Source organism: Microbacterium sp. 2FI (genome assembly GCF_005502885.1).
GTDB lineage: Bacteria > Actinomycetota > Actinomycetes > Actinomycetales > Microbacteriaceae > Microbacterium.
The window spans coordinates 112,685-163,452 of sequence record NZ_SCMR01000007.1; the positions used below are offsets into that span (position 1 = coordinate 112,685).

Annotated in this window: 44 protein-coding genes (1 of these 44 cut by a window edge); 20 read left to right on the plus strand and 24 right to left on the minus strand. The window is 70.4% G+C overall.

The annotated features are described in order from the left end of the window. The 13 genes from FFS15_RS08220 to FFS15_RS08280 form a co-directional block, all read right to left on the minus strand. A protein-coding gene (locus tag FFS15_RS08220) for an NAD(P)/FAD-dependent oxidoreductase (RefSeq protein ID WP_137844527.1) crosses the window boundary here: on the minus strand, positions 1–287 show its beginning. The gene continues 694 nt to the left of window position 1, outside the view; the window shows 287 of its 981 coding nt (coding positions 1–287); it begins with the start codon at positions 285–287; the stop codon falls past the left edge of the window. Then, the gene (fdxA, locus tag FFS15_RS08225) at positions 280–609 is read right to left on the minus strand and encodes a ferredoxin (RefSeq protein ID WP_137844528.1); all 330 of its coding nucleotides are present in this window, start codon (positions 607–609) and stop codon (positions 280–282) included. The genes FFS15_RS08220 and fdxA overlap by 8 nt, the downstream gene beginning before the upstream one ends. Continuing rightward, complete coding sequence (locus FFS15_RS08230) at positions 606–1,988, minus strand: FAD-dependent oxidoreductase (protein WP_249353856.1); 1,383 nt, start codon at positions 1,986–1,988, stop codon at positions 606–608. Before FFS15_RS08230 ends, fdxA begins: the two co-directional genes overlap by 4 nt. Further along, entirely contained in the window at positions 1,985–2,809 is an 825-nt protein-coding gene (gene cobA, locus FFS15_RS08235) for a uroporphyrinogen-III C-methyltransferase (RefSeq protein WP_137844529.1), read from the minus strand. Before cobA ends, FFS15_RS08230 begins: the two co-directional genes overlap by 4 nt. Then, positions 2,806–3,747 carry an ABC transporter permease gene (locus FFS15_RS08240; RefSeq protein ID WP_137844530.1) on the minus strand — a complete coding sequence of 314 codons (942 nt, stop codon included), beginning with the start codon at positions 3,745–3,747 and terminating at the stop codon, positions 2,806–2,808. Before FFS15_RS08240 ends, cobA begins: the two co-directional genes overlap by 4 nt. Continuing rightward, entirely contained in the window at positions 3,737–4,495 is a 759-nt protein-coding gene (locus FFS15_RS08245; RefSeq protein ID WP_249353866.1) for an ABC transporter ATP-binding protein, read from the minus strand. The genes FFS15_RS08240 and FFS15_RS08245 overlap by 11 nt, the downstream gene beginning before the upstream one ends. Positions 4,496–4,602: 107 nt before the next feature. Then, positions 4,603–5,667, minus strand: a complete 1,065-nt coding sequence (locus tag FFS15_RS08250) for an ABC transporter substrate-binding protein (protein ID WP_137844531.1) — start codon at positions 5,665–5,667, stop codon at positions 4,603–4,605. A gap of 50 nt (positions 5,668–5,717) precedes the next feature. After that, positions 5,718–7,034: a GTP-binding protein gene (locus FFS15_RS08255; protein WP_137844532.1), complete on the minus strand. Its 1,317-nt coding sequence runs from the start codon at positions 7,032–7,034 to the stop codon at positions 5,718–5,720. Further along, positions 7,034–8,053, minus strand: a complete 1,020-nt coding sequence (gene cysD / locus FFS15_RS08260; protein ID WP_249353858.1) for a sulfate adenylyltransferase subunit CysD — start codon at positions 8,051–8,053, stop codon at positions 7,034–7,036. The genes FFS15_RS08255 and cysD overlap by 1 nt, the downstream gene beginning before the upstream one ends. Further along, the gene (locus tag FFS15_RS08265) at positions 8,050–8,793 is read right to left on the minus strand and encodes a phosphoadenylyl-sulfate reductase (RefSeq protein WP_137844533.1); all 744 of its coding nucleotides are present in this window, start codon (positions 8,791–8,793) and stop codon (positions 8,050–8,052) included. The genes cysD and FFS15_RS08265 overlap by 4 nt, the downstream gene beginning before the upstream one ends. After that, positions 8,790–10,505, minus strand: coding sequence for a nitrite/sulfite reductase (locus tag FFS15_RS08270; RefSeq protein WP_137844534.1), 1,716 nt, complete (start codon positions 10,503–10,505; stop codon positions 8,790–8,792). The genes FFS15_RS08265 and FFS15_RS08270 overlap by 4 nt, the downstream gene beginning before the upstream one ends. A gap of 125 nt (positions 10,506–10,630) precedes the next feature. Then, positions 10,631–11,359, minus strand: coding sequence for a CbiX/SirB N-terminal domain-containing protein (locus FFS15_RS08275; RefSeq protein WP_349290457.1), 729 nt, complete (start codon positions 11,357–11,359; stop codon positions 10,631–10,633). Further along, positions 11,356–12,024, minus strand: a complete 669-nt coding sequence (locus FFS15_RS08280; RefSeq protein WP_137844536.1) for a hypothetical protein — start codon at positions 12,022–12,024, stop codon at positions 11,356–11,358. The genes FFS15_RS08275 and FFS15_RS08280 overlap by 4 nt, the downstream gene beginning before the upstream one ends. 116 nt (positions 12,025–12,140) lie before the next feature. Between FFS15_RS08280 and FFS15_RS18860 the strand changes: the two genes are divergently transcribed. Then, a complete protein-coding gene (locus FFS15_RS18860) occupies positions 12,141–12,728 on the plus strand; it encodes a MarR family winged helix-turn-helix transcriptional regulator (RefSeq protein WP_249353862.1) in 588 nt (195 codons plus the stop codon). A gap of 203 nt (positions 12,729–12,931) precedes the next feature. Here the strand turns inward: FFS15_RS18860 and FFS15_RS08290 are convergent, their stop codons facing one another. From FFS15_RS08290 to FFS15_RS08300, 3 genes are all read right to left on the minus strand, one after another. Then, positions 12,932–14,842 (minus strand): VWA domain-containing protein, encoded by a 1,911-nt coding sequence (locus tag FFS15_RS08290; RefSeq protein WP_137844537.1) that lies wholly within the window; start codon positions 14,840–14,842, stop codon positions 12,932–12,934. A 168-nt stretch (positions 14,843–15,010) separates the two neighbouring features. Continuing rightward, positions 15,011–15,568, minus strand: a complete 558-nt coding sequence (locus FFS15_RS08295; protein WP_137844538.1) for a hypothetical protein — start codon at positions 15,566–15,568, stop codon at positions 15,011–15,013. Positions 15,569–15,673: 105 nt separating this feature from the next. Continuing rightward, a complete protein-coding gene (locus tag FFS15_RS08300) occupies positions 15,674–17,080 on the minus strand; it encodes an MFS transporter (RefSeq protein ID WP_137844584.1) in 1,407 nt (468 codons plus the stop codon). A 176-nt stretch (positions 17,081–17,256) separates the two neighbouring features. Here FFS15_RS08300 and FFS15_RS08305 point away from each other — a divergent pair, with 176 nt between their 5' ends. Genes FFS15_RS08305 through FFS15_RS08315 form a run of 3 tightly spaced genes read left to right on the plus strand, consistent with a single transcriptional unit; the run spans position 17,257 to position 20,585 of the window. Continuing rightward, the gene (locus FFS15_RS08305) at positions 17,257–18,840 is read left to right on the plus strand and encodes an MFS transporter (protein WP_137844539.1); all 1,584 of its coding nucleotides are present in this window, start codon (positions 17,257–17,259) and stop codon (positions 18,838–18,840) included. Between the two features lie 32 nt (positions 18,841–18,872). Further along, complete coding sequence (locus FFS15_RS08310) at positions 18,873–19,361, plus strand: TrkA C-terminal domain-containing protein (protein WP_137844540.1); 489 nt, start codon at positions 18,873–18,875, stop codon at positions 19,359–19,361. 9 nt (positions 19,362–19,370) lie between these two features. Further along, positions 19,371–20,585, plus strand: coding sequence for a cation:proton antiporter (locus FFS15_RS08315; protein WP_137844541.1), 1,215 nt, complete (start codon positions 19,371–19,373; stop codon positions 20,583–20,585). Here the strand turns inward: FFS15_RS08315 and FFS15_RS08320 are convergent. Then, entirely contained in the window at positions 20,566–24,564 is a 3,999-nt protein-coding gene (locus FFS15_RS08320; protein WP_137844542.1) for a S8 family serine peptidase, read from the minus strand. The genes FFS15_RS08315 and FFS15_RS08320 overlap by 20 nt on opposite strands. A 210-nt stretch (positions 24,565–24,774) precedes the next feature. Between FFS15_RS08320 and dnaK the strand changes: the two genes are divergently transcribed. From dnaK to FFS15_RS08345, 5 genes are read left to right on the plus strand one after another with little or no spacing between them, the layout of a single operon-like run. Further along, positions 24,775–26,640, plus strand: a complete 1,866-nt coding sequence (dnaK, locus tag FFS15_RS08325; RefSeq protein WP_137844543.1) for a molecular chaperone DnaK — start codon at positions 24,775–24,777, stop codon at positions 26,638–26,640. 2 nt (positions 26,641–26,642) lie between these two features. Then, the gene (locus FFS15_RS08330; protein WP_137844544.1) at positions 26,643–27,239 is read left to right on the plus strand and encodes a nucleotide exchange factor GrpE; all 597 of its coding nucleotides are present in this window, start codon (positions 26,643–26,645) and stop codon (positions 27,237–27,239) included. A gap of 5 nt (positions 27,240–27,244) precedes the next feature. Next, positions 27,245–28,249 (plus strand): DnaJ C-terminal domain-containing protein, encoded by a 1,005-nt coding sequence (locus FFS15_RS08335; RefSeq protein WP_137844545.1) that lies wholly within the window; start codon positions 27,245–27,247, stop codon positions 28,247–28,249. Between the two features lie 28 nt (positions 28,250–28,277). After that, positions 28,278–28,757, plus strand: coding sequence for a MerR family transcriptional regulator (locus tag FFS15_RS08340; RefSeq protein WP_137844546.1), 480 nt, complete (start codon positions 28,278–28,280; stop codon positions 28,755–28,757). Next, on the plus strand, positions 28,757–29,167 hold the full coding sequence (locus tag FFS15_RS08345; RefSeq protein ID WP_137844547.1) for a hypothetical protein: 411 nt from the start codon (positions 28,757–28,759) through the stop codon (positions 29,165–29,167). Before FFS15_RS08340 ends, FFS15_RS08345 begins: the two co-directional genes overlap by 1 nt. Positions 29,168–29,192: 25 nt before the next feature. Here FFS15_RS08345 and FFS15_RS08350 read toward each other — a convergent pair whose 3' ends face one another. After that, positions 29,193–30,590 carry a DUF2252 domain-containing protein gene (locus FFS15_RS08350; protein ID WP_137844548.1) on the minus strand — a complete coding sequence of 466 codons (1,398 nt, stop codon included), beginning with the start codon at positions 30,588–30,590 and terminating at the stop codon, positions 29,193–29,195. 52 nt (positions 30,591–30,642) lie between these two features. Between FFS15_RS08350 and FFS15_RS08355 the strand changes: the two genes are divergently transcribed. The 4 genes from FFS15_RS08355 to FFS15_RS08370 all read left to right on the plus strand — a co-directional run bounded on the left by FFS15_RS08355 (position 30,643) and on the right by FFS15_RS08370 (position 36,016). Continuing rightward, complete coding sequence (locus FFS15_RS08355) at positions 30,643–31,779, plus strand: AI-2E family transporter (protein ID WP_249353864.1); 1,137 nt, start codon at positions 30,643–30,645, stop codon at positions 31,777–31,779. Continuing rightward, on the plus strand, positions 31,776–32,834 hold the full coding sequence (locus FFS15_RS08360) for a DUF998 domain-containing protein (protein WP_171013128.1): 1,059 nt from the start codon (positions 31,776–31,778) through the stop codon (positions 32,832–32,834). Before FFS15_RS08355 ends, FFS15_RS08360 begins: the two co-directional genes overlap by 4 nt. 4 nt (positions 32,835–32,838) lie before the next feature. After that, a complete protein-coding gene (locus FFS15_RS08365; protein WP_137844550.1) occupies positions 32,839–33,555 on the plus strand; it encodes a potassium channel family protein in 717 nt (238 codons plus the stop codon). Positions 33,556–33,649: 94 nt separating this feature from the next. Next, positions 33,650–36,016, plus strand: a complete 2,367-nt coding sequence (locus tag FFS15_RS08370; protein WP_137844551.1) for an arylsulfatase — start codon at positions 33,650–33,652, stop codon at positions 36,014–36,016. Positions 36,017–36,079: 63 nt separating this feature from the next. On the opposite strand, the gene FFS15_RS08375 is transcribed toward FFS15_RS08370, so the two are convergent. The 4 genes from FFS15_RS08375 to FFS15_RS08390 form a co-directional block, all read right to left on the minus strand. Then, positions 36,080–36,445: an SHOCT domain-containing protein gene (locus FFS15_RS08375; RefSeq protein WP_137844552.1), complete on the minus strand. Its 366-nt coding sequence runs from the start codon at positions 36,443–36,445 to the stop codon at positions 36,080–36,082. Positions 36,446–36,464: 19 nt separating this feature from the next. After that, the gene (locus tag FFS15_RS08380; protein WP_137844553.1) at positions 36,465–36,884 is read right to left on the minus strand and encodes a DUF6325 family protein; all 420 of its coding nucleotides are present in this window, start codon (positions 36,882–36,884) and stop codon (positions 36,465–36,467) included. Positions 36,885–36,912: 28 nt separating this feature from the next. After that, positions 36,913–37,293 (minus strand): SHOCT domain-containing protein, encoded by a 381-nt coding sequence (locus FFS15_RS08385; RefSeq protein ID WP_137844554.1) that lies wholly within the window; start codon positions 37,291–37,293, stop codon positions 36,913–36,915. A gap of 94 nt (positions 37,294–37,387) precedes the next feature. Next, the gene (locus FFS15_RS08390; RefSeq protein WP_137844555.1) at positions 37,388–37,606 is read right to left on the minus strand and encodes a hypothetical protein; all 219 of its coding nucleotides are present in this window, start codon (positions 37,604–37,606) and stop codon (positions 37,388–37,390) included. A gap of 108 nt (positions 37,607–37,714) precedes the next feature. Between FFS15_RS08390 and FFS15_RS08395 the strand changes: the two genes are divergently transcribed. Further along, positions 37,715–40,318, plus strand: a complete 2,604-nt coding sequence (locus tag FFS15_RS08395; protein WP_137844556.1) for a LuxR C-terminal-related transcriptional regulator — start codon at positions 37,715–37,717, stop codon at positions 40,316–40,318. Between the two features lie 35 nt (positions 40,319–40,353). Then, positions 40,354–41,487: an AI-2E family transporter gene (locus FFS15_RS08400; protein WP_137844557.1), complete on the plus strand. Its 1,134-nt coding sequence runs from the start codon at positions 40,354–40,356 to the stop codon at positions 41,485–41,487. A gap of 6 nt (positions 41,488–41,493) precedes the next feature. On the opposite strand, the gene FFS15_RS08405 is transcribed toward FFS15_RS08400, so the two are convergent. Together FFS15_RS08405 and FFS15_RS08410 are read right to left on the minus strand one after the other, a co-directional pair. Continuing rightward, a complete protein-coding gene (locus FFS15_RS08405) occupies positions 41,494–42,324 on the minus strand; it encodes an LLM class F420-dependent oxidoreductase (RefSeq protein ID WP_137844558.1) in 831 nt (276 codons plus the stop codon). A 26-nt stretch (positions 42,325–42,350) separates the two neighbouring features. Beyond that, on the minus strand, positions 42,351–42,944 hold the full coding sequence (locus FFS15_RS08410; RefSeq protein WP_137844559.1) for a hypothetical protein: 594 nt from the start codon (positions 42,942–42,944) through the stop codon (positions 42,351–42,353). 120 nt (positions 42,945–43,064) lie between these two features. Between FFS15_RS08410 and FFS15_RS08415 the strand changes: the two genes are divergently transcribed. The 5 genes from FFS15_RS08415 (at position 43,065) to FFS15_RS08435 (ending at position 50,646) form a co-directional block, all read left to right on the plus strand. Further along, positions 43,065–44,282: a glycosyltransferase gene (locus FFS15_RS08415; protein WP_137844560.1), complete on the plus strand. Its 1,218-nt coding sequence runs from the start codon at positions 43,065–43,067 to the stop codon at positions 44,280–44,282. Between the two features lie 6 nt (positions 44,283–44,288). Next, a complete protein-coding gene (locus FFS15_RS08420; RefSeq protein ID WP_137844561.1) occupies positions 44,289–45,494 on the plus strand; it encodes a glycosyltransferase in 1,206 nt (401 codons plus the stop codon). A gap of 210 nt (positions 45,495–45,704) precedes the next feature. Then, positions 45,705–46,712: a helix-turn-helix domain-containing protein gene (locus FFS15_RS08425; protein ID WP_137844562.1), complete on the plus strand. Its 1,008-nt coding sequence runs from the start codon at positions 45,705–45,707 to the stop codon at positions 46,710–46,712. A 47-nt stretch (positions 46,713–46,759) separates the two neighbouring features. After that, positions 46,760–48,430, plus strand: coding sequence for a SulP family inorganic anion transporter (locus FFS15_RS08430; RefSeq protein WP_137844563.1), 1,671 nt, complete (start codon positions 46,760–46,762; stop codon positions 48,428–48,430). A gap of 68 nt (positions 48,431–48,498) precedes the next feature. After that, complete coding sequence (locus FFS15_RS08435; RefSeq protein ID WP_137844564.1) at positions 48,499–50,646, plus strand: AAA family ATPase; 2,148 nt, start codon at positions 48,499–48,501, stop codon at positions 50,644–50,646. Positions 50,647–50,768: the final 122 nt, after the last annotated feature.

Here is a 50,768-nt window from a genome sequence, read left to right on the forward strand (position 1 = left end):
GTGACCACGGTGCGGTCGGCGAGCCGCACGTTCGGGTACGCGGCGAGCTCTGCCCGCGCGAGCTTGCGCAGCTCGAGCGGCGGCACGCCGTCGCGCGTGAGGAAGCCGTGCGAGCGCAGCGTCGCTGCGTTGCGCGGGCGCCCCGCGTCGACGAGCAGCACCGAGGCGCGCGCACGGCCGAGGTTGAGCGCGGCCGAGAGGCCCGCCGGTCCGCCGCCGACGATCACGACGTCGACTTCGCACGGCTCCGCGGTCGCGTCAGCCGGCGGCGTCGCCGACTCAGTCATGGCCCTCTCCCTGGGGAGGGAGGGCTTCGATGACGGGGTGGTCCTTGTGGATGACGCCGACCTTGGCGGCGCCGCCGGGGGATCCCACGTCGTCGAAGAACTCGACGTTGGCCTTGTAGTAGTCCTGCCACTCGTCGGGGAGGTCGTCTTCGTAGTAGATCGCCTCGACGGGGCAGACCGGTTCGCACGCACCGCAGTCGACGCACTCGTCGGGGTGGATGTAGAGGGACCGCTCACCCTCGTAGATGCAGTCCACCGGGCACTCGTCGATGCAGGCACGGTCCTTCACATCGACGCACGGGAGGGCGATCACGTAGGTCATGACAGCGAAAGTGCTCGGGTGCGAGAGATGTCGACCTGCTCGTCGCGGGGCACGACCTTCACGCGCTCGCGCGTGTGCACGTGGCCCGCGCCGAGCTCGCACTCGTGGGCGTCGAGGGCCAGCCAGCCGTCCCACGTCGTGTAGGCGACCTCGCGCTCGGCGAGGAGATCGAGCACGTCGTCCTGCTCGACCGGTGCCGCCAGCACACCGGCCCGCGCGTCGGCGACGAGGTGCGCGATCGTCTCCATCGCATCCGACTTCGTGTGCCCGATGAGTCCGACGGGACCGCGCTTGATCCAGCCCGTCGCGTAGACGCCAGGGATCGCCACGGTGTCGTCGGCATCCGCCACGACACGACCCTCGATGTTCGGGATCACGCCGCGCACGTCGTCGAACGGAACGTCGAGCACGGGCGAGCCGTGGTAGCCGACGGCGCGGTAGACCGCCTGCACCGGGATGTCGCGGAACTCGCCGGTGCCGACGACGGTGCTGCCGTCGCCGGTGGGGACGGTGCGCTCGAAGCGCACGCCCTCGACGCCGTCGGTGCCGAGCACCTCGACGGGCGAGTGGTAGAAGTGCAGGTGGAGGCGGCGGCTCGCACCGGTGGAGGGGCGCGACCGCCAGCTCTCGAGGATGCGGAGCATGACCTTGAGCTGGTTGGTCGCCGGCGTGATGCCCTCGAGGTGGGCGAAGTCCTCGTCGTGCACGACGATGTCGACATCGGGCACCTCGCCGAGCTCGCGCAGCTCGATCGGGGTGAACTTGATCTCGGCGGGGCCGCGACGGCCGAAGACGTGCACGTCGGTGACGGCCGAGGCCTCGAGCCCTGCGAGCACGTTGTCGGCGATCTCGGTGGAGCGGAGGTCGACGGCGTGCTTGGCGAGGATGCGGGCGACATCCAGCGCGACGTTTCCGTTGCCGATGACAGCGACCTCGGCGGCATCCAGCGGCCATTCGCGGGGGACGTCGGGGTGGCCGTCGAACCACGAGACGAAGTCGGCGGCGCCGTACGAGCGGGGCAGATCGATTCCGGGGATGCCGAGGGCGGCGTCGCGGATGGCCCCCGTCGCGAGGATCACGGCGTCGTACCGCGCCTGCAGGTCGTCGAGGGCGAGGTCGCGCCCGATCTCGACGTTGCCGATGAAGCGGATGCTGCCGGCATCGAGCATCTCGTGCAGCGACGTCACGATGCCCTTGATGCGCGGGTGGTCGGGGGCGACGCCGTAGCGGATGAGCCCGTAGGGCGCCGGGAGGGACTCGAAGAGGTCGATCGCGACCGTGCCGCCGAGGTCCTTGACGGAGTTCGCGAGGATGTTGCCCGCGTAGATGCCGGCGGGGCCGGCGCCGACGATCGCGACGCGGAGGTTCAGGTCAGTCACTGGGGAAGGGCCTTTCGGGAGGGGTCGTGTTCTGCGGCGAGCCGGGCGCTCAGTGCCTCGGAGGCGTCGAGCGCGTCGAGAGCGATGGCCGCGGGGGCGTAGGGGCTGAGGCGCACGACGTCGCCGACGACGACGACGGCGGGGGAGCGGATGCCGCGCTCGGCGGCCTGCGCCGCGATCGAGCCGAGGGTTCCGATCGTCACGCGCTGGCGCTCGCCGAAGCCGTCCTCGACGATCGCGACGGGGCAGCCGGCGCCCCGCTCGCCGCGGGCGAGCGTGATCGCGGAGTTCGCGAGGGTGCCGACGCCCATGAGGAGGACGACGGTGTGGTCACGGCCTCCGCCGACGGACGCGATCTGGTCGTGGCCGGTGGCGACGGTGAACGAGGTCGCGACACCGCGGTGTGTGAGGGGGATGCCGGCGATCGCGGGCACCGAGATCGCGCTCGTGATGCCGGGCACGACCTCGACCTCGATGCCGGCGCGCTGGCAGAAGGCGAGCTCCTCGCCGCCGCGGCCGAAGATGTACGGGTCGCCGCCCTTCAGGCGCACGACCGTCTTGCCGTCACGCGCGAGCTGCACGAGAAGGGCGTTGATCGCGTCCTGCGGCACGGCGTGGTGGCCCGGGCGCTTGCCGACGTCGACGACGTCGGCGGTGAGCTCGACGCCGTCGGCGGCGAGCCCATCGAGCACCGCGCGGGCGCCGAGTCGGTCGGCGACGATCACATCGGCGCGCTCGAGGGCGCGAAGGCCCCGGACCGTGAGGAGACCGGCGTCTCCTGGCCCGGCACCGACGAGCCAGACCTTTCCGGCGGCGGTCATCGGGCACCTCCCGTGATCAGGAGGCCCCGGCGGCGCAGCATCCGTCGCTCGATCGGATCGAAGAAGCAGAGCTCGATCAGGATGCCGATGAAGAGGATGACCAGGATCGTCGCGAGGACCCCCGCGAGGTCGGCGAGCTCGCGGCTCTGGTCGAGCATCGTCCCGAGACCGAAGCCGATGGTGCCGCCGGTCGCGATGATCTCGGCTGCCATGAGCGAGCGCCACGAGAACGCCCAGCCCTGCTTGAGCCCCGCGAGATAGCCGGGGAAGGCGGCCGGCAGGACGACGGCGGTCGCCAGCTGCCAGCGGTTGGCGCCGAGTACGGTGCCCACGCGCCGCAGCTGCGGCGGCACCTGTGACACGCCCGCGATGAGGCCGTTGACGATCGAGGGGATCGCGCCCATCAGGATGACGAAGTAGACCGTGGCGTCGGAGAGCCCGAACCAGATGATGGCGGCCGGCACCCACGCGACCGAGGGCAGCACCTGCAGGCCCGAGATGATCGGCCCGACGGCGCGGCGCAGCGGCCGCACCTCCGCGAGCAGCAGTCCGATGGGCGTGCCGACGATGATCGCGATGACGAACCCGGCGACGCCGCGCTCGAGGCTCGTGGCGACGGCCTCCTGCAGGCGCCCGGACTCCCACGCATACCCGAGCGCGTCCCACACGGCGAGCGGGCTCGGGACCTTGTCGGGGCGGGGCTGCGCGATCACGACGAACAGCTGCCACGCGACGATCAGGACGATCACGAACAGGATGGGCGGCACGACGCTCGCTGCGAAGTCGCGCCACCGGCCCGGTTCGGGCGTCGCGTCGGTCTGCAGACGGTCGAGGCCGGTCTCGAGGCTGCGCAGGTCGTCGGAGTGGGCGGAGGCTGCGCGCTTCGTCTCGTCGCTGCGCTCCTGGCTCAGCGACCGGGTAGTGGCTTCAGGCGGCATTGCGGCGGATCTCCTTCCGCAGCTGGTCGGTGATCTCCACCGACAGGGCGGCGACCTCGGGCGACTCGATGCGGCGCCCGGTGGTCTTGCTGATCGTCCACTCCTGGACGATGCGGCCGGGTCGGCTGCCCATCAGCACGACGCGCTGACCGAGACGCGCGGCCTCGCGCACGTTGTGCGTGACGAAGACGATCGTGCGACCGGTGGCCCGCCACACACGCTCGAGCTCCTCGTGCAGCAGGTCGCGCGTGATGGCGTCGAGGGCCGCGAAGGGCTCGTCCATCAGGAGCACCGGGCGATCCTGCGCGAGGGCCCGGGCGAGCGCGACGCGCTGGCGCATGCCGCCCGAGAGCTCGTGCGGGCGCTTCTCGGCGGCATCCGCGAGATTCACCGTGTCGAGCAGGGCGAGCGCCTTCTCGCGGCGCTCGCCGCGGGGGACGCCGCGCAGCCGCAGGGCGAGCTCGACGTTGCGCCGCGCGGTGAGCCACGGCATGAGCGCCGACTCCTGGAACATCACGGCGGCGCCGGCGTCGGGGGTCGTGATGCTCCCCGTGCTCGGGCGGTCGAGCCCGGCGATCAGGTTGAGCAGCGTCGATTTGCCGCAGCCGGAGGCGCCCAGAAGGCACACGAACTCACCGGGGGCGATGTCGAGCGAGACGTCGTCGAGCACGACCGGACCGGTGCCGAAGCGCTTGCCGACGTGGTCGATCCGCACAGCCGGCGGAGGCGCCGGCGCGGGCTCGCGCACCGGCGTGACGCTGTCGAAGCTCGGTCCCAGAAGGTTCGGGACGCGCGCCTCCGGTGTCGCGTCGCCCTGCGGCGACGCGACACCGGAGACGCCCGGAGCGGGTGTGCTCACGGTGAATCCTCTCCGAGGCCCGCGGCTGAAACCGGCTCGGCGCCCGCATCCGCGAGCAGGCCGTTGAGCAGGCGCAGGTCGAAGAGCCCGCCGATCGAGCCCTCCTTCTGCGTGCCCGCTTCGAGGCCGTTCGCGACGAGGGTCTCGAACGTGTCGGCGTGCGGGTCGATCGAGAACAGCACGTGCTCGAGCGCGCGGGTGATGACCGCCTCGTCGAGCGCCTTGCCGGTCTCTGCCTCGAGTGCGCCGTTGATCACTGCGGGCGCCTCCTCGGGGTTGTCGGCGATCCACTGCACGGCGGCGATATGGCCCTCCAGCAGGTCCTCGACGACGTCGGGGTGTGCCTCGAGGAACTCGGCGCGCACGAGCAGCACGGTCGTGGGGAACTCGCCGTCCTCCCACAGCTCGGCTTCGTCGATCAGCACGTGGGCGCCCTCGTCGATCACGAGCCGCGACACCCAGGGCTCGGGCAGCCACGCGCCATCGATCTCGCCGTCCTGGAAGAGCGTGAGGGTCTGCGCGTTCTCGGTCGGCGTGATGTTCACGTCGCCGCCACCCGAAGTGTCGGTCTCGAAGCCCTCTTCCGCCAGCCACGCGCGCAGCGCCACGTCCTGCGTGTTGCCGAGCTGCGGCGTCGCGAGCGTCGTGCCCTCGAGGTCGGCGGCGCTGTCGATGCCGTCGCGGACCACGAGTGCGGCGCCGCCGGTCGCCGCCCCGGCGACGATGTGCGCCGAGACCCCACCCGACTGGATGAACGTGTTGATCGACGGGTTCGGACCGATGTAGGTCGCGTCGATCGCGCCCGCCGTGAGTGCCTCGATCGCCGACGGACCGGCGTTGAAGGCGTGCGTCGTCACGGCGACGTCGCCGAGGGCATCGGCGAACAGGCCTTCCTCGAGTCCGACGAGGGCGGGGGCGTGGGTGACGTTCGCGAAGTAGCCGAGGCGGAGCTCGGTGACCTCTTCGGTACCGGTGGATCCCGAGGCGGAGGCGCAGCCGGCCATCATGCAGGCCACAAGTCCCAGAGTGGTGATCGTCGTCGCAGTGCGGATGGTGTTCACGGTTCGCCTCCTTCAGCAGGCAGTGTTCGGTGTGGTGGGTGCGCGACCGGTCAGTCGCGCGTGATGCCGGCGGCGAGAGTCGCGCCGTCGGACGGATGGATGACGAGGAACGAGCCCCCGTGGCGGTTCGCGCCGTACGGCTCGAGCGGCAGGTCGGCCGCGAACCGCAGCCGCACGCGGCCGATGTCGTTGGTCTCGAGCACCCCGGCGGGCTCGTGCACGAGAGCGTCGAGGTCGTACCGCGACTCGATCTGCGCGACGATCGCCTGCACGGTCGCGGTGCCGTGCTTGACGAGCACGCGGGCCCCGGCGGTGAGAGGGCGTGCGTCGAGCTGGAAGAGCTCGGCATCGATCTCGCGCCGCGCCTCGGGGAGGGTGCCGGCCGCGACGACGAGCGCACCGCGGGCGGCATCGACGTCGTCGGCGAACTGCAGCGAGACCGACTGCGCGGCCACGGCCGAAGTCGCCTCGCGCCCGGCGACCTGGATGCCGGTGACCGTCGTCGCGATTCCGGTCGGGAAGATCTCGACCCGGTCGCCGACGCTCACGGTCCCCGACGACACGCGGCCGGCGACGGCGCGGTAGTCGCGGAGGCGCTCGACGGCATCCTCGTCGGACGCGAACTCGGGGGCGAGGCCGCCCTGCGGCCGCAGCACCAGCTGCACCGGCAGGCGGAACGCCTCGAGCGCCGTCTCGACCTCGTCCTGGCTCGGCAGAGCCTCGAGCAGTTCGAGCAGCGCCGGGCCCTCGTACCAGGGCGTGCGTTCGGACCGCTCGACGATGTTGTCGCCCTCGAGCGCCGACACCGGCAGCACGTGCACATCGCCGATGCCGAGTTCGCTCGTGACAGCCCGCACCTGGGCTTCGACCGGCGCGAACGCCTCTTCGGCGAAGTCGAGGAGGTCGATCTTGTTGACCGCGACGATCACGTGCGGCACGCGCAGGAGTGCGACGACGGCGAGGTGGCGCCGGGTCTGCTCGAGGACGCCCTTGCGGCCGTCGATCAGCACGATCACGGCGTCTGCGGTCGTGGCGCCCGTGACCATGTTCCGCGTGTACTGCACGTGTCCGGGGCAGTCGGCGAGGATGAACGATCGCGCACCCGTGGAGAAGTACCGATAGGCGACGTCGATCGTGATCCCCTGCTCGCGCTCGGCGCGGAGGCCGTCGGTCAGCAGCGCGAAGTCGAACTCGCCGTGGGCGAAGCCGCGGTCGGCGGAGGTGCGCGCGACCTGCTCGAGCTGGTCGGCGAGGATCGCCTTCGAGTCGTGCAGCAGACGACCGACGAGCGTCGACTTGCCGTCGTCGACGGACCCTGCGGTCGCGAAGCGGAACAGCGTTCCGGTGGCCAGGGCGGGGGTGGTCATCAGAAGTATCCGTCCTTCTTGCGGTCCTCCATCGCCGCCTCCGAGAGGCGGTCGTCGGCGCGGGTCGCGCCGCGCTCGGTGATGGTGGAGCGGGCGACTTCGGCGACGATGGCGCCGAGGTCGGCGGCATCCGATTCCACGGCGCCCGTGCAGCTCATGTCGCCCACCGTGCGATAGCGGACCGTGCGCACCTCGATGCGCTCGTCGGCGCGCGGAGGTGAGAATTCGCCCACCGGGCGCCACATGCCGTCGCGCGAGTAGACCTCGCGCTCGTGCGCGAAGTACAGCGGCGGCAGGGCGATGCCCTCGCGCTCGATGTAGCGCCAGACGTCGAGCTCGGTCCAGTTCGAGATCGGGAACGCGCGCACGTGCTGGCCGGGGGTGTGGCGGCCGTTGTACAGGCTCCACAGCTCCGGGCGCTGGTTGCGCGGGTCCCACTGGCCGAACTCGTCGCGCAGCGAGATGATGCGCTCCTTGGCGCGGGCCTTGTCCTCGTCGCGGCGGGCGCCGCCGAAGACGGCGTCGTGGCGGCCGGCGGCGATCGCGTCGAGGAGCGGAACGGTCTGCAGCGGGTTGCGGGTGCCGTCGGCGCGCTCCTGCAGCCGCCCGTCGTCGATGTAGTCCTGCACGCGCGCGACCTCGAGACGGATGCCGAGACGCGCGACGGTCTCGTCGCGGAACGCGAGCACCTCGGGGAAGTTGTGGCCCGTGTCGACGTGCAGCACCGGGAACGGCACGCGCCCGGGCGCGAACGCCTTCGTGGCGAGGTGCAGCACGACGACGGAGTCCTTGCCACCCGAGAACAGCAGCACGGGTCGTTCGAACTCGGCGACCACCTCGCGGATGATGTGGATCGCCTCGGCCTCGAGCAGGTCGAGCGTCGACAGTGCGGCACTGCCCTCGGGTCGCTGAGCGAGCGCAGCATCCCCTTCGGGTCGCTGAGCGAGCGCAGCATCCCCTTCGGGTCGCTGAGCGAGCGCAGCGAGACGAAGCGAGGTGTCGGTGTCGGAGAGAGTCATAGGTGCAGTCCGCATTCCGTCTTCGACAGGCCCGCCCAGCGGCCGGCCCGGGGGTCTTCGCCGGGGGCGACCGGCTGGGTGCACGGCTCGCATCCGATCGAGGGGTAGCCGTTGGAGACCAGGAGGTTCACCGGCACCTGGTGGGCGCCGGCGTAGTCGAGCAGGTCGTCGAAGGTCCACGCCGCGACCGGGTTGACCTTCACCAGGTCGTTGCGCTCGTCCCACGTGACCAGCGGCGTGTTCGCGCGGGTCGGGGCCTCTTCACGGCGGACGCCGGTGAACCACACCTCGTAGCCCGAGAGCGCGTCCTGCAGGGGCGCGACCTTGCGGCGCGCGCAGCACAGGCCCGGGTCGCGGGCGAAGAGCTTCTCGCCGAACTCGGCATCCTGCTCAGCGACGGTCTGCTCGGGGAGCACGTCCACGATCCGGACGTCGAGCACACGCTCGACCTCGTCGCGCGTGAAGCGGGTCTCGGCGAAGTGGTAGCCGGTGTCGAGGAAGAGCACGTCGACGCCGGGGAGCTGCTCGGCGACGAGGTGGGGCAGAGCGGCGTCGGCCATCGAGCACGCGACGGCTGCGGCATCCACTCCGAAGTGCTCCGCGACCCACGCGACCACCTCGGCGGGCGAGGCCTCGTGGTCGGTGAGGCTGCCGAGCTCGATGTTGCCCTGCTCGGCGAGCGCCCGCAGCTCGTCGCGGCTGCGGCGCACCGTGGCGCGGGGGGCGAGCGAGACGGTCATACCAGCGCCTCCTCGTCGGCGCGGTGCGCCCACTGGGCGAACGTCTCGTCGGCTGCGGCGTCACGCTCTGCGAGGAAGCGCTTGACGACCCGCTCGGTGTAGTCGGCGATGCCGTCGGCGGCGACCTTGAGTCCGCGGACGGTGCGGCCGAGGCCGGCCTCGTCGCGGTCCTGCGATGCGAGCCCACCGCCGAGGTGCACCTGGTAGCCCGGCACCTGCTCGCCGTCGATCGTGACGAGCTGGCCCTTGAGCCCGATGTCGGCGGTCTGGATGCGGGCGCACGAGTTCGGGCAGCCGTTGACGTGGAGCGAGATCGGATGCGGCAGGTCGAAGCCCGCGAGGCGCTCTTCGAGCTCGAGCACGGCCGCCGTCGCGTAGCCCTTGGTCTCGACGATCGCGAGCTTGCAGAACTCGATTCCGGTGCACGCGATCGTGCCGCGGCGGATGAGGCTCGGCCGCGCCGAGAGGCCGAGGGCGTCGAGGCCCGCGATGAGCGACTCGACCCGGTCTTCGGGGATGTCGAGGATCACGAGCTTCTGGTGCGGGGTCGTCCGCAGCCGCGTCGACCCGTGCGCCTCGACGAGGTCGGCGAGGTCGGCGAGGATCGGCCCCGAGACGCGGCCGACGATGGGGGTGACCCCGACGTAGAAGCGACCGTCCTTCTGGCGGTGGACGCCGACGTGGTCGCCCGCGGTCGCGGGCTTCGGGGCCGCCGGGCCGTCGGGCAGCGCGTAGCCGAGGTACTCGTCCTGTAGCACCTGGCGGAACTTCTCGGTCCCCCACTCGGCGAGCAGGAACTTCAGCCGCGCCTTGTTGCGCAGTCGCCGGTAGCCGTAGTCGCGGAAGATCTGCGCGACGCCGTGCCAGGCTTCCGCCACACGCTCGGGCGAGACGAAGACGCCCAGGCGCTCGCCGAGTCGGGGCGCGGTCGACAGGCCGCCGCCGACCCACAGGTCGTAGCCGATGCCGAGCTCGGAGTGGTCGACCGCGACGAAGGCGACGTCGTTGATCTCGTGGACGACGTCCTGGCTCGGGTGCCCGGTGATCGCCGACTTGAACTTGCGGGGGAGGTTCGCGAGCGACTCGTCGCCGATGAAGCGCGAGGTGATCTCGTCGATCTGCGGGGTGGGGTCGATCAGCTCGTCGGCGGCGATGCCGGCGACGGGAGAGCCGAGCACGACGCGTGGCACGTCGCCGCAGGCCTCGGTGGTGCCGAGCCCGACGGCCTCGAGGCGGCGCCAGATCTCGGGCATCGATTCGACCTCGACCCAGTGCAGCTGCACATTCTGGCGGTCGGTGAGGTCGGCGGTGCCGCGGCCGAAGTCGTTCGAGACGCTCGCGATGACGCGCAGCTGCTCGGTGGTCAGCTGCCCGCCGTCGATGCGGACGCGCAGCATGAAGTACTCGTCTTCGAGCTCGTGGGGCTCGAGGGTCGCGGTGCGACCGCCGTCGATGCCGGGCTTGCGCTGCGTGTAGAGGCCCCACACGCGGAAGCGGCCGTGCAGGTCGGTCGGGTCGATCGAGGCGAACCCGCCCTTCGAGTAGATGTTCTCGATGCGGCCGCGGACGGCGAGGCCGTTGTCGACCTGCTTCCACTCCTCGTTGCCGTTGAGGGGCGCGGTGCCGTCGATCTTCCACTGCCCGTTGGGGCGGGATGACGGCCGCGGCGGTCGCGCTGCCGCGCGGCGCGGGTCGGTGTCGCTGATGGTCACGGTGGCCTCCGGATGACCCGGGCGTCCCCGGGGGGACTCTATCGAGTCCACTTCCGCGAGGCTACGAGGGGCCTGCCGGATGACCTATCCGGGCGTCAAGAGCCGTTAACCGACGTAATGCGGCGTCACACAGTTGCGCCCGCGGCCCCGTCGGGGTGCGAATCGGCGGCGGCGTGGTAGCGGTCGATCACGAGATCGACGAGGGATGCCGCCGGCGCGTCGTCGTCGAGCAGGGGTCGCGCGACCGGGGCGTCGCCGGACAGCCGCACCGCCAGGTCGTGGAAGTAGCCGGGCGCGAGCAGGTAGTTCGCCACGATCACGCGCCCGCGGGCGCTCGCTCGCGCTGCGTCGACGGCGGCGCCGAGGCGCGGCTCTGCGGCGGCGAGGAAGCCGACCGTCACCCCGCGCCCGAGCCGCTCGGCGAGCATCGCGCCGATAGCGCGGCAGTCGTCGTTCGCGCGCTCGTCGCTCGACCCCGCGACCGCGAGCACGATCGTGTCGTCATCGCGCACCCCGAGCGGTTCGAGGCGGGCGAGCAGGGCGTCGACGAGCCGAGGATCGGGGCCGAGAGCCGCTCCGATCGTGACGCCGTCATGCGCCGCGGACTGCTTCTTGAGGTCGACCCGCACGTGATAGCCGGCCGACAGCAGCAGTGGCACGACCGCGATCTGCTGGTCTTCGGGGAGGGCTGCGAGGGATGCCGCCACATCGGGCTGCTGCACGTCGACGTGGCCGAGGCGCACCGTGACCGCGGGGAGAGCCGCGGCCACGGCGTCGACGAGGGCGGAGACGGCTGCCTGCCCCGCAGGGGAGGCGGTGCCGTGGGAGATCGCGAGGAGGGCGGCGTTCGTCACCACTCCATTGTCGCGTGTGCCTGGCCGTGCCGTCCGCGATGGCCGCGGCATCCCTCGTCTTCGTGACCGTGGTGGGCGCGGTGGCCATGCGTGCTGTGGTGCGGGTGGTCGCCGGGCTCGAAGCCGTGGTGCAGGTTCGGCCCGAAGCCGTGACGGTTGTCGGGCGCGAACCCACGCTGGCGGCCGAAGCGGCCGCGGCGCGCCGGGCGCTGGGTCTCGTCCCATCCGAGTTCGCGCGCGATGGCCTCGAGCGAGGCGAGGGTCGTGGCGAAGTCCTCGGGCGACACGGCGCCGGCCACACGGGAGCGGATGCCGTCGACCTTCTCGCCGAGTCGCGCCTTCGCCGCGCGCCCGTCGTCTGTCAGTCGCCAGGTGCCGTCGCCCTGCTCCTCGGCCCAGCCGAGGTCGGCGAGGCGGTGCAGGCGCTTGCTCTTGCGCGCAGGCCGGCCGGGGCGGCCTGCGCGGTCGGCGATGCCGGGGTGGAGATGCTCGCCCGACAGGGCGTTCAGCAGCATCCAGTCGCGACGCGAGACGTGCTCGCCGTCGAAGGCCGCTCGGAATTCGTCGGTGATGCGCTCGTCGACGACGCGCAGCCAGAAGCCGAGCGGGCGAGAGGTGGTGTCGTTCGTCGGAGTGGTGGGGTTGTCTTCGTCTTCGGTGTTCATGGGAGGTCCTTGTCTGGCGTGGCGACTCGCGCCGCGGTGATTACATGTATCAGTACATGTACATGCAGTGTGACATGCAATTGCGATACATGTCAAGTCGCATGTAAATTGGGAAGATGCCCGAGACCCCCGCGGATCCTGCCGACGCCATCGCCGCCGCCCTCGCCCGCTTGCGAGGGAGACGGATGCCGCGGCCGCCGGGGGATCCCGGCGGGGGCGGGCGACCGAGCCCTCTGCACGGACCCGGGCTGCACGACAACGAGCACCGTCACGGCCGCGGCGAGCCCGGGTGGGGGCACGGCGGGCACTTTGGGCGGGGGCACGGCGGGCCGCCGTGGGCGGGCGCCGCACGCCTCGGAGGACCCGCGCGCATGCGCCTGCTCGAGGCGCTTGCCGCGGCATCCGATCCCCTGTCGATCGGCGAGATCGCCGAGGCCGTCGGCGTCGATCAGCCCCGCGCGTCGCGCCTCGTGCAGCAGGCGGTGGAGATGGGGCTCGTCCGTCGCGAGGTCGACCCCGACGACGCGCGACGCACGCGCGTGGCGCTCACGGATGCGGGCGCCGGCTTCGTGCGCGGCTTCCGCGGCGAACGGCGGGAGGCGATCGACAGCGCGCTCGGCGCGTTCACCGATGCCGAGCGCGCCGATCTCGCGCGGCTCCTCACCAAGCTCGCCGACTCATGGCCCGGCGCGTCGCCGGGGTGAGCGGACGGCCGCCCGCCGCACGGCGGCGAGACGACGCAGATTGCTGCGGGACGGCGTAGAAGGCGCAATGTGAGTCGTCTCGGCGACGGGATGCCGAGGCACGAGCACGCGAGACGACGCAGATTGCTGCAGACGAAGCCTCTCAGCGGCGATCTGCGTCTTCTGGGCGCCGACGAGTGTCGAGCGGGCGGTGGCGGCTGCCGTCAGAAGCTCGTGACGAGGTCTCCGAGGACCGCCTCGATCTTCCGCGGGTCGGTCGCGTCGTAGTAGTGCGCGCCGGTCGCGCTCGAGATCGACTGCAGCGTCGCGACATCCGCGTCGGCGCCGTACGCCAGCGTGAACACGAGCACCGGCGTCGTGTGGTGGAGCGCGCGCAGGTTCTCGAGCATCGCCTCGGCGCCGATCGTCGGAGCGTTGAGCGGGTCGTCCTCGCCGTCGCTCAGCAGCACGATCGCGTTGATCCGGTCGGACGACCACGACGCCGCCTGTGCCGCCGCGAACTGGTCGACCGCCTGGTACAGCGGCGTGTCACCCATCGATGTGAGGCCGCCCAGCGCCCCGAGGATCGACTCGCGCGTGCTTCCGAAGTCGCCCACCGGGGCGACCGTGCCCGGCACGAGTGATCCGTCCACCGCCTGCGCGAAGCCGGCGAGGCCGACTTCGTCCCCGGTCGTGAAGTGATCGAGCGCCAGCGCGATCGCGTTCTTCGCCGCGGAGAGCTTGGTCTCGGATGCCGAGATCTTCTCGTCCATCGAGCCCGAGACGTCCATGAGGAACAGCACGTTCGCGCGCTTGCGCACCTCGGGGAACGCCGCATGCACGGCCGTGACGACGTCTGCCGCGGGAAGGGGGAGGGCGGTCGCGGGCTCTTCGACCAGGTTCGCGAGGCTGGCGACCTCGGCATCGAGCATGCCGTTGAGGTCGCGATAGCCGGCCGCGCGCACCGCGGCCTGGCCCTCGGCGGTGCGGACGAAGCGGATGAAGTCCGCGGCGGACTCGGCCTCGACCGGGTCGATCCAGTCGCCGGTCAGACGCATCACCGGGTTGTCGGCGGCGAAGGTGCCGTCGGCGGGGTAGATCGGCACCAACTGCTCCTGCGGTGGCTCGCCCTCGACGCGCGTGATGCCGTCGCGGCTGGTGATCCCGCGGTTGTAGTCCCACACCGACTTCTCGTCGACGATGACGGCGGAGAGGAAGTCGGCTGACGAGCCGCCGGTGTCTTCGGCCTGGCGCGCGTGCCAGAGGAAGTGCTCGGGTGTCGCCATGTAGTGGCTCGTGGCGAGCTCGTGGGCGCGCACCTCGTCGACGACCGCCGGGTCGGCGACCTGCGCGGCGGTGAGCTCGGCGACCGATCCCGCCGAGGCGCCGAACGACGCGAACATCGCAGCCTCGCCCGAGGTCGCCACGACCGGGCTGGTCTTGCCCAGCTTGAACGCGCCCCACTCGGGGTGCCCGAGGTTGTTCCACAGTTCGGCGTCGTCGGCAGCGGCGAACACCTCGTCCCACGTCGGTGGCTCGGCGTCCCAGCCGATCGCCTCGGCGAGCGGTCCGGGCATCGCCAGCACGATGCGCGACGATCCCGCGCTCGCACCGTCGGCGCGCAGCGCCGTGGCGCCCTGGTCGCGCGCGACCTCGAGCCACGTGCTCGCGTCGGGCAGCCAGATGGTCGGCTTGGCCTCGGCCGAAAGCTGCGGGAAGCCTTCGGCGACCAAGGATGCCGCCACCCCCGACTTGTCGCGGCTCGTGGTGACCGTCACGCACGACCCCGCGACGTTGCGCGGCGCGGCGTTGTAGGCGGCGGCGAGTGCCTCGACCATGCCGGCGTTCTCGAACGACGACAGCACGGGCACGGTCGCGCACGGCTCTGTGCCCGCCGTCGCGGCGGGCTCGTCGGCAGGGAACGCGATCAGCTCGGCCTCGGCTTCGGGCACGGGTGGCGCCTCGGCCGCTGGCTCGTCGGTCGCGGCGAGCGCCGAGACGACGAGCGTGCCGATCGTGCCGAGGGCGGCGACCAGCACGACGATGCTCACGATGCTCGTCCACATCACGAATCGCCGGCGTCGCTGCCGGCGGCGGAGCCGGCGCTCTTCGATGGCGCTCGTGTTGACGCTCATGAGCGGCGTCCCTGCGCGCGGGCGCGCGAACGCGCGCACGCGGTGGAGCCGGCGAGTCGGAGCTCGGGCATGTGAGAAATCCTCAGGTGGGGGGCGACCTGATGCCGGGTTCGGTCCCGACGGTTTCTCGACTCTAACCCGGAGGGGGTGCGGCGTGCGAGCCCGAACTCACGGTGCGGCGGTGTTCAGCATCCCGATCACGACCGCCGTCCACCAGCCTGCCTGCGAGACGACCGCGCTCCACACGCACCATGCGCGCATGCGCCCAGGGAGCGACGAGAACCGCACGCGCGGCGGAAGCCGCATGAGCTCGCGGCTCAGCCGGGTCATCGCGACGCCGTTGAGGGCGACGACGAACACCGCCAGCATCTTCAGCGCGGTGAGCGGGTCGGAGAGGTCGGGCTGCAGGAAGGCGCCTGTGCCGAGGAGCCCAACGATGCCGAGCCACGCGAGCGGCGTGACGGTGCGCTCGGTCTGGCGGAGCTCGTCGAGGGTGCGCCTGCCCGTCGTCCACAGGAGGCCCTTGGTCTCCAGGAGCACCGCTGCGCCGAGCCCGACGATGACCGAGGCGAGGTGGGCGAACAGCGACGCGTAGTGCAGCCACGCGGGCGGGGCGAGCGTCGCACCCAACCACAGCGACAGGTACATCCCCCCGGTGACCACCCAGTACGCCACGGCACGGCGATGCCGCGCGGCGCGGCGCGTCTCGACGAGGGAGAGTGTCACGGGGGGCGTGGCCTTACGGGGGGACGGGTCGGCGAAGGAGCAACCCCCCGAAAGGAGGCTAGCCGAAGTCCTGCGGGCCGTTCGACCCGGACGGCGCGCCTGGCGTCAGTCGATGACGGCCTGCTTCTCCTTCACCGGCAGCATCAGGAGGAACCCCGCCAGCAGCACCAGCACGATGCCCAGGATGCCGAGGCGCGTGTCGCCCGAGAGTGCGACGAACAGCGCGAAGAGGCCGGGGGCGAGGAACGACACCGCGCGACCGGTCGTGGCGTACAGGCCGAAGATCTCGCCCTCGCGGCCCGCGGGGGTGATGCGGGCGAGGAAGGAGCGGCTGGCGGACTGCACCGGCCCCACGAAGGCGCACAGGATGAGCCCGGCGATCCAGAATCCGAGCTGTTCGCTTCCGATGAACAGCACCGAGGATCCGGCGACGATCAAGCCCAGCAGCGACACCAGGATGACCCGCTTCGGCCCGAACCGGTCGTCGAGTCGGCCGGCGATGATCGTGGAGGCGCCGGCGACGACGTTGGCGGCGACGGCGAAGTACAGCACCTCGGCGGACGAGAAGCCGAACACCTGCGCGGCGATGATCGCGCCGAACGTGAAGACCCCGGCGAGGCCGTCGCGGAACACTGCGCTGGCGAGCAGGAACATCAGCACCTGGCGGTTGCCGTGCCACAGCTTCGTGAGCGTGGCCCAGAGCACCGCGTACGAGCGGAAGAAGCCCACTCGCACCGCGCGCTCCCGCGGCGGAATCTCGGGCACGCGCAGCAGCACCGGGATCGCGAAGATCGCGAACCACAGCGCCGAGGCGAGGATCGCGAAGCGGATGTGGAGCCCGCGATCGGTCGAGATGCCGAGGAGGCCCGCCTGCCCCTCGACGCCGAAGCCCTGGATGAACAGCACGAGCAGGAGGAGGAGCAGCACGATGCCGCCGACGTAGCCCATGCCCCAGCCGAAGCCCGAGACGCGGCCCATGTTCTCGCGGGTCGAAACCTGCACGAGCATCGCGTTGTAGTTGACGCCGGCGAACTCGAAGAAGATGTTTCCGACGGCCAGCAGCGTCGCCCCGAGCACGAGGTAGGACGGGGTGCCCTCGACGAAGAACATCGCCGCCATCGCCAGCACCACGACGCCGGTGTTGACGCCGAGCCAGAGCTTGCGCCGCCCCGACCCGTCGGAGCGCTGGCCGAGGACGGGTGCGAGGAGGGCGATGAGGATGCCGGCGATCATGAGCGCCCAGCCGACGACTGCGGCGTTCGTGGCGAGGGCCGCGACGAGCTCGGGATCCTTGTCGTTCTCGCCGGCGGCGGAGACCACATCCGGATCGACGAACAGGCTCGAGGCGAGGAACGTGCTGAAGACGAACGTCGTCACGACCGCGTTGAAGGCCGCCGATCCCCAGTCCCACAGCGCCCACGCGACGACGCCGGGGCGGCGCGTGCGGTCGGTGGTGCCAATCGTCGCGGCGGCGACCTCGGACTCGGGGGCGGGCTGGTCGGGGAGCGGCATGTTCGTCACGCTAGGGCCCTTCGATGAACGGCGGGTGGCGCCGATGCTCGAGTCGCCTCGTCGCGGCTCGTCGTCAGGCTACATCGATACCGCCCGATCGAGCGTCCTCCCCCCGATCGGGTGATCTGAGCGTTCCCTCATGTCGCCCGACCGCTCCCGTGTGGTTGGCTTCGGGGATGACCAGCGGCGCCCCCGGACCGACGCCCTTCAACGCGCGCCTCGCGATCCTCCTCGCCATGGCGATGTTCGTGCTCGTGGTGGACACCTCGCTCATGAACGTGTCGATCTCGGCGGTCGTCCACGACCTCGGCACGACCGCGAGCGGAGTGCAGGGGGCGATCGCGCTCGAGGCGCTCGTCTCCGCCGCGTTCATCCTCATCGGCGGCAAGACCGGCGATCTCATCGGCCGCAAGCGCGCGTATGTGCTGGGTCTGCTCGGCTACGCGATCGGCGCGATCGCGATGACGCTCGCCGATTCGCTCTCTGCCGTCATCCTCTTCTGGGCCGTCATCGGCGGCATCGGCGCCTCGCTGCTGCTGCCGGCGATGCAGTCGCTCATCCACGGCAACTTCTCCGGCGATCACCAGAAGCGGGTCTACGCCCTCGTGGGCGCCTCGGCCGCGATAGCAGCCGCGGTGGGGCCGCTTCTCGGGGGCGTGATCACGACGTTCCTGTCGTGGCGTGTCGGGTTCCTGCTCGAGGCGGTCATCATCGCCGTGGTCCTCATCGGCCTGCCGCTGGTCAAGGACGTGCCCTACACGGGGGACCGGAGCATCGACCTCGTCGGCGCGGCGCTGTCGGTGGTCGGCATGGGCGGCGTGGTGCTGGGGATCCTGGTGTGGCAGGAGGGCGGGGGCTATGTCGCGCTGACGATCGCCATCGGCGTCGCCGCGCTCGGAGGGCTCGTCCTCTGGCTCACCTCGCGCAAACGCCGCGCGAAGCCCACCCTGCTCGACCCCGATCTGTTCTCCTCGAAGCCGTTCCGCACCGGAGTGAGCGGGCAGCTGCTCCAGCAGATCGCGCTCGGCGGCACGATGATCGTGCTGCCCCTCTACCTCCAGATGGTGCTCGAGTACAACGCGCTGCAGGCGGGCCTGTCGATCGCGCCGCTCTCGCTCAGCATGTTCGCCGTCGCGCTCATCGCCGGCGGGCGGGGCACGGGGCGTCCCGCGAATCTCATCCTGTGGGGATTCGTCCTGCTCGTCGTCGGGCTCGTGGTGCTCGTGCCCTTGGTGCCCATCGCCGACTCGGGGTGGTACCTCGCGGTGCCGCTCATCATCAGCGGGTCGGGCCTGGGTCTTCTCGTCTCGCAGCTGAACAACTACACCCTCTCACCGGTGTCCGACGAGCGGGTGAGCGAGGCGGCAGGAGTGAACTCGGCCGCCGGATCGTTCGGGCTCTCGTTCGGGCTCGCGTTCGCCGGCGCCATCATGCTCGCCGCGCTCGCGACCGGATTCGCCGCGCTCACCGCGTCCTCCACCGTGCTCACCGCCGACCAGCAGCAGCAGGTCACGACGGTGCTCGAAGAGGATGCGCAGCTCATGTCGAACACCGGGCTGGAGGAGCTGCTCGCCGACGAGCCGCCCGAGGTCGCCGACGAGATCGTCCGCATCAACACCGAGGCGCGACCGCTCGCGCTGCAGATCGCGCTGCTCATCCCGATCGCGGCCGGGGTCCTCGGCATCCTCAACGGCCTGCGGATGCGGCGCCTGCCCGACCCGAAGGCGTCATCGGGGGCCGAGGGTTCCGTTCTGGGCTGACCGCGACGCCCGTCCGGTGCCAGGATGTACCCATGCCCGTCCATGTCGAGCGCGCCGATCTCCCCGGTATCGGGGTGCGGCACGACATCCTCACCGACGAGGGGCGTCGCCTCTCGGTCATCAACTTCCGCGACGGCGGGCGCGAGCTCGCCCTCGCCGACGAGGACGATCCCGATCGCGCGAGCGAGACGATCGTCCTCACGGACGACGAGGCCACGGCCCTGTCGGAGGTGCTCGGCGGATCTCTGATCCTCACGCAGCTCGCAGGCCTGCGCGAGCAGATCTCGGGGCTGTTCACCGAGCAGATCCCGGTTCGCGCCGACTCGCCGTTCGTCGGCCGGGCACTCGGCGAGACGAAGGCGCGCACCCGCACGCGGTGCTCGATCATCGCGATCGTGCGTGACACCGGCGTGCTGCCGGCGCCCGAGCCCGCCGACCTGCTCCACAGCGGCGACACGCTCGTCGCCGTCGGAACGCGCGAGGGGCTCGAGCACCTCGTGCGCATCATCGCCGGGAGGTGACGGTCGCCGATGGACCACGGCGCGCTCGTCCTGATCGAGATCGGCGCGCTGATCCTCGGCATCGGGCTGCTGAGCCGACTCGCGTCGCGGCTCGGGATCTCGCCGATTCCGCTGATCCTTCTCGGCGGCCTCGCCTTCGGCGAAGGAGGGCTGCTCCCCTTCACGCAGGGTGAGGAGTTCATCGAGATCGGCGCCGAGATCGGCGTGATCCTGCTGCTGCTCATGCTCGGTCTCGAATACACCGCGCGAGAGCTCGTCGACAACCTGCGCGCCTCGAAGGCCGCGGGGCTCCTCGATATGCTGCTCAACGCCGTTCCCGGGGCACTCCTGGCTCTCGTACTCGGCTGGGGTCCCGTCGCGGCGGTGGCGATGGCCGGCATCACGTGGATCTCGTCGTCGGGCGTGATCGCGAAGATCCTGCAGGACCTCGGGCGCTTGAGCAACCGCGAGACCCCGATCGTGCTGTCGATCCTCGTCATCGAAGACCTCGCGATGGCGTTCTACCTGCCCGTGCTCACGGCGCTCCTCCTCGGGATGGGGTTGGGCGCGGGCACCCTCTCGGTCATCCTCGCCCTCGCCGCCGTCACCCTCATCCTGTACATCGCCCTGCGGCACAGCCGCGTCGTCTCGCGGCTCGTCTGGTCGAAGGATGCCGATGTGCTGCTGCTGTCGGTGCTGGGACTCACCCTGGTGGTCGCCGGCCTCGCCGCCGGCGCGAACGTCTCGTCCGCCGTCGGCGCCTTCCTCGTCGGGATCGCGATCTCGGGGCCGGCCGCCAAGCACGCGCAACGTGTGCTGACGCCGCTGCGCGATCTGTTCGCAGCCGTCTTCTTCCTCTTCTTCGGCCTGTCGACCGACCCGCGCGACCTCGTGCCGATGCTGGTGCCGGCCGTGCTGCTCGCGGTGGTGACGATGGCGACGAAGGTCTTCACCGGCTACCGCGCATCGCGCCGGGCGGGCATCGCCGAGGCTGGCCGCTGGCGCGCGGGCCTGGCGCTCATGCCCCGCGGCGAGTTCTCGATCGTGATCGCGGGCCTCGCCGTGGCCGCCGGCGTCGACGGGGCGCTCGCGGCCCTGGCGACCGCGTACGTGCTGATCACGATGATCGCGGGGCCGCTCCTGGCCCGCATCCCCGACTCGCGCCGGTTCCAGCGGTGGGCCGGGCGTCGTCAGGCGGCGCGCCGGGCGCGGCAGGCCCCCGCCGTCACCGCTCCGCCGGAGTGACGTCGTCGAGCACGAGGCCCGCTGCCGCGAGGCGCCGTGAGAGCTGCGAGACGAGCTTCGGGTCGCGCAGCAGCAGCTCCCACGCCTCGCGCTGTCGGCGCGGGCTCTTGCCGCGAGGCTCTTCCTCTTCCTTGGGCTCGTAGCTGTCGCCGCCCTTCCAGACCGCGACCGTGCGCACCTCTTCACGGGTGAACGGCGACCCGCGGAACGTCTTGCCGCGTGCGCGGAAGAGCACGGTCCAAACTCCCTGCTCGTCGGCGGCGAGGGCCTCTTCGAACAGCCCCGGCCCCACCTCGGCCAGCGGGATCGAGAACTGCGAACCGGAGGGCGCGGTCACCAGCGCCTCGATCTCGGCGCGACGCTCGACGGGCACGTCGTACTCGGTCAGATCAGCCGACAGCAGCACTTTCGCGCCGGGCTCGAAGGAGTCCTGGCGGATGCGGGCTCCCATCCGCAGGTTCGACGAGGCGTGCACCAGCACGACGCCTTCCAAGCCCTTGCCCATGAGAGCCTCGAGCTCTTCGGGCGTGAGCTTCTTCTCGCCGCGGCGGGCTCGCTTGACGGCATCCTTCGGCAGGTGGAGCCGGGCGTGCCACGTGCCCTCGTGCGCGCCCGACCCGATCGGCGCCGGGATCGTGAGGCGGTAGTACACGATGTTGTCGCCCACCTTGACGTAGTTGCGGCCGCCGAGACCCGCCATGAACGCGGGGTCGATCAAATCGCCCGCGGGGGTGAGGAGCGTCATCTCGATGAGCTCGGGATGCTGCGTGAGCAGGATCACGTCGGCGACGAAGTCGGTCTCGGCCAGCTCGAACGGCACATCGACCGTGTCGCCGAGGGGCACCGTCACCGGCGGGTCGACGACGATCTGGTCGTTCTTGACGCCGGCGAGCACCTGCAGGAAGTACTTCGCGAGCTTGTAGCGGCTGTCGTTGTTCAGCTCGTCGGTGAGCACGCAGTAGCCGCCGGTGTCGTTGGTGACCGAGGTGAGGGTGGCCGGGCGGATGTTCTCAGCGCGACCGAGCGCGACCGCGTAGGTGCGATCGGTGATCGACGGACCGACGTCGGCGATCCAGCGCTCGCTGTTCTCGTAGCCGTCGGTGAAGACGACGCTCGCCTTGATGTCGTAGCCGCCCACCGGGTTCAATTCGCTCTGACCGATCTCCAGGCCGTCGCCGATCGAGGTGGCACCGGCCATGTTGACCGCGAAGGTCGTGATCGCCGAGCGCACCTGGTCGCGGACCGGATCGAACAGCGTCGGCTCGGCGAGCGGCCCGACCGGCGGGGTGAGGACCGTCGACGGGTCGTGGTCGAACGCGACGATCCCCACACCGTCGCCTTCGTGGACGGCCTCGGCGAGGATGCCGGCCGAGTACCGCAGCACGTCGATGCGCTTGCTGGTGCCGACCCCCGACGGGAAGTCCATCGAGCCCGACCGGTCGAGCACGAGCATGACGCACGCGGTCTTGCGCGCGACGGTGTTCGCGGCGATCGGAATCGTCCACTCCGCGCCGGTCTGATCGTGGCGTACGGTGATGCTCCCGGCAGCGGTGTCGCCCGCCGCGGTGCCGGTGTAGGCGACCCAGAGGTACGCCTCTTGGACGACGGCGTAGTCGGCCGTCCCCGAGAGCGACTCCGTCTGGCCTGCCGGCATCCCGAACGGGGCCGCAGGCACTCCGGTCGTGGTGAACGTCGAGCCGTAGAGGCTGTGGACGTCGAACCGCACCGCGCGGTAGGTCGTCTCGCCCTCGGGCACGTCGATGAACTCCACCGCGTCGGTGATCCGGTCGATCGTCCAGGCCGCGCGCGTCACGGCGGCGGCGGCGTCGATGCGACCCGAGCCGTACCATTCGCTGGTCACCGGACCGGCATAGGCGGGGTCGGTCGAGATGCGGTTCGCGCCGTCGCGCCAGCGGCCGGTCGCGTCGGTGTTGTTCGGGTCGATCTTCACGGCGGTGGCCCGGAGGATGTCGCCGACCTGCTCCCACGACAGCTGGGGGTTGGCAGACAGCATGAGCGCCGCGACGCCGGCGGTGACGGGCGTCGCGTACGACGTGCCGCCGAAGTCGCTGCGGTACAGGTGGGGGGCGAACGCGACGGCCGTGCCGTTCGCGAACGCGGCGGGCAGGGCGCGGTCGAGGGTGACCACGCGCGTCGCCGCGTTGACGGCGGTGATGGTGCGCCCGCGCGAGGTCGCGTTGGCGACGGGACCGACGAGCACCGAGCCGCCGACCGCCGCACCCGCGACGCTCGCGACCGTGATCGCCATGGCGCCGGCGGCGCTCGCCGCTGAGAGTGTCGTGGCGCTCGCCGCGGTTCCGGGGATCGCCGTGCCCTCGGGCGCGTCGGCGCGCGTGGCCGAGAACGCCCCGAACTGCGCGTTCGGGTTGTGGATGACCGGCGCGAAGGTGTCGTTCGAGGGGGCGCAGAAGTCGACGGTCGATCCGAAGCTGCTGTAGTCGCTCTTGACCTCGTTCACACCGTCGGCGGCGAGGGTCGAGGCGCTCACTCCGTAGCACCGGCCGTACATGCTCCACGGGCGGTGGAAGCTGACGTCGAGGTCCTGGTTGACGTTGCCCGCCGAGAAGAACAGCACGGTCCCGCGGCCGCCCCGGCCCTGGTCGGCCACGGCGTCGAAGGTGTCCTGCATGAGCGCCGAGATCGGGTCGCCGACGCTGTCGCTGAAGGCGATGCTGTTGGTGATCACGTCGGCGCCGTCGGCGAGCTGGGTGGGGAAGCCCGCGGTCGCACTGTCGGCGTCGAGGCCGGCGAGCCACAGATACATCTCGGAGTAGCGCACCTCGTCTCCGCCGCGGCGGATGCCCATGACGTGGCAGTTGCCGGCGATGCCGGCCTGGCCCTCGGCGTTGTTCGAGGCGCCGGCCGCGGCCGACGCGCACGCCATCCCGTGGTCGCCGTCGACGGTCGAGGTGTTGTCGGCGGCCATCCGCACGAAGTCGAAGAGCTGGCTGACCTTCGCGGTGCCGTCGGAGAGGGTCGCCGCCATCGCCGGGTGGGTCACGTCCACGCCGTTGTCGACGACCGCGATCGAGATCGACGCGTCGCCGAACGTGCGGGCGGGGGCGATGTTCTGCAGCACCTGCCATGCGTCGGGCGTGCGGATGAGGCGGTGATCCCACTGCTGGGGGAAGAGGAAGTCGTTCGGGGTGACGGCGTCGACCTCGGCGGTGTGGATGAGGCTCGGCTCGGCGTAGCGCACGCCGGGTTCGGCGGCGACGGCAGCCACCTTGTCGAGGAGGTCGTACCCGGCGCCGGCGGGTGAGCGGAAGACGTAGGTGCTGCCGAGCGCGCGGAACTGCTTGACGACCTCGAGGCCGTGGCGGGACGCGACCTCGACCGCGTCGGCGTCGGCATCCAGGAACGACACCGTCATCGTGTCGGTGAGGAATGAGGCGCCCGTCTCGGTGAGGGTCACGAGCGCCCCGACCTGGCCGAGTCCCTGCTCGGCGCTGCGGGCGTCCATGCGGCGCACGACCTCGTCGGTGTCGCCGGGTGCTTCCGGCACCCGGACCACGACGACCGAGGGATCGTCGAAGCGGATGGTGTCGGTCGGGGTCTCTTCGAGGCCGTCGATGGCCTTGAGCGCGTCGTCTTCGCCGGGACCTTCGAGCGGTTCGGCGAGGCGCACACCGACCGCGTCGGTGATCGGGCGGAACGGGATGCGCACGCGTCCACGGAAGTACGCAGGCCAGCCGGCGGGGCCGAGGACGAACGGCTCGACGCCGTCGGGCTGTGTCGGGTAGCCGTTGCCGATGGCCCGCTCGTCGGGGGCGAACCCGGGGGCGATGACCGTGACGCGGGCGGGCTCGGTCGGCGGTGCGTCGAACCGGACGTACCCCCGCTCGTCGGTTTCGCGCGTCTCGGTCGATCGATCCTCACCGGTGCGGGTGACCTGCGCGCCCGCGATGGGGGTGCGGTCGTACGCGGTGACGGAGACGGACAGGGTGTTCTCGTTCATGGCATGTCCTCAGTGGTCGCGGAGAAAGCGCTGACGAATGCAAGGAGGGAGGGGCCTGACGCCGTGATACCCGCCGACCCGATCCCAAAGTTGAGCCGAGTGGTATCAACTTCATTTGACAGCCGAAAACACCCGGAGTAGGGTTGAGCCGTTGCGACTCAAGGTCGCCCCCTGACTTCTACGAAACCCCCTCAACAAGGAGAGATACACATGGCACGTGCTGTTGGAATCGACCTCGGTACGACGAACTCCGTCGTCAGCGTCCTCGAGGGCGGCGAGCCCAAGGTCATCGCGAACGCCGAGGGCTTCCGCACCACCCCCTCGGTGGTCGCCTACACCAAGGACGGCGAGGTGCTCGTCGGCGAGACCGCCAAGCGCCAGGCCGTCACCAACGTCGACCGCACCGTCTCGTCGGTCAAGCGCCACATGGGCACGACGTGGGGCTTCGACGTCGACGGCAAGAAGTGGACGCCGCAGGAGATCTCGGCCCGCATCCTGCAGAAGCTCAAGCGCGACGCCGAGCAGTACCTCGGCGACACGGTGACGGATGCCGTCATCACGGTTCCCGCGTACTTCAACGACGCCGAGCGCCAGGCCACGAAGGAGGCCGGCGAGATCGCGGGCCTGAACGTCCTCCGCATCATCAACGAGCCCACCGCCGCAGCCCTCGCCTACGGCCTCGACAAGGGCAAGGAGGACGAGCTCATCCTCGTCTTCGACCTCGGTGGCGGAACCTTCGACGTCTCCCTCCTCGAAGTGGGCAAGGACGACGACTTCTCCACCATCCAGGTGCGCTCGACCGCCGGCGACAACCGCCTCGGCGGCGACGACTGGGACCAGCGGGTCGTCGACTACCTGATCAAGCAGTTCAAGGACACCACCGGCGTCGACGTCTCGGGCGACAAGATCGCCCTCCAGCGCCTCAAGGAGGCCGCGGAGCAGGCGAAGAAGGAGCTCTCGTCGTCGACCTCGACGAGCATCAACCTCCCGTACCTGTCGCTGACCGACTCGGGCCCCGTCTCGCTGTCCGAGACCCTCACGCGCGCCAAGTTCGAGGACCTCACGAAGGACCTCCTCGACCGCACCAAGAAGCCGTTCGAGGACGTCATCCGCGAGGCCGGCATCAAGGTCGGCGACATCGACCACGTCGTGCTCGTGGGTGGTTCCACCCGCATGCCCGCCGTCGCCGAGCTCGTCAAGGCGGAGGCCGGCAAGGAGGCGAACAAGGGCGTCAACCCCGATGAGGTCGTCGCCGTGGGCGCAGCCCTCCAGGCCGGTGTCCTCAAGGGCGAGCGCAAGGACGTCCTCCTCATCGACGTGACCCCCCTGAGCCTCGGCATCGAGACCAAGGGCGGCATCATGACGAAGCTCATCGAGCGCAACACCGCCATCCCGACCAAGCGCAGCGAGACGTTCACGACCGCCGACGACAACCAGCCGTCGGTCGCGATCCAGGTCTTCCAGGGCGAGCGCGAGTTCACGCGCGACAACAAGCCGCTGGGCACGTTCGAGCTCACCGGCATCGCTCCGGCGCCGCGCGGCATCCCGCAGGTCGAGGTCACGTTCGACATCGACGCCAACGGCATCGTGCACGTCTCCGCCAAGGACAAGGGCACCGGCAAGGAGCAGTCGATGACGATCACCGGCGGCTCGTCGCTGCCGAAGGACGACATCGAGCGCATGGTGCGCGAGGCCGAGGAGCACGCCGCCGAGGACAAGAAGCGCCGCGAGTTCGCCGAGACGCGCAACCAGGCCGAGACCCTGTCGTACTCGATCGACAAGCTGATCAAGGAGAACGACGACAAGCTGCCCGAAGACGTCAAGACCGAGGTCCAGGGCGATGTCGATGCCCTCAAGACCGCGCTCGCCGGTGACGACGACGAGGCAGTGAAGGCCGCGTTCGAAAAGCTCAACCAGAGCCAGGGCAAGCTCGGCGAGGCCATCTACGCGTCGAACCAGACGCAGACTCCGGCGCCGGATGCCGAGGGTGAGGCTCCGGCCGGCGACAGCGGCTCGGCATCCGATGAGGATGTCGTGGACGCCGAGGTCGTCGACGACGAGGAAGACAAGAAGTAACCATGGCCGACAAGGACCACGAACAGCCGCACGACGGCGAAGACGAGGTCCTCGGCGAGGCGGGGTCGGAAGCGCAGGCTTCCGACCCTGACCCGCAGGAGGAGCTCACGGTCGACGACATCCTCGGCGCGACCCAGAACGCGGATGCCGCGGCGGAGGACGCCGTGATCGCCGACCTCGAGTCGGCCCTCCTCAACGATCTCAAGCGCCTGCAGGCCGAGTACGCCAACTACCGCCGGCGTACCGAGGAGCAGCGAGAGCTCGAGATCGAGCGCGCCAAGGGTGCCGTCGCCAAGGGGCTCCTCCCCGTGCTCGACGACCTCGACCGCGCCGTCAAGCACGGCGACCTCGAAGAGGGCACCCCCTTCTTCGCGATCGCCGAGAAGCTGCGCGGCATCGCTGAGCGAATGGGCCTCACGACCTATGGCGAGGCGGGCGAGGTGTTCGATCCGCAGCAGCACGAGGCGATCTTCCAGGCGCCCACGCCCGGTGTGACCGAGCCGACCGTCCTCGAGGTCGTCGAGATCGGCTACCGCCTCGGCACGGTCGAGCTCCGCCCCGCGAAGGTCGTCGTGGCCGTGCCCGTCGAGGCCGGATAGAGGCCATGGCCAGTCAGGACTGGTTCGACAAGGACTTCTACGCGATCCTCGGCGTGCCCAAGGACATCGCCGACGCGGATCTCAAGAAGACCTATCGCAAGCTCGCCCGGACGTATCACCCCGACTCCAATCAGGGCGATGCAAAGGCCGAGGCGAAGTTCAAGGAGATCAGCGAGGCGTACTCGGTGCTCTCCGACGCCGAGCAGCGCAAGGAGTACGACCAGCTGCGCGCGATGGGCGCCGGCGGCGCCCGCTTCACCGCGAGCGGTCAGGGCGCGGGCGGCTTCGAGGACGTGTTCAGCATGTTCGGACAGGGCCGTGGCGGCGGCGCCGGTGGCCGCTACCAGTCGGCCGAGGACTTCGAAGACATCTTCTCGATGTTCAACCAGCAGGGTGCGGGCTTCGGCTCGGGCCGGTTCGGGCAGTCGACCGGCGGCTACCGCGGGTACGGCGGACCGACGCGCGGCGCGGATGTCACGGCCCGCACGACGGTCGACTTCGTCACCGCGACCAAGGGCGAGACGATCACGCTGCAGGGCGAGGATGGGAAGCCCTTCAAGGTGAAGATCCCCGCGGGCGTCTCGGACGGCCAGAAGATCCGTCTGCGCGGTCGCGGGCGCCCGTCGCCCGACGGCGGCGAGACCGGCGACGTGGTCGTCGCGGTGACCGTGCGGCCGCATCCGGTATTCACGCGCGACGGACTCAACCTCCGCGTCACCGTCCCGGTCACCTTCACCGAGGCGGCGCTCGGCGCGACGATCGAGGTGCCGACGCTCGGGGGAGACCCCGTGAAGTTGCGCGTCGCGCCGGGAACGCCGTCGGGTCGCGTGCTGCGTGTCAAGGGCCGCGGGGTCGAGACGGCGAAAGGAACCGGCGACCTGCTCGCCGAAGTGCAGGTGGCCGTGCCGTCGCACCTCGACGACGACGCGCGCGCCGCGCTCGAGCGGTTCCACGAGCTGGAGCCCAAAGAGAACCCGCGCGCCGACATCATGAGCAAGGCGCGCGGCTGAGATCCTGGCGGGGGTGAGGAGGATGCCGATGGCTGAGCAGTTCGACGAGGACGCGCCGATCTTCGCGATCGCCGTGGCTGCCGAGCTCTCAGGCATGCATCCGCAGACGCTCCGTCAGTACGACCGACTCGGACTCGTCGTCCCGGCGCGCACGCAGGGCGGCTCGCGGCGCTATTCGCTGCGCCACGTCGCGCAGCTCCGCGAGGTCGCGCGCATGTCGGCGGAGGGCATCGGACTGCCGGCGATCGTGCGCATCCTCGAGCTCGAAGATCGCGTGCGCGAGCTCCACTCCCGCGTGCGCGATCTCGAGGAGCGCGTGCGAACCGAGCTCGAGCGGCGCCCGGGCGCGCGCGTGTTCGCCGCGGGCTCGACCGGTTCGGTCGTGACGCTCCGCCACGGCACGCGTGTGCGGCGGGCCACCGAGCTCGTGATCTGGCGCCCGCGGCAGAGCATCGATCGACCCGACGACGATCCCGGCGACGAGAGCGCAGCGCCGTCCGCGGACTGATGCCCACGCTCGACGATGTGCGCGAAATCGCCCTCGGGTTCCCGGGGGTGACGGAGCGCGTCGACGGGCACCGCGGCGGCATGACGTGGCGCATGCCGACGGGAGCCTTCGTGTGGGAGCGCGGTCCCGGCCAGGCCGACCTCGCGGCCCTCGAGCGACTCGGGCGGGAATGGCCGCCCGGCGAGGTCATCGGCGTCCGCACCGACGGGCAGCAGGTGAAGGCGGCGCTGCTCGAGACCTATCCCGACGTGTTCTTCACGATCCCGCACTTCGACGGCTACCCCGCGGTGCTGGTGCGGCTCGACCACATCGAATCCGATCACCTCCGCGAAGTCGTCACCGACGCGTGGCTGCTGAAGGTCACCAAGCGCGTCGGAGGCGCCTGGCTCGCCGAGCACGCGCCCGAGTAGGCGCCGCTCGGCTCACGCGGCGGCGTCAGGCGACCCCGCGGCGCTCCCGGAAGAGCTGCCAGTCGGCGCGCGAGATGTCGGCGTAGCGGTACGCCCACTCCAGGATCGCCTCGCCGGCGACGCGGCCGCCGCCGATGTAGCCCGCCACGACGGCACTGCCTGGCGACTGGCCGTGCGCCCGCGCGAGCGTCGCGGCGCACGCTTCGGCGTACCAGCGGAAGGCCGAATCCTCGAGCGTGTCGGTGTCGAACCCGCCCTTCTTGTCGTGGAACTGCCGCACGTAGAACGCGCGCTCGCCACCGGCGAGGTCGGCTGGAAGGCCCCGCACATGGCCGAGGAAGGGGTCGGAAACAGCCTGGAGCACCCGCTGCATCGCCACGACGCGTCCTCCGTTGCCATGCCGGTCGATGTAGCGGTGGACCTGCGGAGGCTGCTCGGCCCCACCGTGCTCGATGAGCACGCTGGCGCCCGCCTCCTTGCCCTGCAGCAGCAGAGCGTTGCCGTCGCCGTCCTGGAAGGCGATGAGGTAGCAGCGGGTGCCCACGCTGCCGACGCCGACCACGCGGCGCGCGAGGTCGGATACGCCGTAGCTCTGCATCAGCATGCGGATGTCGACATTCGCCGACAGCACATAGTCGTCGATCACGTCGAAGACCCGCTGCTCGATCACCGCGTCGACGTGGGTCATGGTGGGGGGCTGCTCGATGAAGCTCAGCCGCCCGTCGCCACCGAGCGATGTGAGCTTCTTCGCCGCGCGGGCACCGGTGCGCTTCTCGGCGTCCTTGATCGCGGCGTCCACCGCGGCACGCGTCTCATCGTCGATCGATCTGCCTGCCGCGGTGGCATCGAATCGGTCGAAGTAGCGCTTGAGAGGGCTGCGCTCGGCGCCACCGGCCAGGGACCGCGCGTAGGTGCGCACCGCGCTCAGCGATGCCTCTCGGACCACCTTGTCATCGCGCGACGTGGACTGCCCCGCGATCACGATGCTCGTGACCAGGCGCTTGACATCCCACTCCCACGGCGCCCAGGCGGCCTCGTCGAAGTCGTTCAGGTCGAAGACCAGGGTGCGCTGCGGCGAGGCGTACAGGCCGAAGTTCGCCACGTGCGCATCGCCGCAGGAGCCGACCGAGATGTCGGGACCCGTCGATCGGGCGAGGTCGGCCGCCATGATCGCTGCGGTGCCCCGATAGAACGCGAAGGGGCTCTCGGCCATGCGCGCGGTGCGGATGGGGACGAGTTCGGGCACGCGGGTGGCGTCCTGCGCATCGAGGATGCCGATCGGATCGCGGTCGCCGACCGGCCCTTCGGCGAGCGATTCGCGCGAAACGCGCTCGCGAATGGCATGACCCTCCGCGAGCTGTTCACGCAGGGACGGGAGCGGGGCCCAGGCGTCCGCGATGGGGCGCGCGTCAGACGTCGACATGCACACAGTGTGGCACCCGGACGCCTCGTCGTGTTGTCGATACTCTGACCGCGTGACCCGAACTCCGTCGCCGGCTTCCGCGCCGGCTTCTCCGCCCGCGCTCTCGCCGAGCCTTCGCGTCCTCATCGTGATGGCGGCGACGGTGATCGCGCTCGCCGGCGTCTTCTTCGCCCGCGAGATCGTGGGCCCCCTCGCGCTCGCGATGGTGCTGGTGGTCATCTGCGAGCCGGTGCGACGACCGTTCGATCGCGCCGGGCGCCCGCGCTGGCTCGGCACGACCGCGGTCATCCTCGTGGTCTACCTCGTGCTGCTCACGATGGGCGCTCTGCTCTGGCTCGCGGGCACCCAGTTCGCGCGTCTCGTGGCCGACTTCGCCGACCAGCTGCGCGCGAGCGCCGACGAGTTCCTCGCGTGGCTCGTGGCGGCGGGTCTCGATGAGCAGGCCTCGGATGCCGCGGCCTCGGCGCTGGACCCCGGCACGATCCTGAGTCTCGCGTCGAGCCTCGGCGGCACGATCCTAGGTGTCGCCACGGCCCTGTTCTTCGTCGTCTCGTACGTGATCTTCATGGCGGCGGACGCCGCGCGCTACAGCGAGGCGGAGCAGAAGTTCGGCGCGTCGAGTCGACCGGTGCTCTCGCGCATCCGGCGCCTGAACAGCGGCATCCGCCGCTACTACGTCGTCAATGCCTCGTTCGGCGCGATCGTCGCGGTCCTCGACGGACTGGCGCTGTGGTGGCTCGGCGTGCCTGCGCCGATCGTGTGGGCAGTCCTCGCCTTCGTCACCAACTTCGTGCCCAACATCGGATTCGTCCTCGGTCTCATCCCGCCCGCCATCCTCGCGTTCGTCGTCGGCGGGTGGCCCATGTTCTTCGCCGTCATCGCGATCTACTGCGTCGTGAACGTCGTGCTGCAGGTGCTCGTGCAGCCGAAGTTCGTCAGCGACGCGGTCGACCTGAGCCTCACCCTGAGCTTCTTCTCGGTGATCTTCTGGACCTTCGTGATCGGCCCGCTCGGTGCGATCCTGTCGATCCCGCTGACGCTGTTCGTCCGTGCGCTCGTGCTCGAGGGCGATCCCGAGACACGGTGGCTGCGATGGCTCTCGGGCGACCGATCGGCCGGGGCCGCAGCATCCGATCCCCCCTCCCCACCCCTACCCACGCCCGATCGGGCAGCGAGGAAACGACCATGACCGCACCCGCCGAGACCCGCCGCAGCCGGCTGCAGGATCGCCTGCACGACGATGCATCCAGCGAACGGTCGCTCGAGACGCTCGCCCTCGGGGCCGGCGCCGCCTCTTTCGTCCTCATCGCTCTCGTCGCGATGATCGCGTTCCAGTTCCAGGCCGCGCCCATCTCGGGCCCCGGCTCCCTCGGGCAGTTCGCCGCGATCTCGGCTGCCGCCGTCGCGGTGGTCACCTTCGTCGCGGGCCGGCTGCTGCTGCGCGACCGCACGCGCGGCGAGAAGCTGCACGCCCTCGACATCCTCGACATCGCGGCCCTCGCGATCGCCCACGCAGTCATCGCGCTCCTCGGATGGACGCTGCTCGCCGTGATCCTCGAGCAGGCCTTCATCGGCGCCGAGGTCTTCCCGCTCGCGGTGCTGGTGCTCGCCGGTGCGACGTCGGCGATGACGGCGTACGTCGTCTTCTACTCGGCGACCCACCTCGATCTGCAGATGCTGGCCGTGGTCCTCGCGGTGTTCCTCGTCCTCGGCATCCTCGCCAGCATGCTCACCGCGAGCGATCCCGACTGGTGGAAGGACAACCTGAGCGCGCTGGGCATGACCACCAACGTCTCGGCGCTCGCGTTCAACCTCACCCTCATCGTCGCCGGCTTCCTCGTCACGACGCTCGCACGGTACGCGACGCGGGGCGTCCCGACCGAGCACCCGCGCGGCATCGCGCGGGTGCGCACGTGCCTCATCATCGTGGGCGTGTTCCTGGCCCTCGTCGGCGTCTTTCCGGTCAACCTCTTCTTCGGCATCCACACCGGCGTCGCCTCGGGCATGGTGGTCGCGTTCGGCGTCCTGGTGATCCGTCTCCCTCATTGGATCACCGGCATCCCGCGGCCCTTCGTGCTGCTGGGCTGGCTCTTCCTCGCTGTGATCCTCGTGCTGTCGGTGCTGTTCGGCGTCGGGTACTACACGCTCACCGCGGTCGAACTCGTCGCCGGCATCCTCGTCTTCACGTGGATCATCCTCTTCATCCGCAACGCGGCCGCCCTCGAGCAGGACGCGCGGGGCTGAGACCGTGACCGAGGACCGGTGGCGGGCGCTCACCTATTGGCCGCTCATCATCGCGTCTGCGGTGTTCATCGTCGCGTATTCGTGGCAGGTGATCGCGAATCTCGAGGGCAACGCCTACGTCGTGACGCGGATCGCGATGGCGGTCACGTGGGCGATCTTCTTCATCGACTACCTCGTGCGGCTGCTGCTCGCGAGGGCGCGCTGGGTGTGGTTCCGCGGCCACCTGTTCGACCTCGCCGTCGTCGCCCTCCCCGCCCTGCGGCCGCTGCGGCTCCTCAAGGCGCTGACCGTCGTGCATGTGCTGCAGCGCACGGCCGGCACCGCGCTGCGGAGTCGGCTCGCGATCTACGGCGCTGGGGCCGCCGCCATCATCATCTGGATCTCCGCGCTGGCAGTCCTCGATGCCGAGCGGCGCTCGGCAGAGTCGAACATCCTCGACTTCGGCGACGCGGTCTGGTGGGCGTTCGTCACGATCACGACGGTCGGCTACGGCGACTTCTACCCCGTGACGGGGTACGGGCGCGCCGTCGCGGTGCTGCTGATGTGCGGCGGTGTCGCGATCGTCGGGGTCGTCACGGCGACCCTCGCCTCGTGGGTCATCGAGCGGGCGGCCGCGCGCGGAAACGACACCGACGAGCCGGCCACCCGCGGCCAGCTGCGCGAGGTCTCCCGCCAGCTCGCCGAGGTGACGGCCCGCTTGGGGGAGCCGCCCCAGCGCTGAGTCGCGGCTCGGCGATCACCCCCACCGGGTGACGTCGGGGGTGACGGCGGCGCGTAGCGTGTGCGCGCCGAGTCGATGAGCAGAGGACGGACCCATGACCGCCGATCGTCACGCACGCACGATGCTTCCCATCCCGGATCGTCCGGGGCCGGGGCTCACGACCTTCGACGCGAAAGACCCCGACACCGGCTACCCGCCGATCGAGCCGCTGCTGCCGCCTGCGGGGGCGCCGAACGTCGTCGTCATCCTGCTCGACGACGTCGGGTTCGGGGCTTCGAGCGCCTTCGGCGGCCCGTGCGAGACGCCGACGGCCGAGCGCCTCGCCGCCGGCGGGCTGAGCTACAACCGCTTCCACACCACCGCGCTGTGCGCGCCCACGCGACAGGCGCTGCTCACCGGGCGCAACCATCACTCCGTCGGCATGGGGAGCGTCACCGAGACGGCGACCTCGGCGCCCGGCAACAGCTCGCTGCGCCCCAACACCAAGGCGCCACTCGCGATGACGCTGAAGCTCAACGGCTATTCGACGGCGCAGTTCGGCAAGTGCCACGAGGTGCCGGTCTGGCAGTCGTCGCCGATGGGACCGTTCGATGCGTGGCCGTCAGGCGGCGGCGGATTCGAGACGTTCTACGGCTTCATCGGCGGGGAGAACAACCAGTGGGAGCCGGCCCTGTACGAAGGCACAACGCCGGTCGAGCCGCCGGCGACGCCCGAAGAGGGATACCACCTGACCGAAGACCTCGCCGACCGGGCGATCAGCTGGATCCGCACGCAGAAGGCGCTGATGCCCGACCGCCCGTTCTTCGTATACTTCGCCCCGGGCGCGACGCACGCGCCCCATCACGTCCCCGCCGAGTGGGCGGACAAGTACCGAGGACGATTCGCCGACGGATGGGACGCGCAGCGCGAGAAGACCTTCGCGCGGCAGAAGGAGCGGGGAGTCATCCCTCCAAACGCCGAGCTGACCGCCCGGCACGCGGAGATACCGGCGTGGGATGACATGCCCGACGAACTCAAGCCCGTCCTCGAGCGGCAGATGGAGGTTTACGCGGGCTTCCTCGAGCACACCGACCATCATGTCGGCCGCGTGATCGACGCGATCGAGAGCCTCGGCATCCTCGAAGACACCCTCGTCTACCTCATCATCGGCGACAACGGCGCCTCAGCCGAGGGCACGATCAACGGTGCCTTCAACGAGATGGCCAACTTCAACGGCATGGCGGCGCTGGAGAACCCGGAGTTCATGCTGTCGAAGATGGCCGAGCTCGGCTCGCCCACGTCGTACAACCACTACGCGGTGGGGTGGGCCTGGGCGATGGACACACCATTCCAGTGGACGAAGCAGGTCGCCTCGCACTGGGGCGGCACCCGCAACGGCACGATCGTGCACTGGCCTCGCGGTGTCGAGGAACGCGGCGGCCTGCGCTCGCAGTTCACCCACGTGATCGACGTCGCCCCGACCATCCTCGAGGCGGCCGGGCTCCCCGAGCCGACGATGGTCAACGGCGTGCAGCAGTCGCCGATGGAGGGGCGGAGCATGCTGTACACCTTCAACGACTCTGCCGCACCCGAGACCCACGATCTGCAGTACTTCGAGATGTTCGGCAATCGCGGCGTCTACTTCCGCGGCTGGAGCGCGGTCACCAAGCACCGCACCCCGTGGCTGCTGATCGAGAAGGGGCTGCGAGCACTCGACGACGACGTGTGGGAGCTGTACGACGGCAGCACGGACTTCTCGCAGGCGCGGGATCTCGCGGCACAGCATCCCGAACGGCTGCATGAGCTCCAGCGGCTCTGGCTCATCGAGGCGGTCAAGTACAACGTGCTGCCGATCGACGACCGCACCGGCGAGCGGCTGAATCCCGACCTCGCCGGTCGCCCCACTCTCGTGCGGGGCAACTCCCAGCTGCTGTTCTCGGGAATGGGGCGCCTGTCCGAGAACAGCGTGGTCAGCATCAAGAACAAGTCGTTCTCGGTCACCGCCGAGATCGAGGTGGGTGCGTCGGGCTGCGAGGGCGTGATCATCGCGCAGGGCGGTCGGTTCGGCGGCTGGAGCCTGTATGTCGTCGGCGGCGCCGCGCGCTTCACGTACAACACCCTCGGCATCCAGCACTTCACCACGACCGCGGAGTCGGCGATCCCGCCGGGGACCCATCAGGTGCGCATGGAGTTCGCCTACGACGGCGGCGGCCTCGCCAAGGGTGGCGATGTGACGCTCTTCTACGACGGCGCGGCGGTGGGCACCGGGCGCGTCGGCGCCACCCAGCCGATGATCTTCTCCGCAGACGAGACGACGGATGTCGGGTTCGAGTCGGGCACCTCGGTCAGCGATGACTACACCCTGCGCTCGAGCCGCTTCCGGGGCAGGATCAACTGGGTGCAGATCGACGTCGGCGTCGATGACCACGACCACTTCATCGATCCCGACGAGCGCCTGCGGGTGGCGATGGCCCGCCAGTAGCCCTGACGCCGATGAGGGCCGCACCCGGTGGGTGCGGCCCTCATGCGTGTCACTGTGCGCGTGTCAGCCCAGCAGCTTGGCCTTCGCGGCGGCGAACTCGTCGTCCGACAGGATTCCCTGGCTGTGGAGCGTGGCCAGCTGCGTCAGCTTGGCCATCATGTCGTCGGCCGGTGCGGCGGCGGCAGGTGCCGGAGCCGGGGGCGGCGGCGGGGCTGCGGCCTGAGCGTTGGCGACCGCCTGAGCGGCGGCGGCATCCATCGCCGCCTGCTGCTGCTGGGCCGCGTATGCCTGCTCCTGCTGCGAGTTGTACGCCTTCTCCTGCTGATGCCGGGCGACGCTTCCCGAGACCGCCGTGGCGGTGCCGGCGACGACGGCCGTGCGGGCGGCCATGCCGATGAGGCCGGGGCGGCCCCTTCTTCCGAGTGGCATTGTCTTCTCCTTCAGTCCTTCAGTCGGCGTTGTCTGCGAGGAACGCGTTCACGATGGGAGCGGGGATGCCCTCGCGCGCGATCACGGCGCCCCCCGCGTTGTAGAGCGCCGACGCGAACGCCTTCGCCCACAGCAGCTCGACGACGAGGATCGCCGCCGACGACCCCGGTGCGAGGCTCTCAGCGAGGTAGAGGATGTCTTCCTCGCCCGCGAGACCCGCCAGGTCGAGGGCGGGCACGCCGCCGTCGTCGGTCGTGTCGGACAGCTCGAGGATCTCGAGCTCGCCCTCGGGCGAACGCCGAGCGAACACGAGGTCGAGCACGTTCACAGTGCCCGCGGCCACCAGATCGTCGATCGCCGCGAGCACCGCGGGACCGGGCCGGTCGCCGTCGAAGCCGATCGCGTAGAGCTCGATGGGCCCGTAGTCGAATGTCGTCATCTGTTCCTCCTGGTTGTGGTCGGTGAGGTCAGCTCGCGAGGGCTTTGGCCTTCAGCGCGTCGAATTCGGCCTGCGTGACTGCGCCGGCATCCAGCAGCGACTTCGCCTTGGCGATGTCGTCGGCGGCGCTCGAGGTGCCTGCGGTCGCGCGGATGTAGGCATCCTGCTGGGACTGCATCGCCTGCATGGTCTCGGCCTGGCGGCGGGCCATGCCCGGGCCTCGCGCGATCAGGTAGATCAGCGCCGTGAGGAAGGGCACGAAGATCAGGAAGATGATCCAGGCGGCCTTGCCCCAGCCATTCAACTCGGAGTCGCGGAAGAGGTCGCCGAAGATCGAGAACAGCACCATCAGGTAGGAGATGAACACGAACGCCCAGAAGAACCAGGCGACCCAAGACCAGAGATCCATGACATTTCCCATCGTGAAGGGCGGGTCGGATGCCCGCCACTGTGTCGAAGCTACGTCCGGCGGCATCCGTCGACGTCACCCGGTGCGGGTGACACTACCGCGTCTGGGTTTCCACCGGGTTGACGGAGACGACCTCGATGTGGAGGCCGTCGAAAAGGGCGAGTAGTCCCAGCAGCTTCGCCTGGTCGGGGATCGCACCGACGACGCTCGTGAGTCCCTGCTCATCGGTGTCGACGGTGAAGCCGTCCAGCGCGGCGATCAGGTCGGGCCCGAGGCGCCCGCGAACCACCACTTCGACAGTCTGAGCGGTCATGTCGGCATCCTCTCCGCCTGCATTCTGACCGTGCGCCGTTCGCCCGGGCGTCACCCGTGTGGGATGATTCCGACAGTGCGAGCACTCCACCCCCGGACGGAGAGCGATATGGCTGCCAGCGGTGCGCGACGGATCCCTGGACACGCGATCGACCGGCCGGCGCTGCGATCCCAGTTGGATGCCGGGATCGAAGGGCCCCTGGTGCTCGTCGTCGCGCCCGCGGGATCGGGCAAGTCGGTCCTCCTGTCGCAGTGGGTGCGGAGTCGGTCCGACCTGCGCTTCGCGTGGCTCGACATCACCCCCGCCGACGTCGACGTCTCATTGTTCTCGCAGCGGCTGACAGCGGCGATCGCCGACGCTGCGCCCGGCGCGCCGGTGCCGTCGGCGCCGGTTGCGAACGCGGAGGGCGGCCTCGGTGAGGCGTACCTCGAAGAACTCGCCTACGGCCTCGCCGACGCGGGCGAGATCGTCCTCGTCTTCGACGACCTCGACCGGATCGCCGGGAGTCCGGTTCTCCCGGATCTGTGGCGGCTCGTCGACCTCCTGCCGCCGAACGCGCACGCCGTGTTCGCCTCGCGCATGGATCTCCAGCTCGGCTGGAGCCGCCACCGCCTCGAGCACGCGCTTGTCGAGATCCGTCAGCGCGAGCTCGCCTTCGACGACGACGAGACCGCGCGCGTGCTGGTCCGGATCATGAAGCGACCGGTAGCGGAGTCGACTGCAACGGCGGTCACGGCGCGCACCGAAGGCTGGGCGGTCGGCGTCCAGCTGGCCGCGCTGCGGCTCCGATTCGCCGATGATCCCGCCGCAGTCGTCGACGGCTTCGCCGGAACCGATCGCCTGGTCGTCGACTATCTCAGCGAAGAGGTGCTCGACGCGCAGAGCGCATCGCGGCGCACGTCGCTCACGAGGCTCTCGGTGCTCGAAGAGCTGTGCGCGGGCCTCGTCGAAGCGGTCGCGGGAGAGGCGGACGGCGCCGGGTTCCTCGAGGCGCTCGAGCACGACTCCATGTTCGTCATCGCCGATCCGGTTCGCCCGGGGTGGTTCCGCTTCCATCACCTGTTCCGAGACCTCCTGCGCTATCGCCTTCGCGCCGAGGACTCGCTCGCCGAGGGACGGCTGCTCACGGCGGCTGCCGACTGGCACCTCGCGCAGGGGGATCGCGCCGCCGCGATCGACGCGCTGCTGCGTGCCCGCCGCTGGGGTGCCGCGCTCGATCTCGTGCTCGTCGCAGGACGTGACGTGTACGAGGACGTCCGCACGTCGACCGTCGCGCGATGGCTCGCGCAGGTTCCCGCCGAGGTGCGTGCGCAGCGCACCGACGTCGTGCTGCTGACGGCGCTCGTCGAGGGGATGAACGGACGCGGGGCCTACGCCGCCGACACGTTCCGCGAGGTCATCGCGAGCGACGGGGCGACGGTGGGGGAGCGCCAGGTCGCCCGCGCCTACCTCGCCGTGTGCGTGCAGTTCCAGCCGCACCCGGAGCTCTACCTGGAGGCTGCCCGGCTTTCGCTGGAAGACCTGGCGGCCCACTCCGACGCCGAACTGCCCGACCTCATGGGGCTCACCTCGCGCTCGCTGCTGGTCACGGTGAGCACGGCCGCCCTCGGTCGCGCCCACTTCTTCCTCGGTGAGCTGGATGCCGCGCGCGCTGCCGTCGAAGCCGCGCTGGCAACGCCCGGCATCGCGTATACGCCGTATCGGGTGCACGCCCTCGGCAGCCTCGCGCTCGCCGAGGCATTCGACGGGGCGCTGAACGCCGCGGCGGCGCACGCTGACGAGGCCCTCGCCATCGCACGCGACTTCGATCTTCTGTCCCACCCCGCCCCCGCTGATGCCTACCTGGCGCGAGCGGTCGTGGCGATCCAGCGCGGCGAGCCCGACGACGGGGCGCTCGCACTGGCTGAGGGGGGCCTCCGGGCGGCGGCGAACGGTCGCACGCAGCTCATGTGGATCGCGCGCCTCGCTGCCAAGCTCATCGATCCGCTCGCACTCGATGCCGCAGCCGACGAACCCGCCGGCCCGCCCCCGCCGCTCGTGCGTGCCTCGATGATGGCCATCGAGCTGCGACGCGAGCGCCTGCGCGGAGTCTTCGTCGCGGCACCCATGCATCCTCGCCCGCCCGATTGGTCGCCGCTCGCCTTCGAGGAGGTGGCGGCCTTCCTCGCCGCGGGCCAGCCGAGCGCTGCGCGCGAACGGATGCCGCGGGCGGTCGCGCCCGAGCGCGCGACGCGGTCGGTTCTCCCCGCCATCAAGCAGGAGGTGCTCGAGGCCTGGACGCTGGCCCTCGAGGGGCGCGTGACCGAGGCGCGCGCACTTCTCGATGATGCGCTTCGCAGGGCCGAGCCGGAGTGGCTCGTGCATCCGTTCGTGCGGGCGGGGCCCGACGTCGCCGACCTCATCGACAAGCTGCCGGGCAATCCGACCGCTTTCCGTCGCTTCGTCGTGAAGCGCACGCGGGCCGCGTCCGGGAACGGGCGAGACCGGCTCGTGGAGGAGCTCACGCCACGCGAGCTCGAGATCCTCGCCTACCTCCCCACTCGGCTCACGATCTCCGACATCGCGGCGCGCTGCTTCGTCTCGACCAACACCGTCAAGACGCATGTCGGGCACATCTATCGCAAGCTCGATGTGCCCGGGCGGGATGCCGCCATCACCCGCGCCGTCGAACTCGGGCTGCTGGACGCGCACGAAATCGCCCGCGTGGGGTGAAGCGTCGCGCGTGAGATGCGCGCCATCATTTCCTCATGACTGTGCCGCTCGACCCCGCAGACCCGGCCGACACGCTCCCGGCCCCGCCGGATCCGCGCGCGCGGCCGTCGCGACTGGGCGTCCTCGCCGATCTCGACAAGCCGCTCGTGAGCGGCTTCCTCGTGACGCTTGGGGTGCTGGCCGCGCTTCTGCTCGGCAGCGCACTCGGGACGATCGGGACGATCATCGTCTACATCGTCCTGGCATTGTTCCTCGCTGTCGGACTCGATCCCATGGTCCGCCTGCTCGAGCGCCACGGCCGCAGCCGCCCCACGGGCATCGCGATCGTCTTCGGCAGCTTCACGCTCGTGTTCGCCGCGTTCCTCGTCTTCGTCCTGCCGCCCGTGATCGGCCAGGTGGCGCAGCTGTTCGAGCTCATTCCCGAGGCGATCTCCGGCATCCCCGACTCGCTGTGGTTCGCAGGCCTCACCCCCGACGCGCAGGCCGCGGTCACCGGCTTCATCGAGCAGCTGTCGGCGTGGGCGTCGAGCCCATCGACGATTGCGGCTCTCTCCGGCGGAGTGCTGCTGATCGGGGTCGGGTTCATCAGCGCCGTGTCTGCCGGCTTCATCGTCGTGGCGCTCACGCTCTACTTCCTCGCCTCGCTGTCGTCGATGAAGGAGGCGATGTACTCGCTGGCACCGGCGCACAGCCGCGCGCGCCTCGCCGACCTCACCGAGCGCATCACGTCGTCGGTCGGAAGCTCGCTCATCGGCTCGGTCACGCTGTCGACCTTCAATGCGGCGACCGTCTTCGTGCTCCACCTCGTCATCGGCCTGCCGTTCCCGGCGCTGATGGCGGTGGTCGCGTTCGTGATCACCCTCATCCCGTTGTTCGGCTCGGTGATCTTCTGGGTGCTGGCCTCGGTGATCGCGCTCTTCACGAGCCCGCTGCAGGCACTCATCTTCGCGATCGCCTACCTCATCTACATCCAGCTCGAGTCGTACGTCATCAGCCCGCGGGTCATGAACAAGGCGATCTCGATCCCGGCGGCCCTCGTGCTCATCGGCGCGCTCGTCGGCGGCGCGCTCATGGGCATCATCGGGGTGCTCGTCGCGCTCCCCGTCATGGCGTCGATCCTGCTCATCATCCGCGAGGTCGTCGTGCCGAAGCAGGATCTGAAGCTCTGACGCGCCTCAGCCGCCGTCGTTCACCCGATCCCGCCACTCCAGCAGCGGAGTGAGCGCGCTCAGGTCGTAGTCGGGTCCGTCGATCGCGGGGATGAGGAGGCGGAATCCGAGCGCGTGCAGGCGCGCCGGGGCATCGTCCTCGAGCAGCGGTCCGAACCCGCGGATCGTGAAGCCGGTCGACAGTTCGATCTCTGCCGGGTCGCGGCCTTCGCGCGCACACCACTCGTGGAGGACGCCGATCTTGCGCGGCATGTCGTCGAGCCGCGTGAAGGTGTGCCAGATGTCGGCGTGCTGAGCGACCAGCCGCAGCGTCTTGCGCTCACCCTGCCCGCCGATGAGGACCGGGATCCGGCGGGTCGGGGCCGGGTTCAGCCGGTCCCAGCGCGAGCGGATGCGGGGCAGGTCGGCGGCGAGTGCGTCGAGCCGCGAGCCCACGGTTCCGAATTCGTAGCCGTACGCGTCGTAGTCGGGCTCGGCCCAGCCGGACCCCGTGCCGAAGATCAGTCGCCCGGTGCCGGTGCCGCGCGCGCTGATGTGATCGACGGTCCGGGCCATGTCCGCCTGCAGATCGGGGTTTCGGTACGAGCTGCAGTTCACGAGCGGCCCGAACTGCACGCGCTCGGTGATCTCGGCCATCGCGGCGAGCACCGTCCACGCCTCGAAATGCTCGGCGTCCATCGGCTCGGTGAGCGGAAAGAAGTGGTCCCAGTTGAAGATCGCGTCGACGCCGAGATCCTCGGCGCGCAGCACCGCGTCGCGATACGCGGCGTACGAGCCGTGCTGCGGCGCGAGCTGCACCCCGATGCGGACGGGGCGGTGCGTGGCGGGGTGGTTCACGGGGTCTCGGGCCTTCCTCGAGTCGCTCAGGCGGGGTCGATGCGCAGCACCCCGGGGGTCTCGCCGACGGCGAGATCCTCGACGATGCGCACCGTGCGGGCGAGGTCGTCGATCGAGCCGACGACGATGCCGAAGCGCTCGCGGTCTGAGCACACGGCGGTGACCGTGACGAAGTGCGTGCCGGTGTCCCATGTGTAGGTCGCGAACGGCGGGGTGCGCGGATCGGCGGGGAGCGGCATCGCGAGCTTCTCGCCCACGCCCAGGTGCTGGCTTCGGAAAGACTCGGTGTCGTCGTACTCCATCGGCATCATGGCGCGCGAGGTGCGCAGCTGCGGTGTGGCCTCCTGCACCTGGGCCATCGCGACCAGCAGGTCGGGGTCGCTCTTCCAGACCCACACGAGCACACGTCCGGCGGCCTGCTTCATGAGGAACGGCGCCGCCTGACTCATCGTCCACGCGAGGAAGCCGCTGCCGCGCCGTTCGGTGTGACCCATAGCGCGATTGGCCTGGGTGAGCAGCATCCGGATCGCCGCCTTGCGATGGCGACGCCCGCGGATGCCGAGCGAATCGGTGACCGGAACCCAGAGCGTCGGGTCGGCGTCGGCCTGAAGTCGGGGCATGCCTCCAGCGTACGTGGCCCGGTGATCCGGCCCGCCGGGAGCCCCTCGGGTACAGTTGACTCCGCGCGTGAACACCCCTCGCCGCGCCGCCCCCCGCCGCACAGACAGGCCATCGACCCCGTGACCGATCCCGCGACGCCCGACGACACTTCCGCCGCCGGCGATGGTCCGCGCCCGTTGACGATCCTCATCGGCGCCGACACGTTCACGCCCCACGTCAACGGCGCAGCTCGCTTCGCCGAGCGCCTCGCCGCGGGGCTCGTCGCCCGCGGTCACGACGTGCACGTGCTCGCGCCCGGCAAGAGCCGCGCCCCGCACGGGACGTTCACGGAGGTCGTCGAGGGTCAGCCGATGACCGTTCACCGCGTTCCGTCGCACCGCTACTGGCCCCACGACTGGCTGACCTTCGTCTTCCCGTGGATGACCAAGCACTACTCGCGCAAGGCGCTGGCCTCGGTCGAGCCCGATGTCGTGCACATCCAGTCCCACATCAACCTCGGCCGGGGGCTTGCCCGCGAGACGCACAAGCGCGGCATCCCCCTCATCGCGACGAACCACGTGATGCCCGAGAACGTGCTCGACTTCACGACGCTCCCGCCGATCCTGGACACGTACGCGATCAAGATCCTGTGGGCGGATGCCAAGCGCACCTTCGACCTCACTCGGGCGGTCACGACCCCGACGCGCCGGGCCGCCGACTTCCTCGAGTCGACGATCGACATCACGAACGTGATCCCGATCAGCTGCGGGATCGAGGCCGGCAACTACACCGCCGACCTCACGCCGCGCGATGCGAATCGGATCGTCTTCGTCGGGCGCCTCACCACCGAGAAGCAGATCGACGTCGTCCTGCGGGCCATCACGAAGCTCGACCCCGCGCTCGATGTCACCTTCGACATCGTCGGCAACGGCGACCAGCGGCGCAACCTCGAGCACCTGACGAAGGAGCTCGGCCTGAGCGATCGCGTCACCTTCCACGGTCACACCACCGACGAGGAGCTCAAGGGCTGCCTCACCAACGCCAGCGCGTTCGTGATCGCCTCGATCGCCGAGCTGCAGTCGATCGCGACGATGGAAGCGATGGCCTCGGGCCTGCCGATCGTCGCGGCCGACGCGGTGGCGCTGCCGCATCTCGTGCACGACGGCGAGAACGGGTTCCTCTTCACGCCGGGTGATGTCGACGACCTCGCGGCGAAGCTCACCACGGTCCTCACCCAGACGCCCGAGGCGCGCCTCGCCATGCAGCAGGCCTCGCTCGATGGGGTCAAGGTGCACGACATGCAGCGCACTCTCGACACCTTCGAGGCGCTGTACCGGGGCGACCCGCTGCCGGAGTAGCCGCCCGTGCACGTCGTGATGTTCGGCGATCAGCACGTCGAGACGCTCGGCGGTGCTCAGGTCTCGATGCGGCTGCAGCGGCGCTTCCTCGAGCTCGCCGGCCACACCGTCACGATCGTGGCTCCCGCGGTGCACGGACCGCGCGGGCGGTCGATCGCAGCCGACGCCGCGTACGTCGACCTGCCGTCGATGCCGGTGACCCTCGACCGCGAGTACTCGATGTCGTGGCCGGGGAAGCGCACGGATCGCGGACTGGATGCTGCGATGCACGAGCGTCCGAGGCCCGACCTCGTGCATATCCAGGCCGACTTCTGGGGCGCGCTCATCGGCTACCGCTTCGCGGCGCGCCACGGCCTGCCGGTCGTCCACACGATGCACAACCGGCTCGACGTCGGCATCGAGGCGACGACGCCGTTCCCCGGTCTCGTCCTGCGGGTGCTGGGCGCCTGGCAGCGCGGTTCGCTCGGCACCGTGAAGACGGGCTCGGACGGCTGGTCGTACCTGCGCGGGCTCGCATCTCAGGCCTCCGCCGTCACCGCGCCCTCGTCGCACTTCGCCACTCGACTCGAGGAGCACGGGGTCTTCCCCCGGGTCGACGTCGTCTGGAACGGCATCGACGATGCGATCCTCGACGAGGTGCTCGCTGAGGATGCCGGGGAGCGCGACCCCGGCCGCCCGCGGTTCGTGTGGCTCGGGCGCATGAGTCCCGAGAAGCGGCTGCTGCCGTTCCTCGAGGCGGTCGCGCAATCGGGTGTGGATGCCGAGGTCGAGGTGATCGGCGGCGGCGGCCAGCTGCGCGCGGCGCGCCGGCTGGTCGCGAAGACCGCGCCCCGGGCGAACGTGCGGTTCGCCGGACGGCTCACCTACGCCGGGACGCTGCGTCGGATCGCCGCGGCCGACGCCGTCGTCCAGACCTCGATCGGCTTCGAGACGCAGGGCATGACGATCTTCGAGGCGGCGTCGCTCGGGACGCCCTCGATCGTGAGCGACCCGGATCTGGCGGCCGAGCTGGGCTCGGGTCTGTGGCGGGTGGGGACGGATGCCGCGCCCGACGAGTCGGTCGAAGCGCTCGCCGCAGCGCTGCGTGAGGCCGCAGCAGACATCGCCGCCGGGCGTGCGCCGGCGGTCGACCCGTCTATCCGCGAGCGCTTCCGCCAGTCGTCGCGGACGGCCGCGATGATCGAGGTCTACGAGCGGGTCAGCGCGCACTGACGCGCCGCTTCAGGGGAGGCGCGACCAGTCGGTGGGAATGCGACGGTAGCCGTCGTTGCGGAGTGCCGCGATCGTCGAGGCGATCGCGGCCGTGGACAGAGCTGCAATGAGAATCACCATGAACATGGCAGAAACGCTACGCTTGCGTCATCCCTGCCACGAGTGGCAGGATGGACACAGTTAGACTGATTACTGCCATCGGAGATCACCATGAAGACCGTCGCCGTCATCGTCCAGCACGGATTCGCCCCGTTCGAGTTCGGGCTCGCGTGCGAGGCCTTCGGGCTCGATCGCTCGAGCGACGGCATCCCGAACTTCGACTTCCGCATCGTCACGCCCGAGCCGGGGGCGATCTCGAGCAACATCGGCTTCTCGATCAACGTCGAGCACGACCTGGCGTTCGCCGACGAAGCCGATCTCGTCGTGGTGACCCCGATCCCGCGCTCGTCGTGGGGGAGTGCCGACGAGCGCGTCTCGGCGGTGGTGCGCCGCGCGGTGGCGCGTGATGCGTGGGTGCTCACCGTCTGCAGCGGCGCCTTCGCGGTGGCGGCCTCGGGCGTGCTCGACGGCCGCCGGGCGACCACCCACTGGATGTATGCCGACACCATGGCCGCGATGTACCCGGCGATCGAGGTCGACCCCGACGTGCTCTACGTGCAGGACGGCCGCATCATCACGAGCGCCGGCACCGCAGCGGGGCTCGACGCGTGCCTGCACCTGCTGCGGCAGGAGCTCGGCGCCGAGCTCACGAACAAGATCGCGCGCCGCATGGTCGTCTCGCCGCAGCGCGATGGAGGCCAGGCGCAGTTCATCGACAAGCCGCTCCCGCAGGTCGCGTCGCTCTCGCTCGCGCCCGTGACCGACTGGATGCTCGAGAACCTGCGTCTCGAGCTCACCGTCGACCAGCTCGCAGCGAAGGCGCACATGTCGCCGCGCACCTTCGCCCGTCGGTTCAAGGCCGACTTCGGCGCCACGCCGGCGGCCTGGCTCGCGCGGCAGCGCATCATCCACGCGCAGCGCCTGCTCGAGAAGACCGACCTCGGTCTCGACCGCATCGCCTACGAGGCCGGATTCGGGTCGGCAGCGGTCCTCCGCCAGAACTTCGCGCGCGTGCTCGACACCACCCCGACGGCGTATCGCGCACGGTTCTCGTGCACGCTTCCGACCGCGGGGGAGCGCGAGCACGCCGCAATGCCGGCACTCGCCCCCGTCGCCTGACACGCGTCCGAGCCCCTTCGCGACGGGCCGTTCGCTAGCGTGTGACCGTGGCGCTCAATCCGCGGACGTGGTTCACGCGCAAGACCCTGCGCAAGGACGCCGTCGCGGGGCTCATCCTCGGCGTCGAGGCCGTGCCCGACGGGCTGGCGGCGGGGCTTCTCGCCGGAGTCAATCCGCTCGCCGGACTCTACGGCTATCTGTTCGGCATGGTCGGGGCGGCGGTGTTCACCAGCAGCGCCTTCATGGCGGTGCAGGCGACGAGCGCGATGGCCCTCGTCGTCGCGGACGCCGAACTCGGAAGCCTCCCCGACCCCGACCGCGGCCTGTTCACGCTCGCGATCCTCACCGGCATCGTGATGGCTGTCGCGGGGATCGCCCGCGCGGGACGCCTCGTGAGCTTCGTGCCCACGGCGGTCATGACCGGCTTCATCACCGCGATCGGGGTGAACATCGTGCTCGGGCAGCTTTCGAACTTCACCGGCTACCAGGCACAGGGCCCGAACCGTCTGCTCAAGACCGTGGACGTGCTGATCCACATCGGTCAGTGGAGCCTGCCCTCCCTCGTCGTCGGGGTGATCGCGGTGCTCGTGATCGTGGTCCTCCTGCCGACCCGGGTGGGGAGCCTCGGCCTCGTCATCGCGGTCGTGGTCGGCTCGGTGTGCGCGGTGATCCTCAACACGTGGGTACAGAGCTCGGTCGTGCTGCTGCGCGACCTCGTCGATGTGCCACGGGGCCTTCCCGCCCCTGTGCTCCCGGATCTCACCGCGGTGCCGGCGCTGCTGCTTCCCGCGCTGTCGCTCGCCTTCGTCGGCCTCGTGCAGGGGGCTGCCGTCTCGGCCGGCATCCCGACGAAGGACGGCAGGCCCGCCGACGCCAACCGCGACTTCCTCGGCCAGGGCGTCGGAAACCTGGTGTCGGGCATATTCCAGGGGATGCCGGTGGGCGGATCCATGTCGGGGTCGTCGCTCATCGTGCAGTCCGGCGCCCGCTCGCGCGCCGCGCTGTTCATCGCCGGCGCGGTGATGGCCGCAGTCGTCTTCGTCGCCTCGGATCTCGTTGCGTTCGTCGCGATGCCGGCACTCGCGGGGCTCTTGATCGTGGTCGGGTTCCGCGCGATCAAGCCGAGTCGCGTGTACTCGGTCGTGAAGTCGGGCCCGCTGCAGACGGCCATCATGGCCGTGACGTTCGGCCTCACCCTCATCATCCCGCTGCAGTTCGCGGTGCTGGTCGGCGTCGGCCTCGGTGTCATCCTCTTCGTCGCCGAGCAGTCCAACCGGGTGCGGGTGCGCGCGGTGCGCCTCGAGCGCGACGGGCGGCTGCGCGAGTCCGATCCGCCGGCGGTCGTGCCGCCCGACGCGGTGCTCGTGCTCCAGCCGTACGGCAGCCTCTTCTTCGCCAGCGCGCCTGTCTTCGAGCGGCAGCTGCCGGCGGTTAGCCGCGAGTCGCACAACGCCGTCGTGATCGTGCGACTGCGCGGCACCGATCAGATCGGCCTGTCGCTCGTCGACGTACTCCGCAGGCTCGCTCACCAGCTTGCGGACGCCGATTCGAGCCTCAAGGTCGTGGCCTCCGAGGCGCGGGTCATCGACCAACTGGCCGCCGGCGGGCTGATCGACGACATCGGCGAGCGCAACGTCTACCGCGGCACCGAGTGGGTCGGCGAGACCCTGCGCCGCGCCTACGCCGATGCGCTCGCCGAGATCGACGCCCGCAGGTAGCGGTGCTAAACTTGAGTCGTCACGGCTCAACTTTGTGAATCGCGACGCCCCACGACTTCAGGAGAACCATGAACGCCACGCAGAACCCCGGGCAGGAGGAATCGCAGAGTCCTCTCGAGCAGTTCGGGATCAACCTCACCGACCGTGCCCGCCAGGGCAAGCTCGACCCCGTCATCGGACGCGACAGCGAGATCCGCCGCGTCAGCCAGGTGCTCACCCGCCGCACCAAGAACAACCCCGTGCTCATCGGCGAGCCCGGTGTCGGCAAGACCGCCGTCGTCGAGGGTCTCGCCCAGCGCATCGTCGCGGGAGACGTCGCCGAGTCGCTCAAGGGCAAAGAGCTCGTCACCCTCGACATCTCGGCCCTCGTCGCCGGTGCCATGTACCGCGGCCAGTTCGAGGAGCGCCTCAAGAGCGTCCTCAAGGAGATCACCGAGTCGGACGGCCGCATCATCACGTTCATCGACGAGCTGCACGTGCTGATGGGCGCGGGCGGCGGCGAAGGCTCGGTCGCGGCGTCCAACATGCTCAAGCCCATGCTCGCCCGCGGCGAGCTGCGTCTCATCGGTGCGACCACGCTCAACGAGTACCGCGAGTTCATCGAGAAGGATGCCGCCCTCGAGCGCCGCTTCCAGCAGGTGTACGTCGGCGAGCCCAGCGTCGAAGACACCGTCGCGATCCTGCGCGGACTCAAGGAGCGGTACGAGGCCCACCACAAGGTGGCGATCGCGGATGCCGCGCTCGTGGCCGCGGCATCCCTCTCGCATCGCTACATCCCTTCGCGCCAGCTGCCCGACAAGGCCATCGATCTCATCGACGAGGCCGCTTCGCGCCTGCGCATGGAGATCGACTCCGCACCCCTCGAGATCGACGAGCTGCGCCGCCACGTCGACCGGCTGAAGCTCGAGGAGCTGGCACTGAAGAAGGAGAAGGACGCAGCCTCGAAGGAGCGGCTCGCGGCGCTGCGCGAACTCCTCGGCGCCGAGCAGTCGCGGCTCGACGACCTGCAGGCCCGATGGGAGCGCGAGCGCGCCTCGCTCAACCGCGTCGGCGACCTCAAGACCAAGCTCGACGCCGCCCGAATGGAGGCCGAGCGTGCTCAGCGCGAGGGCAACCTCGAGAAGGCGTCGCGTCTGCTGTACGCCGACATCCCGGCGCTGGAGCGGCAGCTCGTGGACGCCGAGCGCGATGAGCCCGCGGGTGACCGCATGGTCAACGACCAGGTCACCGACGAAGACATCGCCGCCGTCATCGCGGCGTGGACCGGCATTCCGGTCGGGCGCCTGCTGCAGGGCGAGACCGAGAAGCTGCTGCACCTCGAGTCCGAGCTCGGCAAGCGCCTCATCGGCCAGAAGGAGGCCGTGAAGGCCGTGTCCGACGCGGTGCGCCGCTCGCGCGCGGGCATCAGTGACCCTGGTCGTCCGACCGGCTCATTCCTCTTCCTCGGCCCGACCGGTGTCGGCAAGACCGAGCTCGCGAAGGCGCTGGCGGAGTTCCTCTTCGACGACGAGCACGCCATGGTGCGCATCGACATGTCGGAGTACGGCGAGAAGCACTCCGTGTCGCGCCTGGTCGGCGCCCCTCCGGGTTATATCGGGTACGAGCAGGGCGGCCAGCTCACCGAGGCCGTGCGCCGCCGGCCCTACTCGGTGGTCCTGCTGGATGAGGTCGAGAAGGCCCACCCCGAGGTGTTCGACGTGCTGTTGCAGGTCATGGATGACGGGCGCCTCACCGACGGCCAGGGTCGCACGGTCGACTTCACGAACGTGATCCTGGTGCTCACCTCGAACCTCGGCTCGCCGATCCTGATCGACCCGACGCTGTCGATCGAGCAGAAGCGCGAGCAGGTGCAGGGGCTCGTGCGCCAGGCGTTCAAGCCCGAGTTCATCAACCGACTCGACGACATCGTGATCTTCCAGGCGCTCACCGAAGACGACCTCGCCCAGATCGTCGAGCTCGCGGTGTTCGCGTTGCAGCGGAGGCTCAAGGACCGCCGGCTCTCGCTCGCGGTGACGCCCGACGCGCGCACGTGGCTAGCCGAACGCGGCTACGACCCCGTGTTCGGGGCGCGGCCGCTGCGTAGGCTCATCCAGTCCGAGATCCAGGACAGCCTCGCGATGGCGATCCTCGGCGGCGGCGTGCGCGACGGCGACGTCGTGCGCGTGGACGTGGCCGCGGACGGCTCGGGCCTCACGCTCGTGAGCGAGGGTCAGTAGTTCCCGCGGCCGCCTCTTCCCCGCCGAGTGCACGGCATCCCGCCGAGTGCACGACCTGCCCGCGCCGGTAACCCGTGCGCTCGGCGGCAACCCGTGCACTCGGTGACAGGTGGGGCGGGGGC

What these genes read in the sequence shown, in the direction of transcription:
- fdxA (WP_137844528.1), bottom strand. Translation starts at nt 609, where the DNA reads ATGACCTACGTGATCGCCCTCCCGTGCGTCGATGTGAAGGACCGTGCC.
- cobA (WP_137844529.1), bottom strand. Translation starts at nt 2,809, where the DNA reads ATGACCGCCGCCGGAAAGGTCTGGCTCGTCGGTGCCGGGCCAGGAGAC.
- FFS15_RS08240 (WP_137844530.1), bottom strand. Translation starts at nt 3,747, where the DNA reads ATGCCGCCTGAAGCCACTACCCGGTCGCTGAGCCAGGAGCGCAGCGAC.
- FFS15_RS08255 (WP_137844532.1), bottom strand. Translation starts at nt 7,034, where the DNA reads ATGACCACCCCCGCCCTGGCCACCGGAACGCTGTTCCGCTTCGCGACC.
- cysD (WP_249353858.1), bottom strand. Translation starts at nt 8,053, where the DNA reads ATGACTCTCTCCGACACCGACACCTCGCTTCGTCTCGCTGCGCTCGCT.
- FFS15_RS08265 (WP_137844533.1), bottom strand. Translation starts at nt 8,793, where the DNA reads ATGACCGTCTCGCTCGCCCCCCGCGCCACGGTGCGCCGCAGCCGCGAC.
- FFS15_RS08280 (WP_137844536.1), bottom strand. Translation starts at nt 12,024, where the DNA reads ATGAACACCGAAGACGAAGACAACCCCACCACTCCGACGAACGACACC.
- FFS15_RS18860 (WP_249353862.1), top strand. Translation starts at nt 12,141, where the DNA reads ATGCCCGAGACCCCCGCGGATCCTGCCGACGCCATCGCCGCCGCCCTC.
- FFS15_RS08290 (WP_137844537.1), bottom strand. Translation starts at nt 14,842, where the DNA reads ATGAGCGTCAACACGAGCGCCATCGAAGAGCGCCGGCTCCGCCGCCGG.
- FFS15_RS08300 (WP_137844584.1), bottom strand. Translation starts at nt 17,080, where the DNA reads ATGCCGCTCCCCGACCAGCCCGCCCCCGAGTCCGAGGTCGCCGCCGCG.
- FFS15_RS08305 (WP_137844539.1), top strand. Translation starts at nt 17,257, where the DNA reads ATGACCAGCGGCGCCCCCGGACCGACGCCCTTCAACGCGCGCCTCGCG.
- FFS15_RS08310 (WP_137844540.1), top strand. Translation starts at nt 18,873, where the DNA reads ATGCCCGTCCATGTCGAGCGCGCCGATCTCCCCGGTATCGGGGTGCGG.
- FFS15_RS08315 (WP_137844541.1), top strand. Translation starts at nt 19,371, where the DNA reads ATGGACCACGGCGCGCTCGTCCTGATCGAGATCGGCGCGCTGATCCTC.
- FFS15_RS08320 (WP_137844542.1), bottom strand. Translation starts at nt 24,564, where the DNA reads ATGAACGAGAACACCCTGTCCGTCTCCGTCACCGCGTACGACCGCACC.
- dnaK (WP_137844543.1), top strand. Translation starts at nt 24,775, where the DNA reads ATGGCACGTGCTGTTGGAATCGACCTCGGTACGACGAACTCCGTCGTC.
- FFS15_RS08330 (WP_137844544.1), top strand. Translation starts at nt 26,643, where the DNA reads ATGGCCGACAAGGACCACGAACAGCCGCACGACGGCGAAGACGAGGTC.
- FFS15_RS08335 (WP_137844545.1), top strand. Translation starts at nt 27,245, where the DNA reads ATGGCCAGTCAGGACTGGTTCGACAAGGACTTCTACGCGATCCTCGGC.
- FFS15_RS08340 (WP_137844546.1), top strand. Translation starts at nt 28,278, where the DNA reads ATGGCTGAGCAGTTCGACGAGGACGCGCCGATCTTCGCGATCGCCGTG.
- FFS15_RS08345 (WP_137844547.1), top strand. Translation starts at nt 28,757, where the DNA reads ATGCCCACGCTCGACGATGTGCGCGAAATCGCCCTCGGGTTCCCGGGG.
- FFS15_RS08350 (WP_137844548.1), bottom strand. Translation starts at nt 30,590, where the DNA reads ATGTCGACGTCTGACGCGCGCCCCATCGCGGACGCCTGGGCCCCGCTC.
- FFS15_RS08360 (WP_171013128.1), top strand. Translation starts at nt 31,776, where the DNA reads ATGACCGCACCCGCCGAGACCCGCCGCAGCCGGCTGCAGGATCGCCTG.
- FFS15_RS08370 (WP_137844551.1), top strand. Translation starts at nt 33,650, where the DNA reads ATGACCGCCGATCGTCACGCACGCACGATGCTTCCCATCCCGGATCGT.
- FFS15_RS08375 (WP_137844552.1), bottom strand. Translation starts at nt 36,445, where the DNA reads ATGCCACTCGGAAGAAGGGGCCGCCCCGGCCTCATCGGCATGGCCGCC.
- FFS15_RS08380 (WP_137844553.1), bottom strand. Translation starts at nt 36,884, where the DNA reads ATGACGACATTCGACTACGGGCCCATCGAGCTCTACGCGATCGGCTTC.
- FFS15_RS08385 (WP_137844554.1), bottom strand. Translation starts at nt 37,293, where the DNA reads ATGGATCTCTGGTCTTGGGTCGCCTGGTTCTTCTGGGCGTTCGTGTTC.
- FFS15_RS08390 (WP_137844555.1), bottom strand. Translation starts at nt 37,606, where the DNA reads ATGACCGCTCAGACTGTCGAAGTGGTGGTTCGCGGGCGCCTCGGGCCC.
- FFS15_RS08395 (WP_137844556.1), top strand. Translation starts at nt 37,715, where the DNA reads ATGGCTGCCAGCGGTGCGCGACGGATCCCTGGACACGCGATCGACCGG.
- FFS15_RS08400 (WP_137844557.1), top strand. Translation starts at nt 40,354, where the DNA reads ATGACTGTGCCGCTCGACCCCGCAGACCCGGCCGACACGCTCCCGGCC.
- FFS15_RS08410 (WP_137844559.1), bottom strand. Translation starts at nt 42,944, where the DNA reads ATGCCCCGACTTCAGGCCGACGCCGACCCGACGCTCTGGGTTCCGGTC.
- FFS15_RS08425 (WP_137844562.1), top strand. Translation starts at nt 45,705, where the DNA reads ATGAAGACCGTCGCCGTCATCGTCCAGCACGGATTCGCCCCGTTCGAG.
- FFS15_RS08435 (WP_137844564.1), top strand. Translation starts at nt 48,499, where the DNA reads ATGAACGCCACGCAGAACCCCGGGCAGGAGGAATCGCAGAGTCCTCTC.